47 protein-coding genes and 5 pseudogenes are annotated in these 57,671 nt (G+C 47.4%); 44 read left to right on the forward strand and 8 right to left on the reverse strand.

Translation table 11 applies throughout. The features are described from left to right. Nucleotides 1-33: 33 nt before the first annotated feature. Nucleotides 34-1,272 (reverse strand): sigma-70 family RNA polymerase sigma factor, encoded by a 1,239-nt coding sequence (locus tag L6H98_RS03315; protein ID WP_236412824.1) that lies wholly within the window; start codon nt 1,270-1,272, stop codon nt 34-36. 735 nt (nt 1,273-2,007) lie between these two features. Here L6H98_RS03315 and L6H98_RS03320 point away from each other — a divergent pair. From L6H98_RS03320 to L6H98_RS03330, 3 genes and pseudogenes are all read left to right on the forward strand, one after another. Then, entirely contained in the window at nt 2,008-2,673 is a 666-nt protein-coding gene (locus L6H98_RS03320) for a GntR family transcriptional regulator (protein WP_236412826.1), read from the forward strand. A gap of 17 nt (nt 2,674-2,690) precedes the next feature. Beyond that, nucleotides 2,691-4,382, forward strand: a complete 1,692-nt coding sequence (gene ilvD, locus L6H98_RS03325; RefSeq protein ID WP_236412827.1) for a dihydroxy-acid dehydratase — start codon at nt 2,691-2,693, stop codon at nt 4,380-4,382. Between the two features lie 51 nt (nt 4,383-4,433). After that, nucleotides 4,434-4,821, forward strand: a pseudogene (locus L6H98_RS03330) (ABC transporter substrate-binding protein); the annotation flags it as partial. Between the two features lie 577 nt (nt 4,822-5,398). On the opposite strand, the gene L6H98_RS03335 reads toward L6H98_RS03330, so the two are convergent. Further along, nucleotides 5,399-6,463, reverse strand: coding sequence for a GntR family transcriptional regulator (locus L6H98_RS03335; RefSeq protein ID WP_236412828.1), 1,065 nt, complete (start codon nt 6,461-6,463; stop codon nt 5,399-5,401). A gap of 262 nt (nt 6,464-6,725) precedes the next feature. Between L6H98_RS03335 and L6H98_RS03340 the strand changes: the two genes are divergently transcribed. From L6H98_RS03340 to L6H98_RS03390, 11 genes are all read left to right on the forward strand, one after another. Continuing rightward, on the forward strand, nt 6,726-8,063 hold the full coding sequence (locus L6H98_RS03340; protein ID WP_236412829.1) for an extracellular solute-binding protein: 1,338 nt from the start codon (nt 6,726-6,728) through the stop codon (nt 8,061-8,063). An 84-nt stretch (nt 8,064-8,147) separates the two neighbouring features. Beyond that, nucleotides 8,148-9,044: a sugar ABC transporter permease gene (locus tag L6H98_RS03345; protein WP_236412830.1), complete on the forward strand. Its 897-nt coding sequence runs from the start codon at nt 8,148-8,150 to the stop codon at nt 9,042-9,044. 19 nt (nt 9,045-9,063) lie between these two features. Continuing rightward, nucleotides 9,064-9,894 carry a carbohydrate ABC transporter permease gene (locus L6H98_RS03350; protein WP_236412971.1) on the forward strand — a complete coding sequence of 277 codons (831 nt, stop codon included), beginning with the start codon at nt 9,064-9,066 and terminating at the stop codon, nt 9,892-9,894. A gap of 28 nt (nt 9,895-9,922) precedes the next feature. After that, nucleotides 9,923-10,906 carry a family 43 glycosylhydrolase gene (locus L6H98_RS03355; protein WP_236412831.1) on the forward strand — a complete coding sequence of 328 codons (984 nt, stop codon included), beginning with the start codon at nt 9,923-9,925 and terminating at the stop codon, nt 10,904-10,906. A gap of 717 nt (nt 10,907-11,623) precedes the next feature. Further along, nucleotides 11,624-12,310 (forward strand): TetR family transcriptional regulator, encoded by a 687-nt coding sequence (locus tag L6H98_RS03360; RefSeq protein WP_236412832.1) that lies wholly within the window; start codon nt 11,624-11,626, stop codon nt 12,308-12,310. Nucleotides 12,311-12,387: 77 nt separating this feature from the next. Beyond that, the gene (locus L6H98_RS03365; RefSeq protein ID WP_236412833.1) at nt 12,388-13,281 is read left to right on the forward strand and encodes an ABC transporter ATP-binding protein; all 894 of its coding nucleotides are present in this window, start codon (nt 12,388-12,390) and stop codon (nt 13,279-13,281) included. A gap of 2 nt (nt 13,282-13,283) precedes the next feature. Further along, entirely contained in the window at nt 13,284-14,078 is a 795-nt protein-coding gene (locus L6H98_RS03370) for an ABC transporter permease subunit (protein WP_236412973.1), read from the forward strand. 14 nt (nt 14,079-14,092) lie between these two features. Further along, entirely contained in the window at nt 14,093-14,893 is an 801-nt protein-coding gene (locus tag L6H98_RS03375; protein WP_236412835.1) for an ABC transporter permease subunit, read from the forward strand. A 571-nt stretch (nt 14,894-15,464) separates the two neighbouring features. Beyond that, nucleotides 15,465-16,172, forward strand: coding sequence for a response regulator transcription factor (locus L6H98_RS03380; protein WP_236412836.1), 708 nt, complete (start codon nt 15,465-15,467; stop codon nt 16,170-16,172). Between the two features lie 71 nt (nt 16,173-16,243). Then, nucleotides 16,244-17,596 carry a HAMP domain-containing sensor histidine kinase gene (locus tag L6H98_RS03385; protein WP_236412837.1) on the forward strand — a complete coding sequence of 451 codons (1,353 nt, stop codon included), beginning with the start codon at nt 16,244-16,246 and terminating at the stop codon, nt 17,594-17,596. A gap of 114 nt (nt 17,597-17,710) precedes the next feature. Next, nucleotides 17,711-18,430 (forward strand): hypothetical protein, encoded by a 720-nt coding sequence (locus tag L6H98_RS03390; RefSeq protein ID WP_236412838.1) that lies wholly within the window; start codon nt 17,711-17,713, stop codon nt 18,428-18,430. Between the two features lie 359 nt (nt 18,431-18,789). On the opposite strand, the gene L6H98_RS03395 is transcribed toward L6H98_RS03390, so the two are convergent. Then, nucleotides 18,790-20,388 carry a PucR family transcriptional regulator gene (locus L6H98_RS03395; RefSeq protein ID WP_236412839.1) on the reverse strand — a complete coding sequence of 533 codons (1,599 nt, stop codon included), beginning with the start codon at nt 20,386-20,388 and terminating at the stop codon, nt 18,790-18,792. Between the two features lie 273 nt (nt 20,389-20,661). Between L6H98_RS03395 and L6H98_RS03400 the strand changes: the two genes are divergently transcribed. The 18 genes and pseudogenes from L6H98_RS03400 (at nt 20,662) to iolI (ending at nt 40,676) form a co-directional block, all read left to right on the forward strand. Next, nucleotides 20,662-21,459: an ABC transporter ATP-binding protein gene (locus L6H98_RS03400; RefSeq protein ID WP_110822780.1), complete on the forward strand. Its 798-nt coding sequence runs from the start codon at nt 20,662-20,664 to the stop codon at nt 21,457-21,459. A 30-nt stretch (nt 21,460-21,489) separates the two neighbouring features. Continuing rightward, nucleotides 21,490-22,368 (forward strand): ABC transporter permease, encoded by an 879-nt coding sequence (locus L6H98_RS03405; RefSeq protein WP_236412840.1) that lies wholly within the window; start codon nt 21,490-21,492, stop codon nt 22,366-22,368. 26 nt (nt 22,369-22,394) lie between these two features. Next, nucleotides 22,395-23,423, forward strand: a complete 1,029-nt coding sequence (locus tag L6H98_RS03410; protein WP_236412841.1) for an ABC transporter substrate-binding protein — start codon at nt 22,395-22,397, stop codon at nt 23,421-23,423. A gap of 63 nt (nt 23,424-23,486) precedes the next feature. Then, complete coding sequence (locus L6H98_RS03415; protein ID WP_153978693.1) at nt 23,487-24,299, forward strand: cysteine hydrolase family protein; 813 nt, start codon at nt 23,487-23,489, stop codon at nt 24,297-24,299. 21 nt (nt 24,300-24,320) lie between these two features. Then, entirely contained in the window at nt 24,321-25,508 is a 1,188-nt protein-coding gene (locus L6H98_RS03420) for an amidase (RefSeq protein WP_236412842.1), read from the forward strand. Nucleotides 25,509-25,580: 72 nt separating this feature from the next. Beyond that, on the forward strand, nt 25,581-26,423 hold the full coding sequence (locus L6H98_RS03425; RefSeq protein ID WP_236412843.1) for a creatininase family protein: 843 nt from the start codon (nt 25,581-25,583) through the stop codon (nt 26,421-26,423). Further along, the gene (locus L6H98_RS03430; RefSeq protein ID WP_236412845.1) at nt 26,420-27,286 is read left to right on the forward strand and encodes a fumarylacetoacetate hydrolase family protein; all 867 of its coding nucleotides are present in this window, start codon (nt 26,420-26,422) and stop codon (nt 27,284-27,286) included. The genes L6H98_RS03425 and L6H98_RS03430 overlap by 4 nt, the downstream gene beginning before the upstream one ends. A 35-nt stretch (nt 27,287-27,321) precedes the next feature. Then, nucleotides 27,322-28,338, forward strand: coding sequence for an ABC transporter substrate-binding protein (locus L6H98_RS03435; RefSeq protein WP_236412847.1), 1,017 nt, complete (start codon nt 27,322-27,324; stop codon nt 28,336-28,338). 47 nt (nt 28,339-28,385) lie between these two features. Then, a complete protein-coding gene (locus tag L6H98_RS03440) occupies nt 28,386-29,720 on the forward strand; it encodes an FAD-binding oxidoreductase (protein WP_236412849.1) in 1,335 nt (444 codons plus the stop codon). A 96-nt stretch (nt 29,721-29,816) separates the two neighbouring features. Beyond that, the gene (locus L6H98_RS03445) at nt 29,817-31,499 is read left to right on the forward strand and encodes a CocE/NonD family hydrolase (RefSeq protein WP_236412852.1); all 1,683 of its coding nucleotides are present in this window, start codon (nt 29,817-29,819) and stop codon (nt 31,497-31,499) included. Nucleotides 31,500-31,545: 46 nt separating this feature from the next. Continuing rightward, nucleotides 31,546-31,986, forward strand: coding sequence for a cupin domain-containing protein (locus tag L6H98_RS03450; protein ID WP_192267689.1), 441 nt, complete (start codon nt 31,546-31,548; stop codon nt 31,984-31,986). Next, nucleotides 31,983-33,311 (forward strand): amidohydrolase family protein, encoded by a 1,329-nt coding sequence (locus L6H98_RS03455; RefSeq protein ID WP_236412854.1) that lies wholly within the window; start codon nt 31,983-31,985, stop codon nt 33,309-33,311. Before L6H98_RS03450 ends, L6H98_RS03455 begins: the two co-directional genes overlap by 4 nt. Nucleotides 33,312-33,369: 58 nt before the next feature. Beyond that, complete coding sequence (gene ggt, locus L6H98_RS03460; protein ID WP_236412975.1) at nt 33,370-34,950, forward strand: gamma-glutamyltransferase; 1,581 nt, start codon at nt 33,370-33,372, stop codon at nt 34,948-34,950. Between the two features lie 336 nt (nt 34,951-35,286). Continuing rightward, nucleotides 35,287-35,757: pseudogene (gene tnpA, locus L6H98_RS03465) on the forward strand (IS200/IS605 family transposase). Nucleotides 35,758-36,320: 563 nt separating this feature from the next. Then, entirely contained in the window at nt 36,321-37,256 is a 936-nt protein-coding gene (gene iolE / locus L6H98_RS03470; RefSeq protein ID WP_236412855.1) for a myo-inosose-2 dehydratase, read from the forward strand. Next, nucleotides 37,237-38,670, forward strand: a complete 1,434-nt coding sequence (locus tag L6H98_RS03475) for a sugar porter family MFS transporter (protein WP_236412856.1) — start codon at nt 37,237-37,239, stop codon at nt 38,668-38,670. The genes iolE and L6H98_RS03475 overlap by 20 nt, the downstream gene beginning before the upstream one ends. Nucleotides 38,671-38,722: 52 nt before the next feature. Further along, nucleotides 38,723-39,763, forward strand: a complete 1,041-nt coding sequence (locus L6H98_RS03480) for a Gfo/Idh/MocA family oxidoreductase (RefSeq protein WP_236412857.1) — start codon at nt 38,723-38,725, stop codon at nt 39,761-39,763. A 67-nt stretch (nt 39,764-39,830) separates the two neighbouring features. Next, nucleotides 39,831-40,676 (forward strand): 2-keto-myo-inositol isomerase, encoded by an 846-nt coding sequence (iolI, locus tag L6H98_RS03485; protein WP_236412858.1) that lies wholly within the window; start codon nt 39,831-39,833, stop codon nt 40,674-40,676. 307 nt (nt 40,677-40,983) lie between these two features. Here iolI and L6H98_RS03490 read toward each other — a convergent pair whose 3' ends face one another. Further along, nucleotides 40,984-41,373, reverse strand: a complete 390-nt coding sequence (locus tag L6H98_RS03490; protein ID WP_236412859.1) for a tautomerase family protein — start codon at nt 41,371-41,373, stop codon at nt 40,984-40,986. 25 nt (nt 41,374-41,398) lie between these two features. Beyond that, nucleotides 41,399-42,148 carry a DeoR/GlpR family DNA-binding transcription regulator gene (locus L6H98_RS03495; RefSeq protein WP_236412860.1) on the reverse strand — a complete coding sequence of 250 codons (750 nt, stop codon included), beginning with the start codon at nt 42,146-42,148 and terminating at the stop codon, nt 41,399-41,401. Nucleotides 42,149-42,283: 135 nt separating this feature from the next. On the opposite strand from L6H98_RS03495, the gene L6H98_RS03500 reads away from it, so the two are divergent. The 7 genes from L6H98_RS03500 to fba all read left to right on the forward strand — a co-directional run bounded on the left by L6H98_RS03500 (nt 42,284) and on the right by fba (nt 50,459). Next, nucleotides 42,284-43,195, forward strand: a complete 912-nt coding sequence (locus tag L6H98_RS03500; RefSeq protein ID WP_236412861.1) for an AEC family transporter — start codon at nt 42,284-42,286, stop codon at nt 43,193-43,195. A 199-nt stretch (nt 43,196-43,394) separates the two neighbouring features. Further along, nucleotides 43,395-44,861, forward strand: a complete 1,467-nt coding sequence (iolA, locus tag L6H98_RS03505; protein WP_236412977.1) for a methylmalonate-semialdehyde dehydrogenase — start codon at nt 43,395-43,397, stop codon at nt 44,859-44,861. A gap of 17 nt (nt 44,862-44,878) precedes the next feature. Beyond that, complete coding sequence (gene iolB / locus L6H98_RS03510; protein ID WP_290371409.1) at nt 44,879-45,700, forward strand: 5-deoxy-glucuronate isomerase; 822 nt, start codon at nt 44,879-44,881, stop codon at nt 45,698-45,700. 21 nt (nt 45,701-45,721) lie between these two features. Continuing rightward, nucleotides 45,722-46,711, forward strand: coding sequence for a 5-dehydro-2-deoxygluconokinase (gene iolC, locus L6H98_RS03515; protein ID WP_236412863.1), 990 nt, complete (start codon nt 45,722-45,724; stop codon nt 46,709-46,711). Nucleotides 46,712-46,748: 37 nt separating this feature from the next. Then, nucleotides 46,749-48,662, forward strand: a complete 1,914-nt coding sequence (iolD, locus tag L6H98_RS03520; RefSeq protein ID WP_236412865.1) for a 3D-(3,5/4)-trihydroxycyclohexane-1,2-dione acylhydrolase (decyclizing) — start codon at nt 46,749-46,751, stop codon at nt 48,660-48,662. A gap of 30 nt (nt 48,663-48,692) precedes the next feature. Next, nucleotides 48,693-49,559, forward strand: a complete 867-nt coding sequence (locus L6H98_RS03525) for a sugar phosphate isomerase/epimerase (RefSeq protein ID WP_236412866.1) — start codon at nt 48,693-48,695, stop codon at nt 49,557-49,559. Nucleotides 49,560-49,586: 27 nt separating this feature from the next. Further along, nucleotides 49,587-50,459: a class II fructose-1,6-bisphosphate aldolase gene (gene fba / locus L6H98_RS03530; protein ID WP_236412867.1), complete on the forward strand. Its 873-nt coding sequence runs from the start codon at nt 49,587-49,589 to the stop codon at nt 50,457-50,459. A gap of 72 nt (nt 50,460-50,531) precedes the next feature. On the opposite strand, the gene L6H98_RS03535 is transcribed toward fba, so the two are convergent. Together L6H98_RS03535 and L6H98_RS03540 are read right to left on the reverse strand one after the other, a co-directional pair. After that, the gene (locus L6H98_RS03535; protein ID WP_236412868.1) at nt 50,532-51,284 is read right to left on the reverse strand and encodes a DeoR/GlpR family DNA-binding transcription regulator; all 753 of its coding nucleotides are present in this window, start codon (nt 51,282-51,284) and stop codon (nt 50,532-50,534) included. A gap of 737 nt (nt 51,285-52,021) precedes the next feature. Next, nucleotides 52,022-52,876, reverse strand: a complete 855-nt coding sequence (locus tag L6H98_RS03540; RefSeq protein ID WP_236412869.1) for a helix-turn-helix transcriptional regulator — start codon at nt 52,874-52,876, stop codon at nt 52,022-52,024. A gap of 198 nt (nt 52,877-53,074) precedes the next feature. Between L6H98_RS03540 and L6H98_RS03545 the strand changes: the two genes are divergently transcribed. The 4 genes and pseudogenes from L6H98_RS03545 to L6H98_RS03560 all read left to right on the forward strand — a co-directional run bounded on the left by L6H98_RS03545 (nt 53,075) and on the right by L6H98_RS03560 (nt 55,667). Then, complete coding sequence (locus tag L6H98_RS03545) at nt 53,075-53,638, forward strand: NAD(P)H-dependent oxidoreductase (RefSeq protein ID WP_236412870.1); 564 nt, start codon at nt 53,075-53,077, stop codon at nt 53,636-53,638. Between the two features lie 385 nt (nt 53,639-54,023). Next, nucleotides 54,024-54,176: pseudogene (locus L6H98_RS03550) on the forward strand (DNA-binding response regulator); the annotation flags it as partial. Nucleotides 54,177-54,447: 271 nt separating this feature from the next. After that, a complete protein-coding gene (locus L6H98_RS03555) occupies nt 54,448-54,840 on the forward strand; it encodes a MerR family transcriptional regulator (RefSeq protein WP_236412871.1) in 393 nt (130 codons plus the stop codon). Then, nucleotides 54,837-55,667, forward strand: coding sequence for an NmrA family NAD(P)-binding protein (locus tag L6H98_RS03560; RefSeq protein WP_236412872.1), 831 nt, complete (start codon nt 54,837-54,839; stop codon nt 55,665-55,667). The genes L6H98_RS03555 and L6H98_RS03560 overlap by 4 nt, the downstream gene beginning before the upstream one ends. A gap of 152 nt (nt 55,668-55,819) precedes the next feature. On the opposite strand, the pseudogene L6H98_RS03565 reads toward L6H98_RS03560, so the two are convergent. Beyond that, nucleotides 55,820-57,172 (reverse strand): annotated as a pseudogene (locus tag L6H98_RS03565) (IS3 family transposase). A gap of 238 nt (nt 57,173-57,410) precedes the next feature. Here L6H98_RS03565 and L6H98_RS03570 point away from each other — a divergent pair. Beyond that, nucleotides 57,411-57,616: pseudogene (locus tag L6H98_RS03570) on the forward strand (hypothetical protein); the annotation flags it as partial. Nucleotides 57,617-57,671: the final 55 nt, after the last annotated feature.

The raw sequence follows: 57,671 nt of genomic DNA on the forward strand, positions 1-57,671 counted from the left end.
GGTTTTGTTATGGTCAAATCATAGTATCAAAATTTAGCATAGCCTAGATTTTAAATATTGCACCCACATCCCGTGCAGCTCAGCTTCCGATACTTGAAATGCGCCTTGAAAATCAGTGGCATCGCGTATGAATTTGTTGAGCGCATCTAAATTGTATGAATGGATGAGGTATTCTACGAGTAAGTGCGAGAATCCATATCCCCCTATCTTCTCGAAATCCCAGGTATCATTAGTTAATGCTTGAAAGCTAGGGACAGCGTTATTTTGAATCGCTTCGGAGGTGCTATACTGGATATATTCTTGTGACATTTGTTTGGCTTCATGCCCGCCGAGACCGTGTGTAAGCCATTTCGGTGCCAACGGATTAATATCCTTCACTAACCACATCGTAAACAAGCTTATAGTGTGCCGTAGTACCGATTGATACGTATGTTCAGGGCCTGGGTTGAGTGGGGATACGATTTTAATTTTATTGTCTTCATAGGTTCCCATAAACCAATTGGGTGCATCCGGCTCGTTTATTGCTTGATGAAAAGTGGGCAGATCCGGATAGATCTCAATAGCGATTTTCTGAGAAGGGCGATGACGATAGGTTGTAATAATTCGATCTACATTGCTTTTCAACTCTTCAAATAAGTCATGGTATACCTTGTTCATACCATCATTCTTGGAGGGAGCCTCGCTTTTATCCACAATTGATATCAATTCTTTAATAGACATGATTGTAATGTCACCCCATTCTTTTAATTCTTTTTTTAGTTTGTTTAAGGCACGATAGAGTCTGTTCTTGACTGCGCTTTCCGGCATCCCGATGATTTTGGATATTTCCAATAAAGTGCAATCGACGAAAAAACGCAATGATATGATTTGCTGATCTAATTCATTCAATCGGGCTAATGCAGCACTAATATCAAGACGGATATCGACATCTTTAGCAATATCGAGGGATATCGATTGGGACTGAAAATCGATTACTTCGTGCACCATTTCTTTATTTCGTGATCTCGTACGATACTCGTTTTTCACAATATTTTGCGCGATTTTGAATAGCCAAGTAAATATACTGGAGTTACACTTAAACAAGTGAAATTTTTCCATTGCTTTTAAAAAAGCTTGTTGCGTTAAGTCATCGGCAGTTGCCGAATTTGTCTTTACTGCAATATAATTTCGAATTCTATCTCGATATTGATTATAAATGGCTTCGAAATGCTGGATGTGCTCCTGCTTCTCCGGAAGAGCAGGGATTTTCTTTTTGTCTTGAGCTCTTGACACCAGTAGTACCTCCTCCTGAACTTACAATTCATTAGACACCGAAGAGAGGTAAAAAGCCACATCATTTTAAAATAATTTTACACGACGCCACTCCACTTTTTTTAAACCCCGAAAAAGCAAAGCGTAAAGGCAATTCAGTATGTGGTATTAAGTGAGGATTACCAATGGAGAAAGAGATTCAGGAGCTTAAAAAACATATTGGCTTTCTGGAAAAGCAAGCTCAGAACAAACAACTTCAGTCATCTAATTAATCGGCTAATCTCTTGGGGGTGGAAGTCCATAGAACTGGTGCAAGTTAGGAACTTTTCCATGTCGTAGAAACTCCGTCTTCTTCTTAATCTTCTTTCATCACCAGTTTTAACCACAAAATGTAATGGAAGCTGTTCCCAACCCGATCTTATCGCTAAGTCATAGCTCCTGTTGATTAGTTATCGCAAGTTCTTGTCCCGAGCCAAGGAAATGAACTTGTAGCGATTACCGGAATGGCAAGAACATCGTCCGATTGCCGATTAGATGAGTACTTAAGTAAAAGTACATAAGTCTTTATAAGTACCAAATAATAACATTCATTGATTAAATACTAATAAATTAAAGTTTTTTGTCTCAAACTCTCATTAAAACAGGTAATTATCTGGATAAACTTATTGAGCGAGTAAAAAATGAAATAATTATTGCTTCTCACTTGTGTATGCGATATATTGCATATAAGAATAATTATAATGAGGATGAAAAACAATGCCAATTCCTAAAGATTTTTCCTTACCCGTCCGTATGTCCGCAAAAGAAAGAGCGTTTTCACAGATTCAACGATGGATTATTGATGGAACACTGCAACCAGGTGAAAAACTTATTGATGCGGAAATGGCTGAATCGCTTGGAGTCAGCCGGACACCGATTCGGGAGGCATTTCAGTTACTCGAAGTTCAAGGCCTCGTGTCTATGCATCCAGGAAAAGAAACAAGAGTAACAAATATTGAGAAAAACGATATTTTTAAGATGTATTCAACCATGGCTGCTCTTCAGGCCTTGGCTGCTGAAATCACCGCCAAAATTATTGTTCCAGAACAGATCGAGAAACTAAGATCTATAAATTTGGAATTTGCAAGTTCCATTAAAAATGGACAAGTCTATCAGGCTATGGAGGTGGATGAGCAATTTCATAATTATATCGTGGAGCTCTCAGATAATCCTTATGTGGCCACATTTAATGCCTCTCTCCAGATTCACATCAGGCGATTTAAATATGTGTTTTTAAAACAACCTATTACGGCTACACTAGCTTCAGTCGAAGAGCATGATTTGATTATTAAAGCTTTTGAAGGCAAAAATAGTGATGATGCTCACGGACTAATGAAACAAAATTTTATTCGACCGATGCAGGAACTGAACGAAATACTTTGAAATGAGGGGTAAGGGACATGGAGAATAAAAAAGATCTTCGTATTCGAAGCAAGGTGATCAGTGAAGGTGCTAACCGGGTACCGAACAGAGCCATGCTGCGTGCAGTTGGTTTTCAGGATGATGATTTTAAAAAGCCAATGATTGGAATAGCGAGTACGTGGAGTGAGGTAACACCTTGTAATATGCACATCAATGATTTAGCGACGCAAGCCAAGATGGGAGCACGCGATCATGGCGGTGCTCCATTAATTTTTAATACGATTACCGTTTCTGATGGGATCTCAATGGGGCATGGAGGGATGTTGTTCTCGCTGCCAAGTAGGGAAGCTATAGCTGATTCGATTGAAATTGTGACTGGGGCGGAGCGTTTTGACGGCATTGTTGCAATCGGTGGTTGTGACAAGAATACGCCTGCATGTTTGATGGCTATTGGACGGATGAACATTCCTTCCGTTTATGTCTATGGAGGAACCATTCAACCTGGTAATCTCGACGGTAAAAAAGTGGATATCGTTTCAGCTTTTGAAGCAGTTGGTCAATATCAAGATGGAAAAATGACAGATGAACAGCTGCATAAGGTCGAATGTAGTGTTTGCCCGGGTTCAGGGGCTTGCGGGGGCATGTATACCGCTAATACGATGGCCGCAGCTGCAGAAGCAATGGGTATGTGTTTGCCTGGTTCTTCTTCAACATCAGCGATCTCAGCGGATAAAGCATTGGAATGCGAAGCAGCCGGTAAGCAGGTCATTTCACTTCTTGAACAGGAAATCTACCCAAGAGACATTATGACGAAGAAAGCATTTGAGAATGCGATCACCGTTGTTATGGCTCTAGGGGGATCAACCAACGCATTTCTCCATCTGCTAGCTATTGCGCACTCCGTAGAAGTGGATTTAACCTTGGATGATTTTGAGCGAATTCGCTTGCGTGTTCCTCATCTGGCAGATCTGAAGCCAAGTGGCCAATATGTGATGCAGGATTTGAATGATATTGGCGGTGTTTCAGGGGTAATGAAGCTATTGCTCGCTGAGGGATTACTTCATGGGGATTGCCTCACGGTAACTGGTAAAACGTTGGCGGAGAATTTAGCGGAAGCTGCTCCACTTCAGAATAATCAAGAGATTATACGACCACTCGATAATCCGCTTAAGCCAGATGGACCACTGGTTGTGCTTCGAGGAAACCTCGCTCCTGAAGGCGCTGTTGCCAAAATGTCAGGCATGAAGATACAGCAGTTTTCCGGCCCGACAAAGGTGTACGATAGCGAAGATGAAGCGACAGAAGCGATCATGAACGATGAAATTCAAGAAGGGGACGTATTGGTCATACGCTATTGTGGTCCGAAGGGTGGACCAGGTATGCCTGAGATGCTTTCCGTTACAGCACTAATTGTAGGAAAAGGTCTCGGTGGGAAAGTTGCTCTCATAACAGATGGTAGATTCTCTGGTGGTTCGCATGGATTTGTAGTCGGCCATGTATCACCTGAAGCACAAGTAGGCGGGCCGATCTCTTTGCTCCAAAATGGAGATATTATTACCATTAACAGTGACATTCAGGAAATTAAGGTTGAGGTGTCAGAAGAAGAGTTAGCCGCTCGAGCGCAAGCGTGGGTACAACCTCCACTGAAAGTAAAATCCGGTGTACTCGGCAAATATGCCAAATTAGTTTCCTCTGCTTCAAAAGGTGCAGTAACAGATTTGATGGAATAGACAATTTTAAACCCCCGTTAATTTCATCATTTGAAAATTAACGGTTTTTTTTTGTAATACATGCTTTTGGGGGCTCACTACGGAGACGGGGTTAAAGATTCTACTGGCAACTATTACACAACCAATTATCCTGAACAAATACAGCAAGTTATTCGAATGCGGAAAAAGAAGCTCTTGCAGATTACGGTATCAGTACGTGGAAGGATTTATTCCCTTTTGAGGAAGAGTTCCCTGTTAAGGAGTGGGGAGCTGCCTATAACATACCGATTCCTTCGGATAGCGGTGATTACAATGTCATTTTCAGAAAACACAGGATATGATCCACAAACGGATTGCCGAAGCAATCACGGCCTCGCCGAGCGCATTTGATGACATCTATGATGGGATGCTTGATGAGATTGATCAGGCGATAGTCGAATCAGTTTTAGAGTTGGAATAAAATATGTTAGAAATACTACTCCCCCTTGATTTAGCGGAACGAAAGTTCCATAAAAGAGAAGTTAAATCCAAAGAAACCACTCCATTTTCAGGAGTGGTTTTTGTATATATTGTGGTCGAACTGTACTTTGTGTTTGGATACATTGTCACATCCCACGGAGGGAAGAGGTCTTCGTGAATGGAGGAGACTCCCCGAAGCTGAGAAAGAACAGTGTCAGAAGTGTCGATACTTACAGCGAACATGCTTTTGACGGCATTTTCGCTTTTTCACTATTCTTGGTCAATGATGTTTCCCAGCGTTGACCTGTAATAACATAAAGACAACCGATGGGCGTGTTGTTGTGGCGAGAAACTAGAGCGAACTGCCATCCTTTTCACAACAGCTCCACCATTCATCTGGACCATTCATGACCGTTATGCTCGGAGATTTATTAGTATTCGCGTAGAAATTCGCGTTGCAAGGGGCACGACCAAATTGGTAGTGAGTCTTAAAATAACTGGGCAGACAATCATGAACAACATCGCTGGTAAAACCAATCAATATGCCCAATTCATCTATCGCCGCAACGTTTGTCATGTCATGGGAAGATGAGTTGTACGGGAATGACGGCGTTCTTAGGAGAATAAACATCTTCCATTTGTTCACGTAACAGCTTTACGGCTGTTCGTGCCATTTCCTGTTCATCCTGCTGCACATAAGCTACGCCTGAAAGATGTGGATTATCGAAAGATAGCAAATCGATATTTGAGTGATCGTTCAGACGACTTATAGCAGCCGATGTAAGACGTGCAGTTTCTTCAGTCAAGGAGAAGACTGCCGAAATTCCACTGTGGTCCTGCAAGAAGTCGCATACATAGTCCAATGCTTGCTCTCCGCGGAGAATGTCGAGAGGGATGTGACACCACAAGCTCTTGTCGATCGAGATGCCTTGATCTGTGTAAGCCTGCTCGAAGCCGAGCGTGCGATCCTCGACGGCTGTATTGGCATTTTCAGGTGAGATGAGCGCAATCTGCTGATGACCCTTGGATAACAAATGGGAGACCGCCTTGTATGCACCGCCGTAATTGTCGGATGTAATGGTGTACGTCTCAATGTTGCGCAGATAGCGGTCGATGAACACGCACGGGAATTTATCGAGCGACAGACGCAGTAATGATTCGTTGTACTTCTCATCTTCGGTTGGAAAAACGATCAGGCCCTTCACACCGAGCTCCGTTAGTGTATGAATGACGTTTGATTCGATAGAGGAGGACTCGCGCGTGATGCTTAGTACCATGCTGAGACCGGCTTCTTGCAGAAAGTGTTCCGTGTAGTCAACGAGCTTTTGAATGACACGGGTTCTCATCGTCGGAATGATGAAGCCGATGAGCGGCATGGAGGACGCGCTGCGTGAGTATGGTGGAGAATTGATGCTAGAAACAACAAGACTAGAAGAGACGAATGAGCCTTTGCCTTGTACGCGTATAATTAATCCTTCGTCAGCTAGTAGGGTTAGGGCGTTCCTGACGGTAATTTTACTTACTCTGAATTCGTCCATTAGTTCTTGCTCAGAAGGAATGCGGTCCGTTGGCCGAAGCTGCCCTGATTTAATTTTCTGTATAATATCTTCTCGAATTTGTTTGTAGAGCGCCAGCTTTTTCAAAAAGTTGCATCTCCCCATAAACTTTATGATTTTATAATCAATTGGTTATATAAAGCATATTTCATCTATATTATAATACGGCATGTAAAGCGCTTACAATATGGAATCTGAAAAATTGTTGCGAAGGGGTCTTTTCTTTGAACGGTTAGAATTATGTTAAGGATGGTGGTGCCAAGGTAGATTGAACCCGCTTAAATTAACAGAACTAACTAGTCAGCCGACTTTTCAAATGCATAACAAAAAAAGAGAGGATGACGAACAAATGAAAAAACGCAGTGCTTTAATCTCCATCGTTACACTCCTTATTATGTCACTTGTTTTTACAGCATGTGGTACTCCTTCTGATTCAAAAACGGAAACACAGCAGTTAGGCGCTAATGCCGGTGAGAATGCAACAGAATTATCATTTTGGACATTTGTAGATTTGCACGGCAAGCATTTGGATAAAATGCTGGGGTTATGGAACCAACAGAACCCAGACAAACAGATTAAGTTGAATGTAACGGTTATGCCTTACGATGATATGCACAACAAGCTCTTATTGGCAGTTACAAGCGGAAAAGGTGCTCCTGATATCGCGGATATTGAGCTTGGTCAATTTCCTAAATTCTTGGAAGGTGACAACGTTCCACTGGAATCTTTGAATGATGTATTTGCACCATACAAAGACGTTGTTGTTCCTTCACGTGTCGAGATTTACTCCAAAGCCGACCAGGTTTATGGCTTTGATTATCACGTAGGTGCTACGCTTGCTTTCTACAACACTGAAATTCTCGAGCAAGCAGGTGTTGACTACAAGACAATCAAAACCTGGGAAGATTACAAACAAGCAGGTATCAAGGTTTATGAAAAAACTGGCAAGTACTTAGGTACTGCTGATACATCAGCAACGTGGCAAGCTTCGCTGCTGCTAGCTCAGCAAAACGCTGATTTTACAGATGAAAATGGTAATCCAAAAGTGAACTCGCCTGAAATGATTAAAGCGTATGAAATGTTAGTCGATCTGCAGAAGAACAATGTTATTCATACGATCCCTGGTGGGCAACCCGACACAGAAGAAGCAAAAGGCGAATACAACAAAGGCAACTACGCAAGCGCATTGATGCCTGAGTGGTACATGTCCCGCTTTGTAAACGAAATGAAGGACCTGAAAGGTAAGTATGCCATTGCTCCATTGCCTGTATTTGAAGAAGGCAATCCTCGTTCTGTTGGCTTAGGCGGTACTGGCACAGTTGTTACTAAGAATGGTAAAGACGTTCAGCTGGCAAAAGAATTTGTAGCCTTTGCTAAGCTTTCGAAAGAAGCTACTACTGAAATCTGGAATACACTTGGATTCGATCCAATCAACATGGAAGTATGGAAAGATGATGCAGTAACGAAAAACCCTGATAATGAATACGTCCAATACTTTAAAACAAATGCGTTTGATACTTTGAATGAAATCAAAGACGAAATTCAAGCGATCAAATCCGTTAAGGCTTCACCGACGATCGGCAATGTCTTCAATACGGTTACTTTGAATGCGATCTTTGAAGATGGCCAAGACGTGAAGGAAGCGCTGGATGAAGCACAAGAAGCAATTGAACAAGAATTGAAATAAATAGTATAAGTAAATGATTTGATTAAACCTGTCGGCAGGCATAGTGGCCGGCAGGTTTAACCATAGTCAAGGGAGATTGAGAATATGATAAAGAAATTTGTATACTCTCAAAAAGTTGCGCCTTATGTTTTTGTTTTGCCATTTATACTCGTATTTTTGATCTTCTGGTTTTATCCGCTTCTAAATTCATTCGTCATGAGCTTTCAAGATAAGATGTTGGGACAGGATCCTAAATGGATTGGTGAAGCGAATTATTCGAAATTGCTTACAGATAAAGTGTTTTTGACGGCTATTAAAAATAGCGTTGTGTACATGTTAGGAACCTTAGTGCTGTTAATTCCCTTTCCCATGTTATTCGCCGTTATGATCAACAGTAAGTTAATGATGGGAAGAGAGTTTTTTAAATCTTCGTTCTTTCTCCCTGCATTGACATCTGTCGCAGTTGCGGGTACCATTTTCCGCCTTACATTCGGTGAAATGGAAGGTTCATTAATGAACAGCTTCCTGGGTCTATTTGGTGTAGAGCCTATTAAATTCTTGAAAGATGGAGAATGGAGTATGGCAGCACTGTTAATCCTCGCATGTTGGAGATGGACAGGTGTTAATATGCTTTACTATCTATCCGGTTTGAAAAGCATTGACAATGAATTTTATGAGGCTGCTTCAATTGACGGAGCATCTGCCTGGCAGAAGTTTAGAACGATCACAATGCCATTATTGAAGCCGACCACGGTATATGTTACGACAATTAGTGTTTATGCAGGTTTAGCCATGTTTACCGAGAGCCTGATGATGTTTAACGGTAACAATTCACCTAAAAATATTGGCTTAACCATTGTCGGATATCTATATAGACAGGGGATTGAGAAAAATAAGCTGGGTTACGCAGCTGCAGTTGGTATCATTCTGTTAATCATTGCTATGGTTATCAATTTAACGCAGTTGAAATTTAGTGGAATGTTCAAAAAGGAGGAGGATTAAAGTGGGCAAAAGTCAGACGATGAATAATTTAATTTCCAGAATAGTTATTATTTGTTTCTTCATTATACTATTCGTTATAATTATGATTCCATTCTATGCAGTGGCCCTATCTTCCTTTAAACCAGGTGAATCATTAATTCGATATGGTCTTAACCTCAGTTTGGATTTTAGTATTATGAGTTTTGACAATTTCATCTATCTGTTTACTGGAGAACATGATTATTTTGTTTGGTTTTGGAACAGCATGACTTTAACAATCGTTCAAGTAGTTCTAACACTTTTTGTAAGCGCATTTGTTGGATATGGTTTTGCAGCATATGATTTTAAAGGTAAGAACTTCCTCTTTATATGTGTTTTGCTCATTATGATGGTGCCTTTCGAAATACTGCTGGTTCCTTTGTACAGCCTAATTAATGATTTGAAAATGGTGAATAGCTATTCAGCAATCATTCTGCCGGGTATAGCCAATGCCGCAACCATATTTTTCTTCAGGCAATATCTAAGAAGCATACCCAAAGAAATTATTCAATCTGGGCGGGTTGATGGCGCAAACGAGTATGCGATTTATTTCAGACTAATTATGCCGATTATGAAGCCATCCTTTGCGGCAATGGCCATTCTGAATGGTATGAATAGCTGGAATAATCTGTTGTGGCCATTCATGGTGCTCGGAGATCAGAGTAAATTTACACTTCCAATCGGTTTGAAAACGTTATTAACTCCTTATGGCAATAATTATGACCTTTTGATCGTGGGCTCCTTCTTCTCCATCCTTCCAATTTTCATACTGTTTATTGCTTTCCAGAAATATTTCATAGACGGTATGACTGCAGGTGCTGTTAAAGGGTAGTAAATATTATGATGAAACAGGTGATAAGATGGAATTCCAACAAAGAGTGTTAAACGACATTCAACCATTAATCGAGCAGAGAGCAGATCCTTTTATGTACCGACATTCGGACGGTTATTATTACTTCGTAGCATCCGTTCCGGAGTATGATCGGATTGAAATCCGTAGAGCCCAGAACCTTGAGGGGCTTGTTACATCAACTCCTGTAGTGATCTGGAGAAAGCGCGAGACGGGTATCCTTAGTGCCAATATTTGGGCGCCTGAACTGCATTTTATTGATGACAAATGGTACGTATATTTCGCTGCCGCACACACGACGGATACGAATGAAGGCTTGTTCGACCATCGGATGTACGTGCTAGAGAATGAAAGTGCCAATCCGCTCGAAGGCAGTTGGACGGAAAGAGGGCAGGTTCGTACCGCGTGGGAAAGCTTCTCCCTCGATGCCACTACCTTTGAGCATAGTGGCAGCCGTTATTATGTATGGGCACAAAAGGATCCGAATATCGAAGGTAACTCTAATCTGTATATATCTAAAATGAGCAATCCGTGGACGCTGACTGGACCGCAAACGATGATTTCGGTGCCGGAATATGACTGGGAGATCATTGGTTATAAAGTGAACGAAGGCGCGGCATTTCTTCGCAAGGGTAATCGGGTATTCCTCTCTTACTCGGCTAGCGCTACTGATTTCAACTATTGTATGGGCCTGCTTGAAGCCGATGCGGATGCTGATTTGCTCGATGCCGCCTCATGGCGCAAGTCGCAAGCAGCGGTTTTCTCCACAGATGAGAGCATCTCTATGTATGGTCCCGGTCATAATTCCTTCACGGTGTCAGAGACTGGCGAAAAGACGCTATTTGTGTTCCACGCAAGAACATACAAGAACATTATAGGAGATCCGCTGTACGATCCGAATCGCCATACATTTGTGACAGAGCTTTTGTGGACGGCTGACGGCAGACCCGATTTCCGCGGCTCTGTTGCAGCACTTGCACGTTCTGTACAGTGAACGAGTGTCCCAACAAGATTGGTTGATGGATTTGAGTTCGTTTATCCAACTCGCCAAAGAGAGACAGTAAGAACATCGAAGGCACCCTACTGGGTGCCTTCGATTTCGCTCTACAGATAATACGCCGAACCGTACCATAAGTAGTGGTAAGTTGCCTTAAAACTTGCCGCTCCAGTTATTCCGGAGAATCATATCATAAATAAGTGATTTCTTGAAAAATATATAAGAAGAGGCCGCTCATTTGAAAGCACTCGTATTTAATAAATTCGGGTGACCGGAAGTACAAGAATATCTTGATATTTCGGATCCGGTTATCGGGCCTGAAGAAACATGAGTAAGGATGAAAGCAATCGGACTGACCCCCTGGGGCGTTGGTCATTTGCTTCTCCAAATTTCAAAGCTCTTCGGTCGGTGGTAGGGTCATTGACCTTGCGGCGCTGTCGAGGGACAAGAACATGGTCCCATTGAAGTCGCTATTATAGCGGCCTTTTTATTTTATCGGTACAAGTTCTTGTCCTGTATTTAGACCCACCGAACCCATGAACTACCGGTTTTCCCAAACTGGAACTGCGCTATGAAGCTTTACCGAAAGTAACCGGTAGGTTGTTGACACGGCGAAGCTACCCGAAAGGGGGGCAAAGGATTGACAATGAGGTCGTACGCATGCCATAATACCGATTGACCGGTCGGTTAGTTGATTAACATGGAGGTAGCGTTTTGAGCGATTTATCGGAACAAGCCAGAGAAAGCAGAGAGAAAATATTGAGGGCGGCCAAGGAGCTTTTTTCGACGAAAGGCTTTGACGGCACTTCTGTAAGGGAAATTTCAGAAAAATCCAACGTCAAGAAAGCGCTCATTTTTTATTATTTCAAAAATAAAGAAGAGATTTTGCAGAGTCTTCTGGACACGTTCATTCTCGAAATGAAGCAAGAGGCAATCAAGCGGCTGTCCGAGGAACGATACGACATGCAACAACAAGGAAAATTAACATTCCAGCTCGACAAGTTCAAGTATTCCCATTCAGACAACGAAGCGATCGATCGGCATATGGATGCCGCCATCCGTCAGTCCCTGGATTTCTTTTTGAATAGAAAAGCGATATTGCGCATCTTGTTCGACGAGTCGTTGAAAAAAGGAAGCCACAGCTCCATCCTATTCCGAATTACCGACCTGCTCCGCGACCAAGAAGAGGAAGGCATACCGAACACATTGGGGCAACACGGATATCCTTTGCAAATCGACAACAAGTCATTGGTGGAGCGGTTTTTCACAGGGCTTATGCCGATGCTTAGTTTTGTTGTTTATTTCGATGAATGGAAAGCCCACTACAAAATGTCGGATGAAGAATGCAAAGATGCATTCGTCCAAAGCTATAAAACGACTTATGGGAATCATTATCGGTAAGAGCCAATATTTTTTTGAATTATATTGACCGTACGGTTAGTCAGTATAATGCATATCCTGCGAGGAGGAAGATTTGTATGAATGCAATCGAGGTTAATAACTTGACCAAACGATACGGCGCTGCCCGAGGAATTGAAGATGTAAGCTTCGACGTGAAGGAAGGCGAAATTTTCGGTTTTATCGGACCGAACGGAGCCGGAAAATCGACCACGATTCGAACGTTACTGTCGCTCATCTATCCTACAAGCGGGAGAGCAGAAATTTTCGGAAGAGACTTCATCAAGCAAAGCGTGGAAATCAAAAAGGAAATCGGATACTTGCCCTCGGAAGTTTTTTATTACGACAAGATGAAAGTCATCGATCTCTTGAAGTATTCGGCCAGCTTTTACAAGAAGGACTGCGGCAAACGGATGATGGAGCTGGCAGAAATCATGGACCTCGATCTGAATAGGAAAATCGATGATCTGTCTTACGGGAACCGCAAGAAAGTAGGCATCGTACAGGGGCTGCAGCACCAACCGAGGCTTATCATCCTCGACGAGCCGACCGGAGGCTTGGATCCGCTGATGCAGCAACGATTTTTCGATCTTCTTGCGGAGGAAAACCGAAAAGGGACGACGATTTTGTTTTCTTCGCATATTCTAAGCGAGGTTCAAAAAATGTGCGACCGCGTTGCCATTATCAAGGAAGGGAAAATCATCAGCCTCGAAAAGATAAGCACGCTGCGGGCAAACAGCTATAAAAGAATTCAAGCCGAACTATCGGACCAAGCCGATCCGAAGCTTTTCTCGATAGACGGCGTAAGCAATGCGGTAGCGCAGGGGAAACAGCTCAGCTTCCTTTACAAGGGGGATATCAACTCGCTTCTTCGCAAGCTTTCGGAAGTTCCGCTATCGAATCTTCTGATCGAAGAGCCTAGTCTTGACGAAATTTTCATGCATTACTACGGGAAGGAAAGTGAGAAGCGGTGAATATGTTTGCGCGCGAACTGAAAGCGAACACCCGATTTACGATTTTATGGACCTTCGCCTTATCGGCCTGGATTGTTCTGATTTCCTTGTTCTACCCGGCGTTTTCCGAGAATGCCGCCATCATAGAGAAAGCTTTGGAAAGTTATCCGGAAGCGGTTCGAAGCTTGTTGGGGCTTTCCCAGGATAGCTTGTCTAGCTATATGGGGTTTTATACGTTCGTATTTAACGGCGTGGTCGAGCTGGGAGCGGTGCAGGCGATGATCTTGGGCGCTACCGTTTTGTTTAAAGAAAGAAGCGGAAAAACGGCGGATTTTCTGTTTACCAAGCCGGTTTCCCGCAAGCAGATCATGACGTCAAAGCTCGGCGCGGCAACGCTTTGTCTGACTTTCACTACGTTTGTCTGCTTTGCGGTTACGATCATGACGGCCATCATTATTTCCGGAGACGCCGTCAACATGATAATTTTTTTTATGATCGACATGTCTTTATGGTTTGTCCAGTTGATCTTTATGTCCTTGGGCTTGCTAATTGCGGTCGTATTCCCCAACATGAAATCAGCGACAGGGATCGCTGTAGGCAGTTTGCTGTTAAGCGTAATCGTATATAACGCACTCAAGCCCGTCATGGGCGGCTATAACGTAAGATACTTGATTCCGTTCCACTATTTCGACAGCGAATGGATCGTTCGTTATGGATCGTACGAAGCGCCCTTTGTGCTGACCGCCATATTGCTGATCGCGGCAAGCGTTGCCGCCGGCTATGCCGTTTACGATAAGAAAGACATTCATGCTGCTTGAGGAGGAATCGTTACATGAATATGTATCTGAGAGAAATGAAAGCCTATCGAAAATCGCTCATCATTTGGTGCATCGGCGTGTTTTATATCGTTGCGGCCAGCATGTGGAAATTTGGCACGGAATATAGCGGGAACCAGTCCCTCAACGAGCTTGTAACCCAGCTTCCAGCGGCAGTGAAGGTGCTGCTCGGGTTGCGGGGCGCTTTCGACCTGTCGACCGCCGCTGGATATTACGGTTTATGCTACTACTATCTAGTCGTGATGGCAACGATTCATGCCGCGATGATTGGAGCTGGCGTAGTCGCTAAAGAAGAGAGCGACAAAACGACGGAATTTCTGATCGTCAAGCCGGTTTCCAGAAGCCGGATCTTAACGGCGAAGCTGTCGGCCGGCTTTTCCAATGTTTTGGCGTTAAATATCATGACGGGCATTTCATCGATTCTCATGGTCGGATATTTTAACGATGGGGAGACTTTTGCCAGAGAAATTATGAACCTTATGGCGGGCATGCTCATGCTACAGTCGATCTTTATGGTGACGGGTGCGGGCATAGCGGCGATGGGCAGAAACCCCAAATCCGCTTCTGCACTGGCCATTGTCGCATTATTGATTTCGTTGATGATGGCCAAGATGATCGACATGAATCCCAATTTGGATGGGTTGAAATATTTCACTCCCATTAAATATTTCGAAGCGGAGCAGTTGCTTTTTCAAGGCGGATTCAGCTCGATTTTCGTGCTGCTGTCCACAATAATCGTCGCTTTGTTGCTCAGAATGACATATGTTTCGTACAGAACGAGGGATTTGAAGGTGTAGCGGAAACGGGTTTAGAATCTGCCGGGCGAGCTCGAACAAGGAATAGCACGTCCGTTGCTGCCGATCGTTTAATTAACATCATCGTTAAACAAACGAAGAATGATTGGTCAATTTGGCTACTATTGCATGCAAAAGGGAGACAGCGCGCCTAAGGTACAGGACAGGAACAGCTTCAGCAGGTTGTTCAGGCACTGAAAGAATGGATGAAATTTCAATACAAAAATAAAAAAGGACCGTAAGTGTTCATCTTCCATCGATGAATGCTTTCGGTCCTTTTATGTTTATTCTGTACCTTTATGCCCTGGCAGCATCTTTATAAAAATATCTAATGAACGACGGTATCGGTTTCCGCCTCTTTTTGTTAACGGTTCCGCCGCGTGCCAGAGCGAAGAAGATGAGCAGGGCAATAATCGAGCCAACGATGGCTGGAATATTCAGGTTTATTACAAGTTATGTTGGGCTCAGTGGAATAAACCTCATCTTCCAGTTGGTGGAGGAATCTAAAGTGTCTGTGCTAAGATGAGGGTAAATTATGATTCAGGCTGGGGAACAAGGCTAAAAGGGGTGCACATTGAAGAAAATACTTGTCATTGACGATGAAGTCGCAATCAGAGATTTAATTGAGCTCGTACTGAGAAGAGAAAACTACGTCGTTCAAACGGCTGAAAACGGTAAAATAGCCCTGCAGCTGCTGGATGATTTTGGGCCGGACCTGGTGGTGCTTGACTTGATGCTGCCTGACTGCTCCGGATATGACCTGTGCAAGGAAATCACCGGGAAACGAGCCGTTCCTGTGATCATGCTCTCTGCCAAAAATGAGGTAATCGACAAGGTGCTCGGACTAGAGCTAGGGGCGGAAGATTATATGACCAAACCCTTTGACAATCGTGAATTGCTTGCTCGAATCAAGGTGATTCTGAGAAGAAACGAGAGCAAGGAGGAATCAAGTGAAGGAACAGAAGTGAAATCTACACGCATCATTCATGAAGATCTGACATTTGATTTGGAAAGCCGAAGGGTGCTGAAAAACGGTGTACCCGTGTCTTTAACGGCCAAAGAGTTTAAAATCTTGGAAACGTTACTCAAAAGACCAGAGAAAATCTTTACCCGGGATGAGCTGCTGCAGATCGGATGGGGATATGACTTTATGGGAGACAGTCGCAGTGTGGATATGACCATCATGCGATTACGGAAGAAGCTGGAGGATAATGCGGACGAACCGAAGTATGTCAGGACGATCTATGGATTTGGCTATCAACTTGGAGGTGGCGAGGGCTGAAGTATGCAACCCGGTTACTGCTGAATTATTTATTTTTCTCCGTGCTGTCCTTTGGCATCATTATTTTTGCGGTGAATAAAGCCATCGATTATTACAGCTTCATTACCATTGAAAAACAGATGATGGAGAAGGCGGATCTGTCCGAGTTGTCCTTCCGTGAGGTGTTGAATCAGCATAGATCATCGACAGGAGAGCCGCAGACAAAAGAAATTGTCAGACTTGCTCTGGAGAAGCTGAAAGCTTCAGGCAGGGAAGTACGTATCTATGATAGCTCCAAGCAGCTGCTGGGTTTGGCTGTGGATGGCATCATCATTAATGATGGAAAACCTCTTATTTTTGAAAAGAATATTGAGAAAGCGCTGAACGGCAGTTATGCCTACACCGTAACGGAAGATCATTTGCTTTATTTTGCGACACCCATTCAGAATCAATATTACGAAAACGCTTATGTGTATGAGTTCGTGGAGGACATTTCGTACTTTTATGCAATCATGGATCAAATCCGTTATGTCCTGTTTGCGGGTGCAGGCGGATTTATTGTACTGATTACGTTATCCAGTCTGTGGATTGCCCGCAGCACAACCAAGCCGATTAAACTGCTGCTTGGCGCAGTGCAAAGTTTCTCTAGACAAGAGTTTCGAAGAGTTCATCTTAACCGGAAGGACGAGCTGGGCATGCTGGCAGATGGGCTGGATTCCATGGGGCGGCAGCTTCATGATTACATTCAGTACCAGAAACAATTTGTCTCCAACGTATCTCACGAGTTAAAAACACCCTTGGCAGCCATTCGTGGTTTCTCTCAATACTTGTTTGAAGGAGAGAATGAGAACAAGGAACTGCAAAAAATCTATGGTCATCTGCTGCAGGAATCGGATCGGTTGACACGATTGATTAATGAACTGTTGCTGCTATCCCGCTTTGACAAGGCTGGTTCTAACGAACTGGAAGCTCGGAAAACGGAAATGAACGAACTGATTCAGCAAGTGGCAATGAATATGGAAGCGAAGGCTAAGGATAAAGGGATCAAGATTATGTTCAGGGAGGCGGAATCGGAACCGGAGGATAAGCTTCTGACGAGAGTCCACGCCAACGTGAATCCAATGCTGATGTCCCATGCGATCGCCAACCTTGTGGACAATGCCATCAAATATTCAAGCAGTCCATCGCTAATCGAATTGAAGCTTACACATACGCCAAGCGAGGTAGTTATACGGATACGTGATCAAGGAATCGGTATCGCGGGCGATGAGCTGGAGAGAGTGCAGGAACGCTTTTACCGGGCGAAAAATGCAAGCACAGCGAACGGTTCAGGTCTTGGACTTTCTATTTGCAAAGAGATTGTAGAGCGGTTTAATGGATATATCGACATGGAAAGTCAAATCGGGGAAGGAACGACCGTTACGATTGTGTTACCCCGTGCGTAAACATGCGCGTAAATAGTTAACGTTACAAGAGTGATACAATTCTGTTATGAGACTAACAAATGCTTTTTTTATAATCACTTCATAAAGAAGAAATCACACATTTATGGAGGGATCATGATGAAATGGATAAACAAAGCTACAGCTGTTATCCTGCTGAGTATTTTACTAACGATAGCACTGACGGGCTGTCAGTCCAATGGTGCCAAGTCTCCAGAAGCGGCGCAGAACTCGGCTGAAAAAAACACGCCCGACGAATATGCCAAAGACGAAGGGGCATCAAATTCCACTGCGCCTGCTTCAGAAAATTCGGAAGGACAGGATGCTGAAGCTATTAAGGAAGGTTCGATGGAGAAGGAAGGCAATGTGGTGCTGAAAGAGCTTGCTTTTGTCTATAATGAGCACACCATTGCGATTTCGGATACAGCGAATGAAGATCAGATGGAACAGATGCTGGGCAAACCGGATAACCTGAAATCTCATACGTACAGTGCCGACGATGGAACAAACATGGATACGTTAATCGGTTTTACAGAAAAGGTTTATACGTATCCTGGTCTGGAGATTAAAACAATTAGTATACCGGAGGGGAAGCAAGACTCCATCTTTCATATCGAAATTACAGATCCTAAGTACGCGACAGTGCGAAACATTAAAGCAGGAGATAGCCTGGATACACTCAAAAATGCCTACCCTGAGGGGAATCTGCTTGGTGATGGAGCCCCTGATGAGGAGGATGACTTCCGTTACGAGCCATCCAATTATGTGGATGTGATGTCGTTTCATATCAAGGATGCCAAGGTGGAGAGCATTCAGATCTACAGCCTTCTGGACTAATATTTAGTGATCGATGCTGATACCTGCCCGGGAGAGGGGCAGGTATTTTCTCGTTTGGTATCGAGCTGTTGCCATACACAACTTTTTTCCAAGTGATGCACATAATGTCCTTCAAAAAAACAGTCGAGACATATGTGAAAAATTGAATTTTTGAAGCCGTTAATTTTGGAAGGGGACTTTTGCTTGTGAAAAGCAAAAGTCTCTTCCGCCTGTTGGGGAATGGGAACGGAAGTACACCTTACTTAATTATTGAAACATGATATAGGGAAATACATATTGGGATTTATTTAAAATTTATCATTACAGAAAGTCTTGTGTTGTGTCATTTTAAAGGTGAAGGTTAGTAGTCAACTGTCGCTTTAAATTTGTCTCTTGGGCGACATCATGTGCCTAAATATAAATCCCAGCTTTAAGAGCAGCAGATGATCGGTATTCTTCAAATCCAGATTCAGCAGCCCCGAAATTTTCTCCAGCCTGTACAGCACTGTGTTGCGATGGATATATAGCTCACGTGCCGTTTCATTCACTTGGCCGTTGTTGGCGAAATAGGCTTCAAGTGTGTGCATCATCTCGCTGGTGTATTCCTCTTCTTTGTCCAGCAGTGGACGGAATAAATAAGAGCAATACCTGACCATAACCTCCTGTGGAATATGCTTGAAGAGATAAATAAACTCCAGGTCAGCAAACATGACAACCGGTTCGCTTAAACCAAGCTCTGTACTGATTCTCTCAGCCTCCCCGCACTCCCGGAAGCCGTCGATGAACTCCTCCATACCCGTTCTCACTTTACTGATAAAACACGTCCTTGTTCCGTGGTCCCATGCATGCATCAAATCCGCATACAAACGTACCGAATTCTCATACTTCCTTCGATCCTTGGCCTCTTCTTCTAGAAGGGGGAAGAGTGAATATATGCGGTTCATCACATAAAAATGATGGGATTCCAAGGAGGACGTTTTGGGATGATCCTGAAGCTTATTCTGAATCTCCCTCAGTTTGCGCCTCTGACTTTCATGGTCCCAAGCATCCGTTCTTGTGGAAGATACCATGCATACGTAGGGCATGCTCCAAAATGTGCTTCCCAATGCTTCGGCAAATTCGAGCACCGTTTTCAGAGAGGCGTTCCCCTTTAAGTAACGTTCCATGGCCGTGCCAAGACGACTGCCTGCCGCAGTAGCCTCCTGATTCTGGATGACCTCCAGATGATAGGAAAGAATAACGGCAGCTTGGTGAAAAATGCCCTCCATTTCATGTGCTTCCAGCAGATTTTCAGTTTGTATCAGCAAGTAACCGTATGACTTTCCGCTTTTCAGCAGGGGGACACGATACAACAGGTTGCTCGCCGACTTGTAAAACCGATTGGCCTGATTCCAGGGCCAATCGCTCAACAGCTCCATATCGGAACAGCGCGTCATATTATACAAGGTCTGTCCTTCAGAGGTAACGATGGCTAAAGGAACCCCTAAAATGCTTGTGATACTTTGAAAATAATTGGTGTACTCATCCGCCTGCATTGCAAAATCCACCAGCTTCTTCTGCGTTTCAAGCAATTCATTCAGCCGGCGAGTATCACGTTGGAACTCGGATTGGTAGAGAGCAGTGATCTGCTCGGAGAAGGTGAATTGAAAAGGCAGCTCAATTAGGGGCAAACCCAGCCGATCGGCTTCCAGCAGGGCTATCTCTGGTATTTCCGCCCAGTATCGACCAAGCTTGATGCCAAGCCCGGAGGCCCCACGTTCATTGAGCTTTTGCAGCAAATTAACAAATTCCTCGGGTGAATCCCTAATCGCATAAGCTGTAGTCAACAAGAGTTCCCCTTCTTTCATCCAGTTGATCACATCCGGCGCATCCATCAAGTTTATGGAGCTGATCGTTCGGGAAATTCCATTTTTACCGGCTGCCAACTTCCCTTCCGATAATGGGTACACCGCCAAGGCATCTTCTATAGTTAAATGCATGTCAATCATTCCTCCTAAACGATACATATCTGAATCAGGTGCCGGACACGACGTCACTTTTTAAGCAATTATATAGGGTCTTGTCGAATTCCCGCAATCCTTTTTGTTATATATATGTTATGTAAGTTTACTTAAAATATAGAATCTTCTGTTTTTGAACCAACGTAAAGCGTATACCGTTAGATAAAAAACCAAAATTGTGTCAGGAATATTTACACTCTTATTTTTTGGCTATATGATAGGACACAACTTCAAGGAGAAGAGGGGATTCAGATGCAGCTCACCCAAAATCAACAGGCAGCGGCCCAAAAGGACAGCCGTTCCATGCTTGTTATCGATGATGTCGGCAAAATCTACCCCAATGGCACTGTAGCTGTGCAGCATGCGAATCTGCATGTGGGGGAAGGAGAATTTTTATGTTTTGTCGGTCCTTCCGGTTGCGGGAAATCTACCATTTTTAATATGATTGCCGGTTTGACGGAACCGACCTCCGGTCATCTGACCGTGCTGGGTACTTCCCCAAAGGAAGCACGTAAACAGAATGAAATTGCCTTTGTATTTCAGGAGCATACCCTGCTCCCGTGGGCCAAGCTGATTGATAATGTCACCATGCCTCTTACTTTGCGTGGCGTATCCAAAAAGGAGCGAATTACCGAAGGGGAGCGGGTTCTAGAGCTGGTAGGCCTGAAGGATTATATGAAGGTGCTGCCCCGAGAGCTGTCGGGCGGAATGAAGATGAGAGTATCTATTGCACGAGCGTTGATATCCCGTCCCAAGCTGCTGTTAATGGATGAACCGTTTGGCGCACTTGATGAAATTACCAGGCAGACGCTGCAAAATGAACTGCTGAATATTTGGGAACAGGACAAGAAGATGTCGGTTCTGTTCATTACGCATAACGTGTTCGAAAGTGTGTTCCTTTCAACAAAAGTCGTGGTGATGACACCGCGTCCCGGTAAAATTTCGGATTTCATTGATATTCCGTTTGCCTATCCGAGGGATGATGAATTCCGGACCCAGCCTGAATTCGGTGAATATGTACGCAGCGTGTCCAATGTTCTGAATCATTGATAGCCAGAAATGAGAGGAGAGGGAAGCAACATGGAAGAGATGGTAGCTAATCCGGCCGTTGAAACGACACCAGGTATCCGAGCTTCTGGGAAGGAGAATGCCCGCAGCCATCATCCGGCAGAAGATAGCCCAGTCATTGGACTGCTGAAAAAAATTCTGCCGCCAATCGTCGTGTTTGTCCTGTTTATCGGCGGATGGGAATTAATCGTACGGATACTCGGAATGCCCCCATATATCTTGCCCAAGCCATCCGATATTGCCGCAGCCGCAGCTGAGAACAGCGCGAATCTGATTACGTCGGTAAGCACAACCATTGTGGAGGCGTTGATTGGCTTTACGATCAGTGTCGTGCTCGGTATTTCATTGGCCATTCTACTGGCCCTGTCCAAAACGGTAGAAAAAAGCGTATATCCCTACGCTATTATCCTACAGACTATTCCGGTCGTTGCGGTAGCGCCAATCATAGTGATCTGGTTCGGAGCGGGAATAAATGCCATTGTGATCATTTCATTCTTAATCAGCTTTTTCCCGATTTTGTCGAATACACTGATCGGATTGAACTCAACGGATCAGAACATGAAGAATTTATTCTATCTGTATAATGCAAGCAAGCTGCAAACCATTTGGAGGCTGAGATTTCCTGCGGCACTCCCGTACATTATGGCAGGACTGAAAATTTCATGCTCCAGTTCGGTTGTCGGAGCGATCGTGGGTGAGTACATTGCAGGCATTGGTGGCGGACAAGGCGGACTTGGTTACGGGATTACCGTTGCAGCAACCCGCCTGCAAACTCCTTATCTGTTCGCCTGCGGTTTAGCAGCATCGGCCCTAGGAATCGCATTTTTCCTAATCATCAACATGGTGTCGAACAAACTTTTGAAGTCCTGGCATGAATCAGCAATGAAATGATACCAGAACCGGGGGAGAGATCCAACATGTCCAAACATCATATGAACTTTCGTTACAAGAAATGGCTGCTGTCGGCTGCTTCTTTGATCCTACTGCTTCTAAGCGCATGCTCCAATTCCTCCGCTCTAGAATCCGCCGCCCCGGCGGGAGGGGAAGCCGGAACGGATTTGAAGCAGGTGAAACTGATCGAGGGCTGGTATGCCAAAGGGGAAGATGGAGGCTATTTTGCGGCATTGCAGCAGAACTATTATAAGGACAAGGGGATCGACATGACAATTCAGCCTGGAGGCCCCGAGGTGTCAACCATGCAGCTTGTCGCTGCAGGCAAAGCTGAATTCGGTATCTCTTATGCGGATGAAATTTTGAAGGCGCGGGAACAGGGAATCCCTGTTGTCGGTATCCTTGCCGGTTTTCAAAGCACACCGCAGGTTCTGATGTACCACAAGGGGGAGAACATTCAGGATTTTACAGACCTGAACGGCAAAACCGTATACATCGGTACAGCGGTGCCTTACTGGGAATATATCAAGAGCCAATACAATCTGACAGATGTAAAAGAAATGAAGTATAACGGGCAGCTTGTCAATTTTATCAATGACCCCAGTTCGCTCAATCAGGGTTACATCACGAATGAGCCTTACGCGCTTTCTCAGCAGGGGGTTGAGGTGGACTATCTGAAAATCGCCGATTCCGGTTATGCGAATTACGCAGACGTTCTTTTTACGACGGAAGATTATCTCAAAGAGCACCCAGATGTTGTTGAAGCTGTAGTGCAGGCAAGTCAGAAAGGTTGGAGCTACTATCTAGACAACTACGAAAAGGTAAACCCGTTTATTCAAACCTACAATCCCGATATGACGGTAGAAGCAATGAATTATGAAGCAGTGCAGGAAAAACCCTTTATTCTTAACAAAGAATCTGAGGCAAATGGGATTGGTTACATGACACAGGAACGCTGGAGCACCCTGCAGGATCAGATGATCAAGGGCGGAGGATTAACGAAGGCACTAGATGTTACCCAGGCGTTTACAACGGAGTATCTAATGAAGCCATAAACCTGAACCAAAAGGATTTGAAGATTCAAATCAGAAATTTCAGAAAAAATGAGGGGACTTAATATGTTCAAACTTGGAAATCGAAAGAGCTATTGGCAAGTGTCCGAAACGCTGGTGGATCTAAGGCGAACGCAAAAGTACGGCAAGTCAGTTACCCTCCCTGCACAGCCGCAGGAAGTCATATTTGATCTCGAGCATACGGCAGTTATTGTCATCGATATGCAGAATGATTTCTGTACACCGGGTGGATGGCTGGATTCCATTGGGGTCGATACCTCTCCGCTCCTTAACCCGGTCAGCCGGCTGAACCGACTGATGCCTGAGCTGCGCAAAGCGGGAGTGCCTGTGATATGGGTGAACTGGGGCAACCGGGAAGACCGAATGAACGTGCCGCCATCCGTGCTTCATGTATACAATTCGGATGGGCGGGGCAACGGCATCGGGGACCCGCTGCCGGGGAACGGCTCCAAGGTGCTGGAGAAAGGCAGTTGGGGAACGGCAATTGTCGATGGTCTGGATTCGTCCCCCGATGATATCTATGTGGATAAATATCGCATGAGCGGGTTTTGGGATACACCACTGGACAGTATTCTCCGCAATCTTAATATTCAAACAGTGTTGTTTGCCGGGGTAAATCTCGATCAGTGTGTCATGCATACACTGCAGGACGCGGCTTGTCTCGGATATGACGGCATACTTCTGGAGGATTGCTCGGCAACAAGCTCCCCGGATTTCTGCATAGAGGCGACCTTGTACAATATTAAGCAATGTTATGGCTTCGTTACGGATTCCACCTGGTTGGTAGAAGAGCTGAACGGGGCAGCGACCCCTATAGAGAGAAACAACTCTGAAGAGCTGGCATCGCTAGAAGGCTGAGCGGAAGGATGGGATGACGCAATGAAGGACCAATGGAACGCCATTGTCAACCAGGTAAACGTTGAACCGACAGGGCAGGGTAGGCTGAACGGACTCAACTTTATGGTCAAGGATGTGTTTGCCGTACGTGGCCATACAAATGGCGCGGGTAATCCACGTTGGCTCCAGACGCATGAGCCTGAGGCGGAACACGCGGAAACACTCAACCTGCTATTGCAGCAAGGAGCAAGGCTAACGGGGATGACGCATACGGATGAGTTGATGTTCAGCTTGAATGGTGAAAATGTTCATTATGGAACACCAGTGAATCCAAGGGCTCCCGATCGTATCCCTGGAGGTTCATCGAGCGGATCGGCGGTAGCTGTCGCCGCTGGGCTTGCTGACTTCTCCCTTGGAACGGATACGGGAGGATCGGTACGTGTGCCATCTTCGTACTGTGGAATTTATGGAATGCGTCCATCACATGGCATTGTCTCCGCGAAAGGCGTTATCCCACTCGCACCCAGCTTCGACACCGTCGGCTGGATGGCACGAGATCTCGAGACGCTGTGCCGGGTAGGAGAAGTACTTTTGCCGCAGACAGACTCGGGTACAGGGTTCAGCCGGGTGCTCATCGGTGAGGATGCGTGGGAGCTTGCTGATACTGAGAGCAAAGAGGCGCTAACCCCTTACCTGAAGCAGCTGTGCGGCATGGCTGCGAGCCATGAAACGGTTCGCATCGCCCCGCAGGGTCTACCTGAATGGATGACCATGTTCAGGACGATCCAGGGCTATGAAATATGGCAGGAGCACGGGGCGTGGATTGAACGTGAGCAGCCGACCTTCGGACCAGATACGTCCGGGCGATTCTACTGGGCAAGCACTGTTGAACGTGGAGATCAGGAGAAAGCAGCTGAACGCCGAGTTGAGGTACGCAAGCACATGGCTGACCTGCTCAGAACGGATACGGTACTTGTGATTCCGACGACGACTGGAGTGGCCCCGAAGCTGGGCTTGGGCGGGCCTTTAATTGAAGAACGAAGAGTGAAAACGATGCGTTTAACCTGCATTTCCGGCTTGTCGGGCCTGCCGCAGCTTACGATTCCCGCTGCGGAGGTACTGGGCCTCCCGGTCGGTATTTCGATCATTGCAGGTCCGGGACAGGATCAACGTTTGCTGGAATGGGCCACATCCTTTCTTTCAGCAGTAAATTCAGAAGTAAAAGGATAAGAGCATCATTCGATATATGGACATGAAGCTAAGCGTAAAAACATTAAAGCCGCAGGAGAAAGGGTGTCAGTTATGTTTCAACGATATGAAGGAACAGCGTGGGAGGAACGATTTTTGCCCCGTCTGACAAGCAAACAGGTCAAAGAACTGCCGAAGGATAAGGCGCTGGTTATTCTCCCAGTCGGAGCTGTGGAGCAGCATGGCCCCCATTTGCCCGTATATACAGACACTTTGATTGGGGAAGCGACATTATCCCAAACGCTGGAGCGGGTGCGGGCGGATAAGGAGATCTGGCTGCTGCCTCCGGTCTCGTATGGCAAAAGCAATGAACATATCGGACTTCCGGGCACCATTTCCTTATCGGCGAGCACACTGCATGCCATCATGCTGGACATTGCAGAAAGCCTGAAGGCCAGTGGTTTTCGCAAGTTACTTTTGTTTAATACCCATGGCGGCAACGTGGATTTGCTAAATACAGTATCACGAGAAATACGGATCAGAACGGGGATGATGGTTTTCTATCTCAGTCCCAGCAGTCTGAATGTGGCAGAGGATCTCCTGTCTCCCGAGGAGCTGCAATACGGTATTCATGGTGGTGATTATGAGACCTCTCTCGTGATGTCCATTAAACCGGACTGGGTGAAGGAGGAGTTCCTCGTCAAAGAGCTTCCTGATATGTCCTCTTACCGCTTTCTTACATTAGAAGGGAAAATTCGTTTCGCCTGGAAGATGGCAGATATCTCCGCTACCGGCATTGCTGGTGATGCTACGACGGCCACGCCTGAGAAAGGCAGGATTATTCAGGAACGAATCTCAACGATTTTGTCAGAGGCGCTGGAGGAACTGTGTGATTTTGAAATCACCGATGTCCGGGGGACTGAACCGGTTCAACAGCCAGCAGGAAGCACCCCGTGAAGCTCGTCAGTCTGAAACACGGCGATGGTGAACAGGCGGCGATTGAACATGGGGAACGATTCTTTCTTCTAGAGGAGATCAACAGGGCGGAAGGAAGCTCATGGGGCACCAACGTTATGGAGATCTTGCAGCAAGGCCAGCTAGAGGAGCTTGTCCAGTGGTATCAGAAGCACGGGGATAGAACAGTTTCATCCATCCCTTTCATTCCTTCAGAAGAAGCTATACCTGCTCCTCTCTTCCGCCATCCTCGTAAAATATGGGGAATTGGCATGAATTATGTGCAAAAAGCGATCGATCTCGCATCTACTCCTCCAGAGCGTGAGCCGGTCTGCTTCATGAAGCCGGACTCCAGCCTGATCGGGCCGGAAGAGTATATCCAGCTTACGGCTCAGGATGTGAATGTGACATCAGAAGCAGAGCTTGGCATTATCATCGGCCGAACCTGCAAAAATGTGCCGGAAGAACGTGCGCAGGAGGTCATTGCCGGTTTTGCCGCAACGCTGGATATGACTAACCAGGACATTCACGCACGGAATCCCAGATTCCTGCAGCGATCCAAGGTATTCGATACATTTTTCAGTCTCGGACCACAACTAATAACACCTGACGAAATAGGCGATTTGCAGAGCCTCGTCGTTGAAACGGTGTTGAATGATGAGGTTATTCATAGCAATACGGTGTCTCGCATGATGTATCATCCATGGTTCATTGTCTCGTATTTTTCGCAGATGATGACTCTCTATCCGGGAGATGTGATCATGACAGGCACACCCGGGTCCGTCCGGATTCAGCAAGGTGATGCCGCCGAGTGTAGAATCAGTGGCTTTATGACGCTTCGAAATCCGGTAGCAGTAGTAGAGTAAATCATCCGTAATTTTCCTTGGGGAGTGGTAATGAGATGAACAAGTACAGACAAAAGGGAACTGTCGTTTTACTCGCAGCAATGATTTCCTTATCCACATTACTGGCGGCTTGCGGGAAACAGCCAACTGCTCAGAATGCCGCTGCTACGGGGGGAAGCGAGGAACTGACGGCAATTACACAGGTGACGAACTGGTTTGCACAAGCAGAGCATGGGGGTCTGTATGCGGCAAAGGAACAAGGATATTACAATGAGGCTGGTCTCGATATGACCATCCAGGCAGGTGGGCCGCAGGTGTCTCCAACACAGATCGTGGCTTCAGGCAAGGCGCAGTTCGGACTGGCTACAGCGGATCAATTGCTGGTCGCTCGTGAAGAAGGAATCCCTCTTGTAGCGATTGCAACGATATTCCAGAAAAGCCCGCAGGGACTTATGGTTCATGCCAATCAGAACATGTCCTCCCTGGCCGATTTGAACAACCGCTCCGTATACGTGGGGACAGGCTCGGTGTTCTGGGATTTTGTGAAGAGTAAATACCAATTGGGTAACGTGAAGGAATTGGCATATACCGGTTCTCTGGCTCCTTTTGTAGCTGATGAAACGGTTGCCATTCAGGGATATGTAACCAGTGAGCCGTACGAGATGAAGCAGCAGAATGTGGATATTAATTTCCTGCTACTGGCAGACGCCGGTTATAACCCGTATTCCAATGTGCTGTTCACAACGGAGCAGTATATTCAGGATCATCCTGATATTGTGCGCGGTTATGTCGAGGCTTCGATGAAGGGCTGGGATTATTACAAGACCAATTATGATACCGTGAATGACGTCATTCTAAAGGAAAACCCTGACTTTACGAAAGAAAAGCTGAACTATGCCGCAGAAGCGCTTATCCCGTTTGTATATGAAGGTGATGCGGCGACACATGGCGTCGGCTACATGACAGAGGAACGCTGGATGGAGCTCGGAAAGCAGCTTAAGGAGATTGGGGCATTGAAAGAGGAGCCTGATGTCAGCAAGGTGTTTACGGATGAATTCTTGCCGAAATCCTAAGAGATTCCTTTGGGAGATCAGTTTTACAAATACGGGAGGGGAACCGAATGAATGAACATTGGATAGCCGTATTGAAAGAACGCATGGATCCGGAATTGCTGCAGTGGGAGGAGGCGGCGCTTGCCAAATATTCGATGGATTATCATCACTTCTCTCCTGTGCTGGCCAGTCAGCTGCAGGGTAAGGTCGCCGAGTGCATCGCCAGTCCGCGCACCGAGGAAGAACTTGACGATCTGCTCTCCATAGCAGCAGAGCTGGGAGTTCCGCTGACCATCAGGGGGAACGGCACCGGCAACTATGGTCAATGCGTTCCGGTGACAGGCGGAATCGTCCTGAATCTGGCCAAATACAACAAGGTGCTCGAAATGGGAGAAGGCACGATGCGGATTCAGGCCGGGGCCAGACTCGGCAAAATGGAATCGACTGCCCGCAAGGCAGGTTACGAGCTGCGTACGATGCCTTCCACCTTTCAATCCGCGACGATCGGCGGTTTTTTATGCGGCGGTTTTGGCGGCATCGGTTCGATCAGCTGGGGAACGATCTGGGATGGATTGGTACGTTCTCTTAAAATCAAGACCGTTGAGGTTCATCCCCGTACCATTGAGCTCCAGGGAGACGAAGTGCTGCCTTACCTGCATACTTACGGTACAATCGGCATTTTGTCCGAAGTGGAAATCAATCTGGCTCCCCGAGTGGAATGGATGCAATGGGCCGTGACCTTTGACCGTTTTGAACAGGCTTTTCGCTTCGGGCAGGCGGTTGCTGAGGACACTTCCTTGGTGAAACGGCTAATTTCCATCCATGAATGGCCTGTACCATCCTATTTTCTTCCGCTTGATCTCCCCGCTGACCGTGCTGTCGCATTACTGGAAGTGGATACGGCCAACGAATCCCAGCTTGAACGTATCCTATCGGAGTATGGAGGTCACTTGGCTATGAAGGTCTCTGCCGAACAGTATCACAAAGGTGTAGGTGTCTCCGATTTCACATGGAATCATACGACTTTGTGGGCGCGCAAGGCAGACCCCGGCTTAACCTATCTACAGCTGAATTTTGATCCATCCTGTGCCCTTGAGCAAATCTCCTCTATGAAAAAGGAATATCCAGAAGTGATGAATCACATCGAGTTTGCCCGCCAAAACGGAAATTTGCTGATCTCTGGCCTGCCGCTGGTTCCGTTCACAACGGAGGAAAACCTGAACCGGCTAATGGAACGTTACGAGGAAAACCGGGTTAGAGTAAATAATCCGCACACTTGGGATTTGAAGGAGGGCGGGCGATCCTACGCGCATGATCGTTTGTGGGAAATTAAACATCACAACGACCCTAAGGGCATTTTGAATCAGGAAAAATTAAAGCGTTCGGCTGTTAGCGGTGTCTGATCAATGGATGATGGAAAAATGGCGCAACCTGCAGAAGTTAACGTGCCATGCGGATTTTAATAGTCAATCCGTATCTACAGCAAAGGAGCGAGTTGCATGAAATTTGGAAATGTGGTCATCCGGCGAAAGGTCCCTTGCACGATGCGCGACGGCATAACGTTGTATTCAGATATATACCTGCCGGACGAGACAGGAGAATATCCTGTGCTGCTGATGCGCCAGCCCTACGGACGGTCGATTGCTTCTACCGTTACGCATGCCCACCCCGTCTGGTATGCAAGTAAGGGATATATCGTAGTAATTCAGGACGTCAGGGGGCGGGGAGAGTCGGAAGGCGAATTTAATCCGTTTGTTCAAGAAGCAGAGGACGGTTTTGATACCATCAAGTGGGCAGCCGGTCTGTCCGGCTCGACCGGGAAAGTAGGCATGTACGGTTTCTCTTATCAAGGTCTAACACAATGGGCAGCAGCTTCCCTTCACCCCCCTGCGCTCCAGGCGATTGCACCGAGCATGTGTCCGGCAGACATGTATCATGGCTTATTTTATCCGCATGGCTCGTTCGCACTTGGCAACCATCTGCCGTGGGCTTTCCAGCTGGCTCGTGACACGGCACAAAGAGCGGGTGACTTCGAAACGGCAGAGCAATGCTCACGACTCATGCGCAGCCCCGATGAGATGCTTTGGAAAATGCCATTGAATGAAAGACATCCAATTCTGGAGCAATACTTTCCCGCATTTTATGATTGGATCAATCATCAAGCGTACGATGAGTACTGGGAGCAGATGAACTGGATCAACGATATCGTAAAGGAACCCGTGCCGGCGCTTCATATTGGGGGATGGTATGACGGTTTCCTCATGGGTACGTTACAATCGTTTGAAGCGCTGCAAGCTACGGCCACGCCGGATTGCTTTCATCGGCTCGTTGTCGGCCCGTGGGCTCACATTCCATGGGGGCGCAGAGCCGGCGGAATCGATCATGGCGAGCAGGCAGATGGTGGTCATCATCTGGAGCAGCTGCGCTGGTTTGATTATTGGCTGAAGGGCAAGGAAGACATGGAACTGTCTGGTGAACTGCCGATCCGATATTTTGACCAGTTGAGTCTTGAATGGCATACGGCGGAACAGCTGCCTTCTCTATTTGAGGATGGGGCCTCTCCGTCCGAATGGTTTTATCTGTCTGGGTCACAGACCCCGGCGAACGGTGCGGCAGGAGGGGGGAGACTGGAAAAGCATAAGGAAGATGTGGAGGAGGCTGTGCCGGATGTATTCGTGTACGACTCACGTCTGCCGATGCGTCTGGATTCCTACTTGCCGTCCGACCGAGCTGTTATTCAGGAACGGCAAGAGATTCTGGTATATACGGGAGGACCGCTTGCAGAGGATATCCCGATTTTTGGGTCCCCGGAGTTATCCGTGCAGTACCAGACATTGGGCGGTCCGACGGATCTGGTGGCCATCCTTACCACCGTATCCGAGCAAGGGACTGCCCGGCTGCTGAGTGTGGGTCGCACGGAAATCTGCAGTGAAGGAGCAGATGCTTCCAATGAATGGAGAACAGCGCAGATCCGGCTGCGTCCCTTGGCGGCCACTCTTCCGGCTGGCTCGTATGTTCGGCTTGAGTTAACAGGCAGCGCCTTCCCGTTATTCGCCCGGCATCCGAACGGTGTTAGGGACGAGAAGAACAGCACGGGAACAGGTGGGTTGAAGATTGCCACCACGGCTGTTCGCAGTACAGAACAGGACATATCTTGTTTAAGGCTGCCGGTAAAAAGATGAAAAGCGATTCATAAACTAATATCAATCAAAGTGAGGTTGAATGTATATGGTGAACATTCCAGGTCTGGTTGCTGGTAACTTTGAGAATTGTCCCGTCCACAAAATTTCCGCACAGGATACGAATAAGTTCATTCTGCTGTGCGACAGGGAGCAGGTTCCTTTCACTTCATTTGTGGAGATCTTCGAGGTTGGAGGCAGAACTCCATCCAATGAACACCGGGAGGCTTATGAATATTTTTATGTGTTAAAAGGGGAAGGGCTAGCCAAAGTTGGCAGCGAGTATGAGACTCCGATCCGCCAAGGCTCATTCATTATCATTCCACCGGGCAACCATCACGATATTATTAACACGGGCAGCACACGTCTGTATTGTCTGACGACCATGGTACCGGACGAAATGTTCTCGGATATGATCAAAGCGGGTCCGGCCACCGAGCTTGACGAGGAGGATCTGGCCGTGCTTCAGGCGCTGGCTACCGCACAATGAGTGCAGGGCTGCGTTTCATTAATGTACGCCTTCCGCACCGGGAAGACCTCTGTCTATATGAACTAAAGGCGGAGGTTGGAAAATGGGTTAGTATCCGCCTTCAAGATCGTTTCCTTGATGCACGGGAAAGCGGTGCTTCCCGTCTGATGGTCCCGCATCAGGCCGGTTCGGATCTGAAACGGCTCTCAGACGCGGATTGCATCGATCTGCAGGGCGGCATGATGCTGCCTGGCCTGGTTGACTGTCATATGCATCTGGATAAGGCCTTTTCGCTCTCGCAGGTGTCGAACCGATCCGGCACACTTCATGAAGCCATTCTTAATTACAGCCAGGCTGTACAGACATTCAGCAAGGAGCAGCTAGCGGAACGCATGCTGACTGCCGCCAGAATGGCACTAAGCTACGGGACCACGACCATAAGGAGCCACCTTGACTTCCCTGTTCATTTGGGGAGAGAGGTGGCCTTTCGGACGATCGAGGCAGCCTTGGAAGTACGGGAGAAGTTGAAGGGCCGTATGGCTATTCAATATGCGCTCATGGTTCCGTTCCGCGGCAATCATGATGCTGCGGATGAGGCCATCGAGGAAGCACTGCGGATGGGAATTGATGTACTGGGGGGAGCCCCTCATCTGGCAGATGACTCTGAAAGAGAGATTGGCAGAATTTTTCGGTTAGCGGAACGTTTCGGCGTACCCATTGATCTGCATGCAGATGAAAGTGATCATCCCGGAAAAAAAACCGTGCTGAGCATTGCAGAGCATACGATTTGCTACGGTTATCAGGGCAGAGTGACGGCAGATCATCTGTGCTCGTTGTCCGCAATGACAGAAAAAGATGCACAGCATGTGATGGCGAAGATGAAGGAAGCCGGTCTGAACGCGGTAACGCTGCCTGCGGTGAACCTGTATCTTCAGGGACGGGAAGATCGCGGCCTGGTAAGACGGGGTACAACACGCATTAACGAGCTGCTTGCCGAAGGCATTCCGCTTGCTGCGGCCTCCGACAATATTCAAGACCCGTTCCATCCGTTCGGCCGCGGGGATCTGATACAGATCGCCCAAATCACATCGTATGCTGCCCATATGGGCAGTGAACGGGATTTAGTACAGCTGCTGCGGATGATTACGGATATACCTGCTGTAATCACGGGCTGCGAAGAGTATGGAATAGAAGAAGGGCATGACTGCAACTTTGTTGTCACGGATGCTTCAGATGTCACGCAGCTGCTATCAGGTACAAAAATGAGTCGCTGGGTGTATGCCTCCGGCAGATGGCAGTCTGCTCTGCATACAACTCAGACATTCGCGTCTGAATGGGTAACTTGATTAGACAACAAACAGGAGTTACCGTCAGTTGAACATAAGAGAGAAAGAAGGTGGCAAGATGGTTCCACAAGTCACAGGCACACAGACGATGGTAGTCAGTCCACATTCTTTGGCCAGCGCGGCAGGATCGCGTATTTTGCAGCAGGGCGGTAACGCCTTCGATGCTGCCGTGGCGGTGAGCGCCTGTCTTGCCGTCGTATACCCTCATATGACGGGAATGGGAGGCGATTCCTTCTGGTTAACCTATAGCACCGAAGAGGGAAAAGTCAGGGCATATAATGCGAGTGGACGTTCGGGAAGCCGGATTACCGCGAGCTGCTTTGCCGGTGAATCAGCCATCCCGCAGCGAGGACCCCGAAGCGTCATTACCGTGCCGGGGATGGTGGACGGCTGGGATGCCATATTACAGGAATATGGCTCGATGACGCTGGCGGAGGTGCTTGAGCCCGCGATCCATTATGCGCTGGAAGGCTTCCCGCTATCGCCGGACCAGCATGTCAATACGGCTGAGCGTTTCGATGTGTTGGCAGCTTATCCACAGACTGCCGCCATATATCTGCCTGGAGGCAAGGTCCCGGAGCAAGGCAGCCGCTTTGTGCAGTCTGCTTTGGGAAGCAGCCTGCTCCAGGTTGCGGACCAGGGTCGAGACGTATTTTATTCAGGCAGTGTTGGTCAGGAGATTGTTCGCTCACTTAAGGAGCAGGGCGGTCTGCTGACACTGGAGGACTTTGCGAGACACAGAGGTGAATGGGTGGAGCCGGTGAAAGGGAGTTACCGAGGGCTTGATCTCTATCAGGTCCCGCCGAATTCACAGGGCTTTACCGGTATAATGGCGCTTCAAATTATAGAGCAGTTTGATTTGGAGAGTATCGAGCATGGTTCCTATGAGTACTATCACCTGCTCGTGGAGGCGCTGAAGCTGAGCTTCCGTGACCGCGATCGTTATTTGACAGACCCACAATTTTCCTCCATTCCTCTGGACCGGCTGCTATCCAAATCCTATGCTGCGAAGCTGGCGGCCTGCATCGATATGGAGCGAGCTCTGCCGATGAATACCCAGCCGGTAGGGCATGATACGGCATATGCTGCGGTAGTAGACAGCGAGGGTAATGCCGTTTCATTTATCCAAAGTCTCTATTTTGAGTTCGGCTCGGCCGTGGTTGGGGGAGACACCGGTATATTGCTGCAGAACCGAGGCTCGTTTTTCTCGCTAGATTCGTCGCATGTGAACAGGCTGGAACCGGACAAAAGAACCTTTCATACGCTGATGCCGGCAATGGCTTGCCGCGATGGGAAACCGTATATTTTGTACGGTACCCAGGGAGGAGAAGGTCAGCCGCAGACACAGACTGCGCTGCTGACCTGCATGGTGGATTATGGCATGGCCCCCCAGACCGCTGTGCGTGAACCCCGCTGGGTGTGGGGAAGAACATGGGGAGAGGCAACGCAAGAATTGCGAGTGGAAGGCCGAATCGCGGCAGAAGTGCAGCAGCGTTTACGGCTGGCCGGACACGCGGTGCATACAGTTGAAGATTTTGCTAGAGTCATGGGACATGCGCACGCCATTATGATCGATGACAATGGCTTCCTGCTCGGGGGTACCGACCCACGATGCGATGGTGCGGCTATCGGATGGTAACCCAGAACTGGGGCGAAAGGTCTGGGTATAATACCGCGCAGGCTTTATTCTTCTATAAGACACAACTAAGCTGGAACGGTTCCCGTTATCCTGCTGGGGGAACAACGACTTTTTTGAAAGCACTACTTATGTGAAAAATGTTGTATGACAAGAACATTATTCTATTCAAAGTCGCTATTATAGCGGCTTTTTTGTTATGGCTTTAGCCAGTTGAGTGCGCGAAACGCGCGAAACAAAAAACCACCCGCTATGCGGGTGGAGGGATTGAGGGTTCGACCACTAAGACCATTCCGATAAACTTGAGATGTTCAGGCTCAAGGAAAGGAATGGTCTTAGATGGCAACCAAGAGCTATAGCCTAGCTCACACAAAGTGGATGTGCAAATACCACATTGTATTCACCCCGAAGTATAGACGGAAAGAGATTTATAATCAAGTGAGAAAAGATCTGATTGAAATCTTCAAACGCTTATGTAAGTACAAAGGTGTAGAGATATAGAAGGTCATATGATGCCGGATCATGTACACATGTTGGTAGCGATCCCATCGAAAATTGCAGTTTCATCGTTCATGGGATATCTAAAAGGAAAAAGCTCGCTAATGATCTTTGAGAAGCATGCCCAGCTCAAATATAAATACGGGAATCGAAAATTCTGGGCAGAAGGATATTACGTGAGTACGGTGGGTTTAAATGAAGCAACGGTAAGAAAGTACATTCGAGAACCAGGAAGCACATGACCAAGCAGTAGATAAGCTGAGTGTAAAAGAGTACGAAGATCCGTTCAGCAGCAACGGGAGCAAGAAATAATAAACCAGTTTAACTGGTAAGTGAAAGTGACAAAAACACTGAGCCTGAACGGATTTGTGGTCAGGCTAGCGTCTTTAGGCGCAGTTTGGCAACAGGGGTTATACCCCAAGAGCAAACCACCTGTTGGACAGGTGGTCCTGATTGGAACGGTACAAGTGCTGTGGAAACATATTGTTCATAACTTGGGCATCCCGAACCTGAATTCAACACAAACGAGGCGCATTCAACTGTTTTATTACATATATTTCAATTAAATTTGATGAAGTATGGATATTTACCAAGAAAATAATCATGAATTGATAATATATAACCAAAATATAATCAATATAACCAAATAGAAAGGTAGGATATGACTCGTTTACTCCCCGATTTATTATGGATTCATACGGTAATTAAGGAATGTTAAGAAAAAAGGGAAGAAAAATATTGACTGAAAGCGCTTTTAATATTACTATATAATCACATAATGATCAAAAGTTTATCATTACATTATCAATCAAGCAAAAAAAGGGGAATTAGTTTCCAAGTCATGCCTCATTATTTTCATCTGAAGGAGAGTGCTTATGAAACATCAAGGCATCCTGTGGGGGATTGCGCCGATTGGTTGGCGCAATGATGACCTCCCGGAAATAGGCGCAGGAAACACGCTTCAGCATCTGCTGAGCGATATCGTCGTTGCTGGATTTCAGGGGACTGAGGTCGGCGGATTTTTTCCGGAGGCAGCCATATTGAACAAGGAGCTCCGGCTGCGCAAGCTAAAGATCGCGGCACAATGGTTCAGCAGTTATATTATCCGCGACGGCATGGAAGGCGTCCTCGAATCTTTCCGCAGACAGTGCAGCTATCTTCAAGCGGTAGAGGCAAGCGCCATCGTTGTATCTGAACAAACTTACAGCGTTCAGGGGTTGGAGAATAATGTCTTTGCCGACAAACCGCATTTCTCGGACCATGAATGGGAGGGATTGTGCGAGGGATTGAACCAGCTTGGCAAAGTTGCCGAGGAATACGGTTTGAAACTGGTATACCATCACCATATGGGAACGGGTGTCCAGACAGCGGAGGAGATCGACCGGCTGATGGCTGGCACTGATCCGGAGCATGTGCATTTGTTGTATGATACGGGCCATATTTATGTCTCCGACGGCGATTATATGACCGTATTGAATCGACATATCGGCCGCATCAAGCATGTCCACTTCAAGGATGCCAGACCCGAGGTGATGAACGAATGCAAAAAAGTCGGAAAATCATTCTTGCAATCTTTCCTGAGCGGAATGTTCACGGTTCCGGGAGACGGCTGCATTGATTTCACGGAGGTGTACCGTAAGCTGACGGGGGCAGGTTATACGGGCTGGATTGTCGTTGAAGCCGAACAGGATCCGGCCATTGCGAATCCCCTTGAATACGCTCTAATTGCCCGCCGATACATTGATGAGAAGCTGCTTGAATCAACATGCGAATCCGAGGAGGGACAGCCTTATGAACACCGAATCCGCTAAAAAGTCCTTTCTGACCAAGATCATATTGATATCCACGCTGGGAGGCCTGCTGTTTGGCTATGATACCGGGGTCATCAACGGTGCGCTGCCTTTCATGTCTGCCGAAGACCAGCTTAACCTGACCTCCTTCACAGGAGGGCTCGTCGCCAGCTCGCTGCTGTTCGGTGCGGCGCTGGGTGCTGTATTCGGAGGACGATTGTCCGATTACAATGGACGACGAAAAAACATCATGCTGCTTTCCATCGTGTTTTTCATTTCCACGATCGGCTGCGCGCTTGCACCTAACGTAACAATCATGGTCATCTCCCGCTTCCTGCTGGGGCTCGCCGTTGGCGGCGCGTCCGTCACGGTACCGTCCTATCTGGCCGAAGTCTCCCCGGCGGACCAGCGCGGAGCGATTGTTACCCGAAATGAATTGATGATTGTAAGCGGCCAGCTGCTGGCTTTTGTAATCAATGCCATTTTAGGCACTATTTTTGGCGATACCAGCCATGTATGGAGATATATGATCGCCATTGCCGCTCTGCCTGCAATCTTCCTATTCATCGGCATGTTTCGGGTACCGGAAAGCCCACGCTGGCTCGTAACCAAACAGAGAAGCGATGAAGCGCTTGGCGTGCTTGGCAAAATTCGCAGCAAAGAAAAGGCAGCCGAAGAACTTGCAGAGATCCAAACTACGGTTAACCAGGAAAAGGAATTGCAAAAGGCCGGCTTCAAGGATTTGGCGATTCCTTGGGTACGGCGCATCCTGTTCATAGGAATCGGGATTGCCGTCGTTCAACAAATCACAGGCGTTAATTCCATCATGTACTATGGAACTGAAATTTTGAAAGACGCAGGATTTGCCATGGACGCTGCCCTGATTGGAAATATTGCAAACGGTGTCATTTCGGTTGTGGCCACTTTCGTGGGGATCTGGCTGCTTGGCAAGGTGGGGCGTCGGCCGATGCTGATCACCGGTCTCGCAGGCACGACAACAGCACTGCTGTTAATTGCGATTCTATCGTCAGTCCTGCAAGGGTCAGCCGCGCTGCCATACGTTGTGCTTGCTTTGACGGTGACGTTCCTGGCCTTTCAGCAGGGGGCGATCTCGCCAGTAACCTGGCTTATGTTATCCGAAATTTTCCCGCTTCGTTTGCGTGGATTCGGCATGGGTGTAACCGTTTTCTTTCTTTGGATTGTCAACTTTACCATTGGACTGCTATTCCCGGTAATGCTCGGAAGCATGGGCTTGTCGGCCACCTTCTATGTATTCGTCGTGCTGGGCGTACTGGCGATCATGTTCGTTAAATTGTTCCTGCCCGAAACCAAGGGGTTGACGCTGGAACAGCTGGAGCAAAACTTCCGCAACCACGGGAAAGAATCTCGCCATATGCAGGAAAGCTATGGTGCCAATGCGGCATCGACCGATTAATATCAATCATGTAAGCGCTGCATTCATGAAAAAAATCAGGAGGAATCATATCATGACTTTGAACATTGGCGTTATTGGAACAGGAGCAATCGGCCGGGAGCATATCCGGAGAATCACGAACAACTTGTCGGGAGCCAAAATCGTTGCGGTAACCGACGTTAATGCCGAGGCCGCCAAAGCGGCAGTCGATAATTACAATCTGGATGCGCAGGTATTTCCCGACGATAAGACGTTGATCGAATCCGGCGGCGTTGACGCGATTCTTGTAACGAGCTGGGGCCCGGCCCATCAGCAGAGCGTTATGGCGGGGATCGAAGCGGGGAAATACGTATTTTGCGAAAAGCCGCTGGCGACAACGGCCCAAGGATGTATGGAAATTGTCCAAGCGGAGGTCAAGCATGGAAAAAAACTCGTTCAAGTCGGTTTCATGCGCCGTTACGACCAAGGATACCAACAGCTCAAACAGGCAATCGAGAGCAAATTTATCGGCGAGCCTTTGATGATCCGCTGTGCGCACCGCAACCCTGAGGTAGATGACAAATATACGACCGACATGGCGATTACTGATACGCTTATCCATGAGATTGATGTACTGCACTGGCTGGTGAACGATGATTATAAATCAGTACAAGTCGCTTACCCCAAAAAAACAAGACATGCATCCAGCCATCTGCGTGATCCGCAAGTCGTCACACTGGAAACGCAGGGAGGCATCCTGATCAACGCGGAAATTTTCGTGAACTGCAAATACGGGTACGACATTCAGTGCGAAGTCATTGGTGAAGAAGGCATTATCAAACTGCCTGAGGTTCCCAGCATTAGTTTCCGTAAAGAGGCCCAGCTAGGAACGCATATTTTGATGGACTGGAAGCAGCGTTTCATTGATGCATACGATCGTGAGCTCCAGGATTTCATTGATGCGATCAGACTGAAAGGCGAACCACAAGGACCTACTGCATGGGATGGCTATATTGCTGCGGTTACGGCGGATGCATGTGTCAAGGCACAGGAGTCCGGCATTCCGGAGTTGGTGGAACTGGGGGAGAAACCGGCTTTGTACGGCAACGAGGCCGGCAACCGCGTTCAAGTCTGACAGGCCGGGCAGGAGCCTCGGGCCGCTTATGAAAAGGTATAAACACATACGGATGGGAGAATGAACGATGAAACTATGTTTTAATCAGGCAACCACCCTGAACAACTCGAATCTCGCCAAGGATCTGGAATACTGCGAAAGACACGGATATGATTATATCGAAATCCGTACCATGGACAAATTGCCCGAGTATCTGCAGGATCGTTCCGTTGATGAACTGGCGCAGTTTTTCCGGTCCAGCCATATCAAACCATTGGCCTTTAACGCTCTTGTATTTTTCAATAACCGGGATGAGGCCGAGTATCGCGAGCTCTTGAAAGAGTATCGCCAAATGCTGGAGATTGGTTCACAGCTGGGTGTGCAATACATCGTTGCCGTTCCGCTCGTGACCGAAAAAAAGATAACGCATGCCGAAATCAAGGCCAGCTCGGTCCAGGTACTGCGAGAGCTGTCGGATCTGGCACAGCCTTATGGCATCCAAATTGCGCTGGAGTTTGTCGGACATCCGCAGTGTACAGTGAACACCTTTGGTCAAGCTTACGACATTGTTGAGGAAGTTGCCCGCGAGAATGTGGGTCTCGTCCTCGATTGCTTCCATTTCCATGCGATGGGCTCCAAGCGCGGGGACCTGCTGCAAGCGGACGTGTCCAAAATCTTTATTGTGCATATCGACGATACCGAAGATTTCCCTATCGGTTTTCTGACCGATGAAGATCGGGTATGGCCTGGTCTGGGTGCGATTGACCTCGATTTTATTTTCGCTACGCTGAAGGCGAAAGGATATGACGGGGTTGTATCGGTCGAGCTCTTCCGTCCGGAGTATTATGAGCTGGATGCGGAAGAAGCGATCCGAACAGCCAAGGAAACGACGCTGCAGGTAGTGTCCAGGCACTACAAGCTGCAGCTGTCCTGAGGACCATTCTTGTATAAGACACGATACAAATGATTACAACCACAAACATCCGGGGTCGCCTGTTCATTCGGTCGACCCCGGATGTTTGTGTGTTAAATGTGAGGGAAAGCGTTCCGGGCTGCCCCAGGCCTGACTTCTGTTGTTCAGCTGGAATCCCAGGTCGGACGAAATCGGGCGGGCTACGGACGACATAACGGCAATGACCGGTTATACCAAAACAGCATGCCTTCTCTCTTAAGACAGAAGGCATGCTGCATATAAGCTGATTCGGAGATTAACAACTTGAAGACACTCCGCCCGGCCCGATCTACAATTCGCCGGTTAAAAACTGCGCCCGGCCGAATCCAAAGCTCCAGTCGCCGGTTCCGTTCTCGACGATGGATACCATCACGTCGCTTGGGGCAATGCCGCATTCCTGCTGCAGACGCTCGGCCAGCAGCTTGTACAGCCTTTCTTTTTGCTCCGGTGTCCGCTCTTTACTGACGACGCTAATGACGATGACCTGGTTGGTACGCTCAAAACCCAGGCCGGTATCCTCGATGATCATTTCATGAGGAGCGTGCTGATGCACAATCTGGTACCGATCCCGCATGGGAACCCGGAAGGCCTCGACCATGGCATAATGGGCGGCATCCAGCAGTTTTTTCATTTCCTCGGGACTTCGACCTTCAATAACGTCAAATCGCAATAATGGCATGTGATTTCCTCCTGTAGTGTCCTGTTTAGGGTATTTTGACCTCGATGCCGTGTGATTCGCAAAAAAGCTGGAACGGATCGGGAAGTGGTTCGGAGCTGATGATCATGTCCACATTTTCCAGTGGTGCATAGGTTAACAGGGTTGATTTGCCGAACTTGCTGGGGTCTGCGAGCAGAAGCAGCGTTTCCGCCTTTTTGGCAATGACCTTCTTGATCTCATATTCCAGCAAATCCGAGTTGGTAAGGCCGTGAGTTGTGCTGATGCCGGTTGCCGCCATAAAGGCCTTATTCACGTTGTATTTGTCGAGCATGCGAGGTTCGTCAATGCCTACGAACGATTTGGTTTTGTGTTTATAAGTATTGCCAATCACCAGCAAATTCACCAGCGGCAGTTCGGATGCGCCATTAATGATATCCAGGCTGTTCGTCAAAATCGTAAACGAAATGTTCGCTGGAAGATGCTCAGCCATATGCTGGGTTGTTGTGCCTGAATCGATGAAGATCAGGTCGTTCTCTTCGATGCAGGAGGCGGCCAAACGGGCAATGATGCTTTTCTCGGACGAATGCTTGCTTCCCCGATTTTCGAACGGAATAAGCTCTGTGGCGGAGGTGACGCCTCCATACACTTTTTCAACGGCGCCTTTGCGTACAATCTGGTTGATATCCCTCCTTATCGTGTTTTTGGAAACTTCGAATTTCTGGCACAATTCATCCAGAGTGACGCTTTTATGAGAGTGAACGTACTCTTCAATATCCTGCAGACGTCTGGCTTTCATAGGCACTCTCCTGTTTGATTTGATACAATTAATATAAAATAACACCAAAATATTATCAACACTTTATTAAAAATAGACAAAAATATAACAATAGAATTATAATGTTCCTGCCGCAACCAGGAGGGAGGCACAGGAATGCTCGATATTTTGATCCACGAAAATATCATTTTGTTGATTTACATGGCGGTCGGATTCATTGCCTTCAGGCTGAAGCTGCTGCGCAAATCCCACATGGAAGGGTTGTCCAAACTTCTGCTGGGCATCGTGCTGCCGGGCGCCATACTGCACAGCCTGCAAATTCCTTACTCCAGGGAACTGCTGGGCGACATTGGCGTCACGATGCTTGTTGCTGTCGCCATATTGCTCTTCACCTTTGCTGCCGGCCTTCTGTCAGCCAAAATGTTACTGCGGGCGGGGGAACGGGAAATTTGGGTAGGCTGCTGCGTGTTCTCCAGCATTCTGTTCATCGGCATGCCGATGGTGGAGGCGCTGTACGGAGACCGGGGACTGGCGATACTCGGCACCTACAACACCGTGTTCAATCTGGCTCTGTTCAGCTTGGGGGGAAGCATATTCTCGGGAGCCGGGGCCAGAATGGCGCCGCTGTCCAGGCTGTTGGGCAATCCGGCCATACTTGCAACCGCCGCAGGTTTCATCATGTTCCTGTTCAATGCAAGGCTGCCTTCGCCGCTGCTGGAAGCAAGCCGCTGGCTTGGGGGACTAACGGTGCCCATTGCCATGATCCTCACGGGTTCGATGATTGCCGGCAATAAGCTGGGGGCTCTGCTGCGGAGCAAGCGGACCTACCTCTTCGTTCTCGTGCGACAGATCCTCGTCCCTGTGGCCTGTCTTCTGTTGATTAAGCAGGTGTTGGACGACCGCGTGCTGCTCGGGATCGCTTTTTTGGTCAGCGCCATGCCTTCAGGGGCCTCGAATGCCGTTTTTGCCGAAACCTATGGAGGGAAAGGGGAGGAGGCTTCACAATACATCGTCATGTCCACCTTATGTTCCATCTTTACAATCCCGCTGTTGTTCCTGCTCGCATAGACGTTCAATATGCAGGCATGAAGAATCGGAAAATGATCATATTTAGTTTTTTTACTGGGTTGACGGTTAGTTTTTTATCGGATATCATAAAAACATAACCAAAACATAATCAAAATTGTACTTTACAAACCGTGAAATGTCTCTGGTTTTATGGTTCTTATTTTCAACCTGAGAGAGGAGCTTGACGATGTCCACAACGATGAACACAACGGCAAGAAAATTGAAAAACTATATCGGCGGTCAATGGGTGGAAAGTCGCGCGACCAAATATGAAGACGTTTACAATCCGGCTACGAAAGAACGGATATGCCAGGTTCCGCTGTCGACCAAAGAGGACATGGACTATGCAGTGCAAGTTGCGAAGGAAGCCTTCGAGAAATGGAAGAGGGTCGCAGTTCCAAGACGTGCACGCATCCTCTTCAATTACCAGCAGCTGCTTTCGAAGCACAAGGACGAGCTGGCCCGCCTGATTACGATCGAAAACGGCAAGAGTCTGCATGAAGCACTCGGCGAGGTGCAGCGCGGAATAGAGAACGTCGAATTTGCCGCAGGAACGCCTTCACTAATGATGGGAGATTCGCTGGCCTCCATTGCAACGGACGTCGAGGCTGCCAACTACCGTTATCCCATCGGAATCGTCGGAGGCATTGCGCCGTTCAACTTCCCGATGATGGTACCTTGCTGGATGTTCCCGATGGCCATTTCGCTGGGGAATGCCTTTATTTTGAAGCCTTCCGAGCGTACGCCGCTCCTGACCGAAAGACTTGCGGAACTGTTTACCGAAGCCGGGCTGCCTGCTGGCGTATTCAATATCGTGTATGGAGCTCATGACGTCGTCAACGGAATTCTGGAGCATCCGGAAATTAAAGCGATTTCATTCGTTGGCTCCAAGCCGGTCGGCGAGTATGTGTACAAAAAAGGCAGTGAACATCTCAAACGGGTACAGGCGTTAACGGGAGCCAAGAACCATACGATTGTCCTGAATGATGCCAATCTGGAAGATACGGTCACGAACGTGGTAAGCGCAGCATTCGGTTCCGCCGGTGAACGCTGCATGGCCTGTGCCGTCGTGACCGTCGAAGAAGGCATTGCGGATGAATTCATCGCACTGCTCAAAGAAAAAACGCAAAACGTAAAAATGGGGAACGGCTTGGAGGACGGGGTATTTCTTGGCCCGGTCATCCGCGAAGAGAACAAAACGCGTACGATCCGCTACATCGAAAAAGGGATTGAAGAAGGGGCACAGCTCCTGGTGGACGGTCGGGATCATCTGCTGGAAGACGGCTACTTCGTTGGACCAACCATTTTCGAAGGCGTAACAACCGATATGACCATTTGGAAAGAAGAGATTTTTGCTCCGGTATTGTCCATTATTCGGGTGAAAAACCTGAAGGAAGCGGTGGAAATCGCAAATCAGTCGGAATTCGCCAATGGGGCATGCCTCTTCACCACAAATGCGCACGCCATTCGTTATTTCCGTGAAAATATCGATGCGGGAATGCTGGGCATCAACCTCGGCGTACCCGCTCCGATGGCATTCTTCCCGTTCTCGGGCTGGAAATCTTCGTTCTACGGCACGCTGCATGCCAACGGGAAAGACAGCGTGGATTTCTACACTCGCAAAAAAGTCGTGACCGCACGTTATACGGAACCGGAATTTGAATAAACGGGAGGGATTCATACGTGGTCAGTCATCTTCTGCGCAAGCCTAATTCAACACAGCAGGAAGGCGTTGTCACAATCGTTCATCAATTGATGACGCAAGACACCGAACTGGAATACGTCGGCTTCAAATTGATTGACCTCCAAGCGCAAGGGCGCTATGAAGAGTCGCTGACGGATCAGGAATGCTGCATCGTTGCCTTGACAGGCAAGATTACCGTTACCGAAGGAGAACATGTTTTTGAAGGCATAGGAACGAGAATGGACGTTTTCGAGAAGAAACCGACAGATAGCGTATTCGTATCCGGCGGCAAAAGCTTCGCGATCAAAGCGGCGACCCAAGCTACCGTTGCTCTGTGTTACGCGCCTGCGCTGCAGCCGCTTCCCACGAAATGGATCAAGGCAGGGGAGGTCGGCGTCGAGCATCGGGGAAAGTATCAGAACAAACGCATGGTCCACAATATCTTGCCTGATCATGATCCGACTGCGAGCAGCCTTCTTGTGGTGGAAGTCTATACGGAGGGGGGAAACTTCTCTAGCTATCCGCCCCACAAGCATGATCAGGATCGGCTTCCGCATGAATCGTTCCTGGAGGAGACCTACTATCATGAAATCGATCCGCCTGCCGGTTTTTTGTTCCAGCGGGTGTACACGGATGACCGAACGCTGGATGAGACCATGGCTGTCGAGCATCGGGACGTGGTGATCGTGCCTGCCGGATATCATCCGGTTGGTGTGCCGGATGGATATACGTCGTACTATTTGAATGTTATGGCAGGCCCCCAACGGATATGGAAGTTCCACAACGACTCGGATCATGAATGGATTCTGGATCGCAACTAACCGAAAAGGAGCGGAAAGAGCATGAACAGTGGAACAAGCGGAGAAAAGAAATATGATTTGATCGCGATCGGAAGAGCCTGCATTGACCTGAATGCTGCAGAATACAATCGCCCGATGGAGGAAACGATGACCTTCGTCAAGTATGTGGGAGGCTCTCCGGCCAATATCGCGATCGGAGCGTCGCGCCTTGGACTCAAAGCTGGCTTTATCGGCAAAATTGCCGATGACCAGCATGGCCGCTTTATCCGGAAATACATGAGTGACGCCGGAATCGATACGTCCCGGCTTGTCGTTGACCAGGAAGGGCATAAGACAGGCCTTGCTTTCACAGAGATCAAGAGCCCCGAGGAATGCAGCATCCTGATGTACCGGGACGACGTAGCGGATTTGTATTTGCGACCGGAAGAAGTGGACGAGGAATACATCAAACAGGCGGGCATACTGCTGGTCTCCGGTACGGCGCTGGCTCAAAGCCCTTCCCGGGAGGCGGTCCTCAAAGCTGTTCGGTTGGCTAAGCGGAACGGAACAAAAGTCGTTTTCGAATTGGACTATCGTCCCTACACGTGGAAAAGCAAAGAAGAGACGTCTGTGTACTACTCGCTGGTAGCCGAACTATCGGACATTGTCATTGGAACGCGCGATGAATATGACGTGATGGAAGGCCAAGAAGGCGGAATCAACGAAGATACCATTCATGCGCTGTTCGGTCATCGACCGGAAATCGTGGTTATCAAACACGGGGTCGAAGGCTCCTATGCCTACACCAAATCCGGCGACGTCTTCCGTGCACAGGCATACAAGACGAAAGTGCTCAAGACGTTTGGTGCCGGCGACTCGTATGCTTCGGCATTCCTGTATGCCCTGATCTCCGGCAAGGACATCGAGACCGCGCTGAAATACGGCAGCGCTTCGGCATCCATCGTGGTCAGCAAGCACAGCTCGTCGGAAGCGATGCCAACCGTTAACGAGATTGAAGCACTGATTGCCAATCAGCCTGTCATCCATTCCTGATATCAGGATAACACTTCAATAAAGGTGGAGTTGAATCATGGGCAACAAGATCAAAATGACAACAGCGCAAGCATTGATCAAATTTCTTAACCAGCAGTACATTCATGTCGATGGTCGAGAGACCCCTTTTGTCGAAGGGATATTCACCATCTTTGGCCACGGCAACGTACTGGGGATCGGTCAGGCGCTGGAGCAGGATGCCGGTCATCTGAAGGTGTATCAGGGCAAGAACGAGCAGGGCATGGCTCACGCGGCAATCGCTTATGCCAAGGAAACCTTGCGGCGAAAAATATATGCGGTATCCACCTCATCGGGCCCGGGATCTGCCAATCTGGTAACAGCCGCCGGTACGGCACTTGCCAACAACCTGCCTGTGCTGTTCCTGCCTGCGGATACGTTTGCAACAAGGCAGCCCGACCCAGTTCTGCAGCAGATCGAGCAGGAATACAGCATGGCCGTCACGACCAACGATGCGCTGCAGCCGGTGTCCCGCTATTGGGATCGCGTGACGCGTCCGGAGCAGCTGATGAGCGCGTTGATTCGGGGTTTCGAGGTACTGACCGACCCGGTCAAGAGCGGACCTGTCACCATCTGCATTTCCCAGGACGTGGAAGGGGAAGCGTTCGAATTCGACGAGACATTTTTTCAGAAGCGCGTTCACTATTTGGATCGATTGCAGCCAAACGAACGGGAGCTGCAAGCTGCGGAGCAGCTGATCCGCAGCAGCCGCAAGCCGCTGATTCTGGTCGGCGGAGGCGTAAAATACTCCGGAGCGAGGGAAGAAGTGATCGCGTTCTCCAGGAAATACGATATTCCCCTGGTAGAGACGCAGGCAGGCAAATCCGCCGTCGAGAGCACGTTCGAGAACAATCTGGGCGGAATGGGGATTACAGGAACACTCGCAGCAAACAAAGCCGCCCGTATAGCCGATCTGGTCATTGGGATCGGGACGCGCTATACCGATTTTGCCACTTCCTCCAAGACGGCGTTTGATTTTGACCGCACGAAATTTCTGAACATCAATGTGAGCCGGATGCAGGCTTACAAGCTGGACGGCTTACAGGTGGTGGCTGATGCGAAGGAAGCGCTGACCCAACTGTATGACCGGCTGGATGGGTACATCAGCGAATTCGGACCGATTATTCCAGAGCTGCAGCAGGAATGGGCCGATGAACGCTTACGTCTCTCCAAAGTGGAATTCAAGCGTACAGGCTTTGTGCCAGAGGTCAAACAGCACTTCACTCAGGAGACGATGAATGAGTATGCCGATGCACTGGCATCGGAATTGCCGCAAACGACGGCACTGATTACCATTAACGATACGATTGACAAAGACAGCATTATCGTGTCGTCCGCCGGTTCGCTCCCGGGAGATTTGCAGCGGCTTTGGAAGTCGGAAGTGAGTAATACGTACCATTTGGAATACGGGTATTCCTGCATGGGATATGAAGTATCGGGCGCGCTCGGCATCAAGCTGGCGAATCCCGACCGCGAGGTATATTCCATCGTAGGCGACGGCAGCTTCCTTATGCTGCACTCCGAATTGGTCACGGCGATCCAGTATCACCAAAAAATCAACGTCTTGCTGTTCGACAACGCCGGCTTCGGATGCATCAACAACCTGCAAATGGATCATGGCTCAGGAAGCTATTACTGCGAATTCAGAACACGGGATAACCGGATCATGAACATTGATTACGCCAAGATCGCGGAAGCGTATGGAGCAAAGGTCTACCGCGCCAACACCGTGGAAGAGCTGGTAACGGCCTTGGAGGATGCAAAGAAGCAGCCGAATTCCACCTTGATCGAGATGAAAGTGCTGCCCAAAACGATGACAGATGGCTACGATAGCTGGTGGCATGTCGGAGTGGCAGAAGTATCGGAACGAGAGGGGATACAGCGTGCATACCAGCGGAAGGTAGACATGTTGAAAAAATCGAAGCAGTATTAAATCCAATACAGGCAAAGAGGAGGAACAAGCATGAAGCTGGCATACGATCCGACGCATTTCAGGGATTCCCTTTCGATGGAAGAGATGATTTTCAAGGTCGCCGATCTGGGCTATGAATATATCGAGCTTTCGCCTCGCGAGGATTTCTGTCCATTTTACAAATATCCCAAGGTGGATAAAGCGAAGATCAAGCAGGTCAAAAAATGGATGAGCGAGGCGGGCCTGAAATTTTCTTCCCTTCTGCCGCTGTACCACTGGGCCGGACCGGATGAAGAGAGAAGACAGGCGGCCGTTCGGAATTGGAAGCGTGCCATCGAGATCGCCGTTGAGCTGGACGTGGATTTGATGAATAGCGAATTCAGCGGCTCCAAATATGAACCCTTTATCTGTGAAGAGAAGTTTGTCAAGTCGATGGACGAACTGATCCCGGTCTTCGAGAAGGAAGGCATTCGCCTTAACCTGCAAGCGCATCCTTATGATTTTATTGAGACCAATACCGGCGCGATCGATATGATCCGTGCGCTTGATCGCCCATGGATCAAACTTGTATACTCCGTTGCCCATACGTTCTTCTATGATGACGGCGTAGGCGATATTGCCAAAATGCTGGATGAAGCGGGGGATCTCTTGGATCATGTGCTGTTTGCGGATACCTTTAATCATAAGGCCGCATACGGATTGCGCTACATTGTCAATCCGCCGGACGCCAAGGTGACGGTGCACCAGCATTTGAACATCGGTGAAGGCGACGTTGATTTTGATACATTGTTCCGCAAGCTGCGCGAGATGAAGTTTGATGGCATTGCTACGAATGCAGTGTTTGCATATAGCGACAAACCGGAAGAATCAAGCGCAATTATGCTGAAAAAAATGAAAGAAGGGCTGGGCCTCGGCTAGCAAAGAGAGTGATGGGAGGTGATGGTCATGCCCTTGGTATCCATGAAGGAAATGCTGCAGAAAGCAAAAGAGGAGAATTACGGTGTCGGCCAATTCAATGTAAACGGTCTATCCTGGGTTCATGCCATTCTGGATGCGGCGCAGCAGGAAGAGGCGCCGGTCATTGTAGCGGCATCGGATCGGCTCATTGATTTTCTGGGCGGTTACCGGACTGTTGCAGCAATGGTAAGTGTGCTGGTTGAAGAGAAAAAGATTCAGGTACCCGTAGCCCTTCATCTCGACCATGGCAAGACGGTCGAGAACTGTCTGCGCGCCATTGACGCGGGGTTTACTTCCGTCATGTTCGACGGGTCCCATGGTCCAATCGAGGACAATATACGAGATACGAAAAAAGTCACAGCATATGCAGCCACCAAAGGCGTTTCCGTCGAAGCCGAGGTTGGCACTGTGGGCGGCATGGAAGATGGCCTGATCGGCGGCATCCAATATGCGGACCCGAATGAATGCAAACGGATCGTGGAGGAAACAGGCATTGATGCTCTTGCGGCTGCCCTAGGATCCGTCCACGGCAGATATGTCGGGGAGCCAAAGCTTGGCTTCTCAGAGATGGAAGTGATATCCGGAATGGTGGGTATTCCGCTTGTACTGCACGGCGCCTCAGGCATTCCGCGGCACCAATTGCAGCGAGCAATCCAACTGGGTCATGCCAAAGTGAACATCAACACCGAATGCGTCACAACTTGGTCTCATCAGCTGCGTAAGACTCTTGCAGCGGATACGGAAACAACGGAACCGCGGACCATTTTGACGCCTGCCAGAGAAGCCATTCGAGAAACGGTGCGCTCCAAAATCCGGGAATTCGGTTCCAGCGGCAAAGCACTCAGCTTGAAAACCAAATAACGGCCAATAAAAAAGCAGCACGTTCCACTCTGTGCCAAACAGAGAAATGGTGCTGCTTTTGGGTTTCGGTCGTTATGGTGTCACGATGGTGATCCCGTGTTCTGATGCGTATTGCTGGTAGGTTATGTTTGGCACGCTATTGGTGATCAGGTAGTCAATGTCGCTGAGGGAACAGTACGTCGTGATCGCGTATTTGTCGAATTTGCTGTCATCAATCATCAGGTACACGTTCAGGCTCTTTTCCACAACCGTGCTTTTAATGTCGGTCTCCAGCGGAGACGAGTTGGTTACACCGTTTGTAATCGAAATCCCCGTGGACGCTACGAATGCTTTGTTAATATTATACTTCTTAAGAAGCTCGATGCTTTGGAACCCGACAAAAGAATTCGTTTTGCGTTCAAGCATGCCGCCGGTTGAAAAGATGGAAAGGGAAGGATACGGCTTGGCTTCATGAATAAAATCGAAATTGTTGGTGACAATCGTGAGCTGCTTGTGATGAATGTAGGGAAGAAGCTCCAGAGTCGTCGTACCCGAATCGACAAAAATAACGTCGCCGTCCTCCACGAACTGGGAAGCCAGCTTGCCGATTTCCTGCTTCTTGGTCAAGTTTTGGTCACGACGTTCATTGAAGACAACAAGCTTGGAATGATTGACAGATACCCCGCCGTACACTTTTTTTATTATTCCGGAATCTACCAGGGATTGAACATCCCGGCGAATCGTATTTTTGGATACCCCAAAATGCTCGACCAATTCCTCAAGGGATACTGATTCATGCTCAAAAACGTATTCTTTAATCTGATTGATGCGTTGGGATTTGATCATTTGTTGATTCTCCTAATGATATTTTTAGTTAAACTTCTGATCAGAATGGTTAAATTCATTGTAATCGACGTGGGGTGAAAAATCCACATGGAATCACCGTCTACCGCACGGATCTCGGGGAGAAATCAGCAGATTGTAAGGTGCAGCTGATGTACCGGAATGGCTGAAGGGGACTTCTTTCGGAGTTTATCGGCAGGTTGGTTTCCATGATTTGTAACACCTTCTTAAATGTTTGCTGGGTTTCCCACGCACTTGAACTTAAAGTTTAAGGTCGGCGCATATACAAACGATTCTGATCGAATACAAACTAAAAAAGCAAGCTCTTCTTGATCAAAGAGTTTGCTTTTTTCTATCGAACCGCTAACCTACAACCCACGTTAAAATCGTTGTTGCAGCAAGCAATCAGTTTCGAGGGACAAGAACATGTTCCTATTATCGATTAGGCATATATCTAATCGATATCTCGCTCTTCGATTCACTTAACTAACAGGCAGGATATTCTAAGATCAATCGTGGTGAACCTTATCATAGGTGAGGCGATTTTTGGCGCTACTGTAAGAGTGCTGAAGACCGCCCGATTCGGATGTTGGAAGAAACAAGAACAATCTCACCTACGAGTTGCTGACCATCAGGCTCAAGTGGATGAGATTGTCGTATATTAGATTAGTCAACAAAAAATTGCTATTCGAAAAAAAGCACCGGCCGTTTATAGGCCGGTGCTTAAACAACTTTGCTGTTTATTGCTTAACCGTCATTTCCTCCGCGAGTTGGGCTAGGCGTTCAGCCGAGCCATCCTGCAGATCAGGCGTATAAGCATGCAGGAACTGCCCGCTTCCGTTCTGAACTGGCAAGACAAGCGTTGACAGGTTCAGTAATCCAGCCCGCGGATGCGTAATCGCTTGCGGGTGCTTGCTCGTGCAACGAACCTCGTAGTTCTCCCACATGGTTGCAAACTCGGGGCAACTCTCCTTCATTTCCACGATGAACTCCGTATACCAAGTATCTTCGAGATTCTGGCTGTACATCACGCGGAAGTGGCCGAGCAGAGATGCAGCCAAGTCTTCCCAGTCGATGAACATCGTTCTGTAGGATGACAGCATGAATATGCGCCAAATCATATTGCGTTCGCGGCTGTTGGCCGTACCGAAAGGGCCGAATACGGAGAGAGCCAGACGATTCCAAGTCAGTACATTCATTTTCGCGTCGGTAATGTAAGCGGGGCAGAGCGGCATCTGATCCAATAAATAGTTCAGCGGAGAAGACACCGCGGGTTCCTCTTCCTTCGGAATGAAGGCGTTTTGGCGAGGATTTGCAAGGAAATGGAGATGGTGATGCTCGTCTTGGTCAAGGCGAAGAACGCGAGCCAGACTGTCCAGCACCTGGTCGGAAACGTTGATATCACGTCCCTGCTCCAAAGAGGTATACCAAGGCAGCGAAATCCCGGCAAGCGCTGAAACTTCTTCGCGCCTGAGTCCTTTCGTTCGTCTTCTCGTAAATTCGGTGTGTGGCAGGCCCGCTTCTTCCGGCGAGAGCCGAAGCCGTCGCGTACGAAGAAATTGCCCGAGCTCCTGACGGCGTTGATCGTCGCTCATAGCAGAACGCTCCTTTCAAGCTGATACTCTCAGTATTAGGATTGCGAAATATAGAATCGCGAATAACGTTAGGGGGAACAATGATATAAACACAGTTCTTCTTGGATGAACCGAATCAAGTTAAGATAAAGCCATCACTTATTATGCTTCAATTTTAACACATTCACAAATCTAAAGAGATTAAAGGAGAAAATCATCATGAATAATATCTTAATTATTAACGGTCATCAGTTCTACCCCTATTCGCAAGGAAGATTGAATAAAACGTTGGTTGACGAGATGATTTCCAACTTGTCGGAAAAATACAACATAAAAACGACGGTTGTTCAAGACGGCTACGATATCAAAGAAGAACAGCAGAAATTCAAGTGGGCCCACACGATTATTTTTCAAACTCCAATTTACTGGTTCTCATTGCCTACGCTATTCAAAAAGTATATCGATGAAGTCTATGAATATGGCGTGATGTTCCAAGGAGCCGAAAAGTATGGGCAAGGCGGACTGTTGAAAGGGAAGAAGTACATGATCTCCACGACTTGGAATGCTCCGGAGAGCGAATTTAACAACTCGGAAGGCTTCTTCAAAGGGTTGGATTTGGAAGGGACATTGGAGCACATTCACGCAACTCAACGCTTCATTGGCATGGAGCCGTTGGCAAGTTTCAGCATTCACGATGTGATCACGAATCCGGATATCGAACAACATATCGCCAAGCTTCGCAGACATTTGAATCAAGTTTTCGCACTTGAACTTAAAGTTTAAGGTCAGCTTATACAATCGATTCTGATCGAATACAAACGCAAAAAGGCAACCTCTTCTTGATTCCGAGGGGTTGCCTTTTTTTCTTTCGGACCGCTACCGTACAAGCCACCTTAAAATCCATACAAACAACCAGCCCAAGCCAAGGATAAATCATAGTCAGATTGCCGATTTTATAAATACCTAAAGAAAGTGTAGAATACTTTGATGATGCTTCCAGTTGAATAAGTTTTACAACCTATTTCATTTTACTTTTGAAAATTAGGTGAAACTATCTATGACTGAGTGAACATCAACGAAATTGATTATTTTTAAATAGATCATTAAGATAAGAGACATTGTCAGCGATGCTTTCCAGACGTTAGTAATTTAAGAGACGAGGATCAAAATGAACAAAGCAAAAATTCTAATCATTGAAGATGACGCACCTATTGCAGATTTACTTTCATACGGCCTTTCTATAGAGGGGTATCAAACACGTATCGCATCAAATGGAGCAGATGGAATACAAGCGATACAATCATTTCAACCTGATTTATTATCGAAGGACATGAACTTGTACCGATTGCCGTAAAGGACAAGAACATAATCCGATTACCGATTAGATAAGCATCAATCTACATTTCACTGCACTAATTCATTAAACTAACGGGCAGTTTATTACAGCAAATATTACGAAACCGAACAACATCCTGCGAGTTATGACTGACTAATTGCCATCCCCTAAGGGGCTCTTTTTTATTTAATCTTTTTTCTTGACCTTTACATTAATGTGAAGCTTTATAATTAAGCTAACGTTCCCAATCGATGAGGTGATCATTTTGAAGATCGGAAAGGTAAGAAAAATAACTGGCGTTAGTGCCCGTTCGATTCGTTATTATGAGGAGAAAGGATTGATCAAAGCATCTCGTCAAGAAAATAATTATAGAGAATATGACGAAAAGGCGATCGAATCCATTAACACCATTCAGCTTTATTTAGGTTTAGGGCTGACAACTGACCAAATTCGGGACATTATCTTCTGTAGATTTCCTGAGCAACAGGAGCATAAAGATAAAGACGTCTATTGTGAGGAATTGCTGCTTATGTATCAGTCGAAAATGCACGAGATTAACCAACAATTGGATGCTTTAACCAAAGCGAAGTTCAATTTGGCTGAAAAAATCAATCGGATGGTGCAAAAACGGGAGGAGGATAATAAATGACTATATTAGTTGCTGGGGCAACGGGAACCGTAGGGCGGCATGTCGTGGACCAACTTCTTCAAAGGGGGCAAAAGGTACGTGCATTGACACGTAATCCGCAGCAAGCCAATCTTCCTCATGGTGTAGAGGTTGTCGCGGGAGATTTAAGTGATCCAAGTACGCTTGTTTCTGCGTTGGTTGGCATCAGCGGCATGCATTTAATTACAACAGGTGCCGAATATGCCCCGTTACAAACAGGACCAGAAATCGTTGAGCTTGCTGAGAAGGCCGGGGTGCGAAGGGTTACCGTTTTGTGGAACGGAGAGAAGGGCCCTTTTGAGAAGGCGGTTGAGTCAAGCAGTCTGGAGTGGACTCAGCTTCAAGCTTTTGAATTTATGGCAAACGCACGGAAATGGGCGAACTCTATACGCTCCGAGGGGGTTGTTCGAGACCTGTTCGGAGGATCACGGATTGCTCCTGTTCATGAAGCCGATATTGGAAGAGTCGCAGCAGTTGCACTTTCTGGGGAAGGTCATGCAGGTCAAATATATACATTAACAGGGCCTGAGAGTTTATCGGTTCAAGATAAAGTTCGGATAATCAGTGAGGTTATTGGACGTGAAATTCAATTTATCGAAAGCTCTGAAGAAGAAGAACGTGAACAGATGAGGAAAATGGGTGTTCAGGAGGATGCAATAGATTACGTGATTCGTTGGCACCTTAATCCGCCTAAATCTGCTTATACCGTTATGTCGACAGTGGAGGAAGTAACAGGACACAAACCGTATACGTTCGCAGAGTGGGTTAAGGAGAATGCAGGATTTTTTATCAATTCGGATAACGCTTGAATCTATTATTTTTTTAGACAGACGTGTCAGAGCATACATCGCTGGTAGCGATACGTTCAACGATTCGTTCTGAATTGTCGAGGGATAAGAACATGTTCCCATTGAAGTCGCTAATTTGATGTGACCCCCAAAAGTTAGACGCGGTGATTTCATCAGGCAGCTTTCTCAAAATGAGTTCGGTACTGTACCGGGCTCATTTTTATTTTTGCCTTCAACCGTTTGGTATTGTAGTATTCCAAATATTTTTTTAGTTCTTCTTTGAAATGTTCCACATTTTCAAACTCGTTGTAGTACAGAAACTCCGACTTGAGAATGCCGAAGAAGTTCTCTATGACGGCGTTGTCGTAACCATTCCCTTTTCGCGACATGCTTTGGAGAATGCCTCTCGACCTAAGCGCATGGCAATACGGCTTCATTTGATAATGCCATCCTTGGTCGGAATGAAGAAGAAGATGGTGCTCTTCCGGCAGACGCTTCAGCCCTTCATCCAGCATTTCGACACCAGAGAATACGTTGTGCGTGAACCCACGGTATAGGTGATAATCTCCCCGTTGAACAAGTCCAAAATGGGCGATAGATACAGCTTTTCTCCAAATAACTTAAACTCCGTGATGTCTGTCACCCACTTCTCATTGGGTGCCTCCGCCGTGAACTGGCAATCCAGTTGATTCGGTGCAACTTTGCCGACGGTCCCTTTATATGACTTATACTTTTTCATACGAACCAGGCATTGAAGAGACATTTTCTTCATGAGCCGCTGAACCTTCTTGTGGTTCACTTTCCACCCACGGATCGCCAATTCATCACGAATGCGGCGATAACCGTAGCGTCCGTCATGTTCTGCGTAGATGGATTGGATCTCCGCTTCCAAATCGGCATTCGGATCTGGTTGGTTCATACGCTTAATGATGTTGTAATAGGTGCTTCGCGGGATACCAGCCAGTTGTACGAGTGCCAACACCGGATATTTATGCCTCAGTTCCCAGACGACTTGTGCGTTGTCCTGTTTGGTGATTTTCCCTTGTTTTGAACTAAGGCATTCAACTTTTTTAGATACTCATTTTCCATTTCGAGCTGCTTGATCCGTTCTTCGAGTGCTTCGACAGACCCTTCTACTACGGATCGTTTGGTAGATGAATTGGAATCTTTCTTCATAGATGGACGCCCCTTCTTTTTTGGCTCAAGGGCTTCTATACCGCCTGACTCCATCTTTCTCTGCCAGAAATACAACATGGAGAAGTCCGGGAGCTTAAACAAAGCAGCGGTTTCCATGAGAGAAGCGTTGGATTGAGCTAAATGATGGAGTACGTCCAGTTTAAAGCTTGCCGTATAATTTGTATAGACGTTAGTAAAGGCAGACTCGCCATGCATTTCAAAGAGCTTCAACCAATATTGGAATTGGGACTTGGTAACGCCCATTTGATTTGCGTATTCCATCTGTGATAGAAGATCTGGGTCATACCCTTGAATTATCGTCAATTTCCTATCTTCGTAAATTTAGTCATAAAAAAATGCACCTCCAACTGTTAGAGTGTGTCTAACAATTGGGGTGCAGTTCAAAGTGACCGGGCTTTTTTTTATTGTTGCGCACGGGATCGCACACTTGTACATGACGTCGGCATGGTCTGCATCAGGAGCTATGCAGAACAAGGAAAGGCCTGCAGTTGTTTCCTGATATTCACACCCAACCGGAATAGCTGTTTTTTTCCAATCCCCATTGTTTTGAAAGGCTGACAACAGGCATATCAAGAAGCTGTAAAGGGAAAAGGCATTACCATGAGCATGTCCTGCAAGGGTGCGCACGCTGATAATGCCCCATCGAATCGTTTTATTCTACGATAAAGTCTGAAACGTTCTATCACATTCAAACAAAACTAAATAACCAGTCGCCGGTTCATTACCGGCTAAAGGCCTGGTGTACGCTGAACAAAAAGGCAGAATGTCGCTGATTTACTCCACAGACAAGGGGAAAGAGCTTCAACCGGATATCGAAGTTTGATCGGT

The sequence above is a fragment of the Paenibacillus sp. JJ-223 genome (genome assembly GCF_927798175.1).
GTDB lineage: Bacteria > Bacillota > Bacilli > Paenibacillales > Paenibacillaceae > Paenibacillus > Paenibacillus hubeiensis.

Excerpts from the sequence above, each read along its gene's own strand:
- L6H98_RS03320 (WP_236412826.1), top strand. The coding sequence starts at position 2,008 with ATGCCAATTCCTAAAGATTTTTCCTTACCCGTCCGTATGTCCGCAAAA.
- ilvD (WP_236412827.1), top strand. The coding sequence starts at position 2,691 with ATGGAGAATAAAAAAGATCTTCGTATTCGAAGCAAGGTGATCAGTGAA.
- L6H98_RS03340 (WP_236412829.1), top strand. The coding sequence starts at position 6,726 with ATGAAAAAACGCAGTGCTTTAATCTCCATCGTTACACTCCTTATTATG.
- L6H98_RS03345 (WP_236412830.1), top strand. The coding sequence starts at position 8,148 with ATGATAAAGAAATTTGTATACTCTCAAAAAGTTGCGCCTTATGTTTTT.
- L6H98_RS03350 (WP_236412971.1), top strand. The coding sequence starts at position 9,064 with ATGAATAATTTAATTTCCAGAATAGTTATTATTTGTTTCTTCATTATA.
- L6H98_RS03355 (WP_236412831.1), top strand. The coding sequence starts at position 9,923 with ATGGAATTCCAACAAAGAGTGTTAAACGACATTCAACCATTAATCGAG.
- L6H98_RS03365 (WP_236412833.1), top strand. The coding sequence starts at position 12,388 with ATGAATGCAATCGAGGTTAATAACTTGACCAAACGATACGGCGCTGCC.
- L6H98_RS03370 (WP_236412973.1), top strand. The coding sequence starts at position 13,284 with ATGTTTGCGCGCGAACTGAAAGCGAACACCCGATTTACGATTTTATGG.
- L6H98_RS03375 (WP_236412835.1), top strand. The coding sequence starts at position 14,093 with ATGAATATGTATCTGAGAGAAATGAAAGCCTATCGAAAATCGCTCATC.
- L6H98_RS03390 (WP_236412838.1), top strand. The coding sequence starts at position 17,711 with ATGATGAAATGGATAAACAAAGCTACAGCTGTTATCCTGCTGAGTATT.
- L6H98_RS03395 (WP_236412839.1), bottom strand. The coding sequence starts at position 20,388 with ATGCATTTAACTATAGAAGATGCCTTGGCGGTGTACCCATTATCGGAA.
- L6H98_RS03400 (WP_110822780.1), top strand. The coding sequence starts at position 20,662 with ATGCAGCTCACCCAAAATCAACAGGCAGCGGCCCAAAAGGACAGCCGT.
- L6H98_RS03405 (WP_236412840.1), top strand. The coding sequence starts at position 21,490 with ATGGAAGAGATGGTAGCTAATCCGGCCGTTGAAACGACACCAGGTATC.
- L6H98_RS03410 (WP_236412841.1), top strand. The coding sequence starts at position 22,395 with ATGTCCAAACATCATATGAACTTTCGTTACAAGAAATGGCTGCTGTCG.
- L6H98_RS03415 (WP_153978693.1), top strand. The coding sequence starts at position 23,487 with ATGTTCAAACTTGGAAATCGAAAGAGCTATTGGCAAGTGTCCGAAACG.
- L6H98_RS03420 (WP_236412842.1), top strand. The coding sequence starts at position 24,321 with ATGAAGGACCAATGGAACGCCATTGTCAACCAGGTAAACGTTGAACCG.
- L6H98_RS03425 (WP_236412843.1), top strand. The coding sequence starts at position 25,581 with ATGTTTCAACGATATGAAGGAACAGCGTGGGAGGAACGATTTTTGCCC.
- L6H98_RS03435 (WP_236412847.1), top strand. The coding sequence starts at position 27,322 with ATGAACAAGTACAGACAAAAGGGAACTGTCGTTTTACTCGCAGCAATG.
- L6H98_RS03440 (WP_236412849.1), top strand. The coding sequence starts at position 28,386 with ATGAATGAACATTGGATAGCCGTATTGAAAGAACGCATGGATCCGGAA.
- L6H98_RS03445 (WP_236412852.1), top strand. The coding sequence starts at position 29,817 with ATGAAATTTGGAAATGTGGTCATCCGGCGAAAGGTCCCTTGCACGATG.
- L6H98_RS03450 (WP_192267689.1), top strand. The coding sequence starts at position 31,546 with ATGGTGAACATTCCAGGTCTGGTTGCTGGTAACTTTGAGAATTGTCCC.
- L6H98_RS03455 (WP_236412854.1), top strand. The coding sequence starts at position 31,983 with ATGAGTGCAGGGCTGCGTTTCATTAATGTACGCCTTCCGCACCGGGAA.
- ggt (WP_236412975.1), top strand. The coding sequence starts at position 33,370 with ATGGTTCCACAAGTCACAGGCACACAGACGATGGTAGTCAGTCCACAT.
- iolE (WP_236412855.1), top strand. The coding sequence starts at position 36,321 with ATGAAACATCAAGGCATCCTGTGGGGGATTGCGCCGATTGGTTGGCGC.
- L6H98_RS03475 (WP_236412856.1), top strand. The coding sequence starts at position 37,237 with ATGAACACCGAATCCGCTAAAAAGTCCTTTCTGACCAAGATCATATTG.
- L6H98_RS03480 (WP_236412857.1), top strand. The coding sequence starts at position 38,723 with ATGACTTTGAACATTGGCGTTATTGGAACAGGAGCAATCGGCCGGGAG.
- iolI (WP_236412858.1), top strand. The coding sequence starts at position 39,831 with ATGAAACTATGTTTTAATCAGGCAACCACCCTGAACAACTCGAATCTC.
- L6H98_RS03490 (WP_236412859.1), bottom strand. The coding sequence starts at position 41,373 with ATGCCATTATTGCGATTTGACGTTATTGAAGGTCGAAGTCCCGAGGAA.
- L6H98_RS03495 (WP_236412860.1), bottom strand. The coding sequence starts at position 42,148 with ATGAAAGCCAGACGTCTGCAGGATATTGAAGAGTACGTTCACTCTCAT.
- L6H98_RS03500 (WP_236412861.1), top strand. The coding sequence starts at position 42,284 with ATGCTCGATATTTTGATCCACGAAAATATCATTTTGTTGATTTACATG.
- iolA (WP_236412977.1), top strand. The coding sequence starts at position 43,395 with ATGAACACAACGGCAAGAAAATTGAAAAACTATATCGGCGGTCAATGG.
- iolC (WP_236412863.1), top strand. The coding sequence starts at position 45,722 with ATGAACAGTGGAACAAGCGGAGAAAAGAAATATGATTTGATCGCGATC.
- iolD (WP_236412865.1), top strand. The coding sequence starts at position 46,749 with ATGGGCAACAAGATCAAAATGACAACAGCGCAAGCATTGATCAAATTT.
- L6H98_RS03525 (WP_236412866.1), top strand. The coding sequence starts at position 48,693 with ATGAAGCTGGCATACGATCCGACGCATTTCAGGGATTCCCTTTCGATG.
- fba (WP_236412867.1), top strand. The coding sequence starts at position 49,587 with ATGCCCTTGGTATCCATGAAGGAAATGCTGCAGAAAGCAAAAGAGGAG.
- L6H98_RS03535 (WP_236412868.1), bottom strand. The coding sequence starts at position 51,284 with ATGATCAAATCCCAACGCATCAATCAGATTAAAGAATACGTTTTTGAG.
- L6H98_RS03540 (WP_236412869.1), bottom strand. The coding sequence starts at position 52,876 with ATGAGCGACGATCAACGCCGTCAGGAGCTCGGGCAATTTCTTCGTACG.
- L6H98_RS03545 (WP_236412870.1), top strand. The coding sequence starts at position 53,075 with ATGAATAATATCTTAATTATTAACGGTCATCAGTTCTACCCCTATTCG.
- L6H98_RS03560 (WP_236412872.1), top strand. The coding sequence starts at position 54,837 with ATGACTATATTAGTTGCTGGGGCAACGGGAACCGTAGGGCGGCATGTC.